Annotated in this window: 58 protein-coding genes (2 of these 58 cut by a window edge); 19 read left to right on the top strand and 39 right to left on the bottom strand. The window is 66.3% G+C overall.

The window, feature by feature from the left end:
• From AB0L58_RS22895 to AB0L58_RS22875, 5 genes are all read right to left on the bottom strand, one after another.
• On the bottom strand, positions 1-695 hold the 5' portion of the coding sequence (locus tag AB0L58_RS22895) for a bifunctional uroporphyrinogen-III C-methyltransferase/uroporphyrinogen-III synthase (RefSeq protein WP_364389526.1). Its footprint begins 868 nt before the window's first position; the window shows 695 of its 1,563 coding nt (coding positions 1-695); it begins with the start codon at positions 693-695; its stop codon lies off the left edge, out of view.
• A 73-nt stretch (positions 696-768) separates the two neighbouring features.
• Positions 769-1,803 carry a hydroxymethylbilane synthase gene (gene hemC, locus AB0L58_RS22890; protein WP_364389524.1) on the bottom strand — a complete coding sequence of 345 codons (1,035 nt, stop codon included), beginning with the start codon at positions 1,801-1,803 and terminating at the stop codon, positions 769-771.
• A complete protein-coding gene (locus AB0L58_RS22885) occupies positions 1,800-3,269 on the bottom strand; it encodes a glutamyl-tRNA reductase (RefSeq protein ID WP_364389522.1) in 1,470 nt (489 codons plus the stop codon). The genes hemC and AB0L58_RS22885 overlap by 4 nt, the downstream gene beginning before the upstream one ends.
• Positions 3,266-4,090: a redox-sensing transcriptional repressor Rex gene (locus AB0L58_RS22880; RefSeq protein ID WP_364389521.1), complete on the bottom strand. Its 825-nt coding sequence runs from the start codon at positions 4,088-4,090 to the stop codon at positions 3,266-3,268. The genes AB0L58_RS22885 and AB0L58_RS22880 overlap by 4 nt, the downstream gene beginning before the upstream one ends.
• A 248-nt stretch (positions 4,091-4,338) precedes the next feature.
• Positions 4,339-4,599, bottom strand: coding sequence for a glutaredoxin family protein (locus AB0L58_RS22875; protein ID WP_364389520.1), 261 nt, complete (start codon positions 4,597-4,599; stop codon positions 4,339-4,341).
• 129 nt (positions 4,600-4,728) lie between these two features.
• On the opposite strand from AB0L58_RS22875, the gene AB0L58_RS22870 reads away from it, so the two are divergent.
• The gene (locus tag AB0L58_RS22870) at positions 4,729-5,739 is read left to right on the top strand and encodes an HAD-IB family hydrolase (protein ID WP_364389618.1); all 1,011 of its coding nucleotides are present in this window, start codon (positions 4,729-4,731) and stop codon (positions 5,737-5,739) included.
• Here AB0L58_RS22870 and AB0L58_RS22865 read toward each other — a convergent pair.
• From AB0L58_RS22865 to AB0L58_RS22825, 9 genes are all read right to left on the bottom strand, one after another.
• The gene (locus AB0L58_RS22865) at positions 5,736-6,767 is read right to left on the bottom strand and encodes a lysophospholipid acyltransferase family protein (protein ID WP_364389519.1); all 1,032 of its coding nucleotides are present in this window, start codon (positions 6,765-6,767) and stop codon (positions 5,736-5,738) included. The genes AB0L58_RS22870 and AB0L58_RS22865 overlap by 4 nt on opposite strands.
• Positions 6,764-7,795 carry an NAD-dependent epimerase/dehydratase family protein gene (locus AB0L58_RS22860; RefSeq protein WP_364389617.1) on the bottom strand — a complete coding sequence of 344 codons (1,032 nt, stop codon included), beginning with the start codon at positions 7,793-7,795 and terminating at the stop codon, positions 6,764-6,766. Before AB0L58_RS22860 ends, AB0L58_RS22865 begins: the two co-directional genes overlap by 4 nt.
• Positions 7,796-8,148: 353 nt before the next feature.
• Complete coding sequence (locus tag AB0L58_RS22855; protein ID WP_003402602.1) at positions 8,149-8,250, bottom strand: AURKAIP1/COX24 domain-containing protein; 102 nt, start codon at positions 8,248-8,250, stop codon at positions 8,149-8,151.
• A 168-nt stretch (positions 8,251-8,418) separates the two neighbouring features.
• The gene (locus AB0L58_RS22850; RefSeq protein ID WP_040696222.1) at positions 8,419-8,607 is read right to left on the bottom strand and encodes a helix-turn-helix domain-containing protein; all 189 of its coding nucleotides are present in this window, start codon (positions 8,605-8,607) and stop codon (positions 8,419-8,421) included.
• A gap of 308 nt (positions 8,608-8,915) precedes the next feature.
• Positions 8,916-9,752, bottom strand: a complete 837-nt coding sequence (gene proC / locus AB0L58_RS22845) for a pyrroline-5-carboxylate reductase (protein ID WP_364389517.1) — start codon at positions 9,750-9,752, stop codon at positions 8,916-8,918.
• A 53-nt stretch (positions 9,753-9,805) separates the two neighbouring features.
• Positions 9,806-10,687, bottom strand: a complete 882-nt coding sequence (locus AB0L58_RS22840) for a thioesterase family protein (RefSeq protein ID WP_364389516.1) — start codon at positions 10,685-10,687, stop codon at positions 9,806-9,808.
• Between the two features lie 109 nt (positions 10,688-10,796).
• On the bottom strand, positions 10,797-11,660 hold the full coding sequence (locus AB0L58_RS22835; protein ID WP_364389616.1) for a sugar phosphate isomerase/epimerase: 864 nt from the start codon (positions 11,658-11,660) through the stop codon (positions 10,797-10,799).
• Positions 11,661-11,802: 142 nt separating this feature from the next.
• The gene (locus AB0L58_RS22830) at positions 11,803-13,515 is read right to left on the bottom strand and encodes a hypothetical protein (RefSeq protein WP_364389514.1); all 1,713 of its coding nucleotides are present in this window, start codon (positions 13,513-13,515) and stop codon (positions 11,803-11,805) included.
• Positions 13,512-14,555 carry a Ppx/GppA phosphatase family protein gene (locus tag AB0L58_RS22825; protein ID WP_364389512.1) on the bottom strand — a complete coding sequence of 348 codons (1,044 nt, stop codon included), beginning with the start codon at positions 14,553-14,555 and terminating at the stop codon, positions 13,512-13,514. Before AB0L58_RS22825 ends, AB0L58_RS22830 begins: the two co-directional genes overlap by 4 nt.
• Before the next feature lie 119 nt (positions 14,556-14,674).
• Between AB0L58_RS22825 and AB0L58_RS22820 the strand changes: the two genes are divergently transcribed.
• Both AB0L58_RS22820 and AB0L58_RS22815 read left to right on the top strand, forming a co-directional pair.
• The gene (locus tag AB0L58_RS22820; protein ID WP_364389615.1) at positions 14,675-15,502 is read left to right on the top strand and encodes a hypothetical protein; all 828 of its coding nucleotides are present in this window, start codon (positions 14,675-14,677) and stop codon (positions 15,500-15,502) included.
• Between the two features lie 70 nt (positions 15,503-15,572).
• Complete coding sequence (locus tag AB0L58_RS22815) at positions 15,573-15,905, top strand: hypothetical protein (protein ID WP_364389510.1); 333 nt, start codon at positions 15,573-15,575, stop codon at positions 15,903-15,905.
• Positions 15,906-16,046: 141 nt separating this feature from the next.
• On the opposite strand, the gene AB0L58_RS22810 is transcribed toward AB0L58_RS22815, so the two are convergent.
• From AB0L58_RS22810 to AB0L58_RS22800, 3 genes are all read right to left on the bottom strand, one after another.
• The gene (locus AB0L58_RS22810) at positions 16,047-16,736 is read right to left on the bottom strand and encodes a response regulator transcription factor (RefSeq protein WP_040696229.1); all 690 of its coding nucleotides are present in this window, start codon (positions 16,734-16,736) and stop codon (positions 16,047-16,049) included.
• A complete protein-coding gene (locus AB0L58_RS22805) occupies positions 16,733-17,968 on the bottom strand; it encodes an ATP-binding protein (protein WP_364389509.1) in 1,236 nt (411 codons plus the stop codon). The genes AB0L58_RS22810 and AB0L58_RS22805 overlap by 4 nt, the downstream gene beginning before the upstream one ends.
• A gap of 200 nt (positions 17,969-18,168) precedes the next feature.
• Positions 18,169-18,576 (bottom strand): helix-turn-helix domain-containing protein, encoded by a 408-nt coding sequence (locus AB0L58_RS22800; protein WP_364389508.1) that lies wholly within the window; start codon positions 18,574-18,576, stop codon positions 18,169-18,171.
• Positions 18,577-18,666: 90 nt separating this feature from the next.
• Between AB0L58_RS22800 and AB0L58_RS22795 the strand changes: the two genes are divergently transcribed.
• Complete coding sequence (locus AB0L58_RS22795) at positions 18,667-19,332, top strand: NAD(P)-binding domain-containing protein (protein WP_364389507.1); 666 nt, start codon at positions 18,667-18,669, stop codon at positions 19,330-19,332.
• A gap of 14 nt (positions 19,333-19,346) precedes the next feature.
• On the opposite strand, the gene AB0L58_RS22790 is transcribed toward AB0L58_RS22795, so the two are convergent.
• From AB0L58_RS22790 to AB0L58_RS22765, 6 genes are all read right to left on the bottom strand, one after another.
• Positions 19,347-21,398, bottom strand: a complete 2,052-nt coding sequence (locus tag AB0L58_RS22790) for a CocE/NonD family hydrolase (protein WP_364389506.1) — start codon at positions 21,396-21,398, stop codon at positions 19,347-19,349.
• 320 nt (positions 21,399-21,718) lie between these two features.
• The gene (locus tag AB0L58_RS22785) at positions 21,719-22,456 is read right to left on the bottom strand and encodes a phosphoglyceromutase (protein ID WP_364389504.1); all 738 of its coding nucleotides are present in this window, start codon (positions 22,454-22,456) and stop codon (positions 21,719-21,721) included.
• Positions 22,457-22,507: 51 nt separating this feature from the next.
• On the bottom strand, positions 22,508-23,413 hold the full coding sequence (locus AB0L58_RS22780) for an ROK family protein (protein WP_364389502.1): 906 nt from the start codon (positions 23,411-23,413) through the stop codon (positions 22,508-22,510).
• A gap of 330 nt (positions 23,414-23,743) precedes the next feature.
• A complete protein-coding gene (locus AB0L58_RS22775) occupies positions 23,744-24,247 on the bottom strand; it encodes a YbjN domain-containing protein (protein ID WP_364389501.1) in 504 nt (167 codons plus the stop codon).
• Complete coding sequence (gene mshA, locus AB0L58_RS22770) at positions 24,244-25,680, bottom strand: D-inositol-3-phosphate glycosyltransferase (protein ID WP_364389500.1); 1,437 nt, start codon at positions 25,678-25,680, stop codon at positions 24,244-24,246. The genes AB0L58_RS22775 and mshA overlap by 4 nt, the downstream gene beginning before the upstream one ends.
• A gap of 176 nt (positions 25,681-25,856) precedes the next feature.
• The gene (locus tag AB0L58_RS22765) at positions 25,857-26,678 is read right to left on the bottom strand and encodes an alpha/beta hydrolase (protein ID WP_364389499.1); all 822 of its coding nucleotides are present in this window, start codon (positions 26,676-26,678) and stop codon (positions 25,857-25,859) included.
• 226 nt (positions 26,679-26,904) lie between these two features.
• On the opposite strand from AB0L58_RS22765, the gene AB0L58_RS22760 reads away from it, so the two are divergent.
• Together AB0L58_RS22760 and mscL are read left to right on the top strand one after the other, a co-directional pair.
• Positions 26,905-27,639: an SDR family NAD(P)-dependent oxidoreductase gene (locus AB0L58_RS22760; RefSeq protein WP_364389497.1), complete on the top strand. Its 735-nt coding sequence runs from the start codon at positions 26,905-26,907 to the stop codon at positions 27,637-27,639.
• 178 nt (positions 27,640-27,817) lie between these two features.
• The gene (mscL, locus tag AB0L58_RS22755) at positions 27,818-28,267 is read left to right on the top strand and encodes a large conductance mechanosensitive channel protein MscL (protein WP_364389495.1); all 450 of its coding nucleotides are present in this window, start codon (positions 27,818-27,820) and stop codon (positions 28,265-28,267) included.
• Positions 28,268-28,326: 59 nt separating this feature from the next.
• Here the strand turns inward: mscL and AB0L58_RS22750 are convergent, their stop codons facing one another.
• The 5 genes from AB0L58_RS22750 to AB0L58_RS22730 all read right to left on the bottom strand — a co-directional run bounded on the left by AB0L58_RS22750 (position 28,327) and on the right by AB0L58_RS22730 (position 34,213).
• Positions 28,327-30,714 carry an excinuclease ABC subunit UvrA gene (locus AB0L58_RS22750; protein WP_364389494.1) on the bottom strand — a complete coding sequence of 796 codons (2,388 nt, stop codon included), beginning with the start codon at positions 30,712-30,714 and terminating at the stop codon, positions 28,327-28,329.
• Positions 30,715-30,905: 191 nt separating this feature from the next.
• Positions 30,906-31,316 (bottom strand): VOC family protein, encoded by a 411-nt coding sequence (locus AB0L58_RS22745; protein ID WP_364389493.1) that lies wholly within the window; start codon positions 31,314-31,316, stop codon positions 30,906-30,908.
• A gap of 20 nt (positions 31,317-31,336) precedes the next feature.
• Positions 31,337-31,771 carry a helix-turn-helix transcriptional regulator gene (locus tag AB0L58_RS22740; RefSeq protein ID WP_364389492.1) on the bottom strand — a complete coding sequence of 145 codons (435 nt, stop codon included), beginning with the start codon at positions 31,769-31,771 and terminating at the stop codon, positions 31,337-31,339.
• A 38-nt stretch (positions 31,772-31,809) separates the two neighbouring features.
• Entirely contained in the window at positions 31,810-33,054 is a 1,245-nt protein-coding gene (locus tag AB0L58_RS22735; protein ID WP_364389491.1) for an Ig-like domain-containing protein, read from the bottom strand.
• A 67-nt stretch (positions 33,055-33,121) separates the two neighbouring features.
• Complete coding sequence (locus tag AB0L58_RS22730; protein ID WP_364389613.1) at positions 33,122-34,213, bottom strand: UDP-N-acetylmuramate dehydrogenase; 1,092 nt, start codon at positions 34,211-34,213, stop codon at positions 33,122-33,124.
• A 40-nt stretch (positions 34,214-34,253) separates the two neighbouring features.
• Between AB0L58_RS22730 and AB0L58_RS22725 the strand changes: the two genes are divergently transcribed.
• Complete coding sequence (locus AB0L58_RS22725; RefSeq protein WP_364389490.1) at positions 34,254-34,739, top strand: DUF2505 domain-containing protein; 486 nt, start codon at positions 34,254-34,256, stop codon at positions 34,737-34,739.
• Between the two features lie 18 nt (positions 34,740-34,757).
• On the opposite strand, the gene AB0L58_RS22720 is transcribed toward AB0L58_RS22725, so the two are convergent.
• Positions 34,758-35,279 (bottom strand): VanZ family protein, encoded by a 522-nt coding sequence (locus AB0L58_RS22720; protein ID WP_364389489.1) that lies wholly within the window; start codon positions 35,277-35,279, stop codon positions 34,758-34,760.
• A gap of 121 nt (positions 35,280-35,400) precedes the next feature.
• On the opposite strand from AB0L58_RS22720, the gene AB0L58_RS22715 reads away from it, so the two are divergent.
• Complete coding sequence (locus tag AB0L58_RS22715) at positions 35,401-35,922, top strand: DUF2505 domain-containing protein (RefSeq protein ID WP_364389487.1); 522 nt, start codon at positions 35,401-35,403, stop codon at positions 35,920-35,922.
• Entirely contained in the window at positions 35,892-36,695 is an 804-nt protein-coding gene (locus tag AB0L58_RS22710) for a class I SAM-dependent methyltransferase (RefSeq protein WP_364389486.1), read from the top strand. Before AB0L58_RS22715 ends, AB0L58_RS22710 begins: the two co-directional genes overlap by 31 nt.
• A 119-nt stretch (positions 36,696-36,814) precedes the next feature.
• Here AB0L58_RS22710 and AB0L58_RS22705 read toward each other — a convergent pair whose 3' ends face one another.
• A complete protein-coding gene (locus AB0L58_RS22705) occupies positions 36,815-38,290 on the bottom strand; it encodes a hypothetical protein (RefSeq protein ID WP_364389485.1) in 1,476 nt (491 codons plus the stop codon).
• A 94-nt stretch (positions 38,291-38,384) separates the two neighbouring features.
• A complete protein-coding gene (locus AB0L58_RS22700; protein WP_364389484.1) occupies positions 38,385-38,993 on the bottom strand; it encodes a hypothetical protein in 609 nt (202 codons plus the stop codon).
• Between the two features lie 99 nt (positions 38,994-39,092).
• Between AB0L58_RS22700 and AB0L58_RS22695 the strand changes: the two genes are divergently transcribed.
• Positions 39,093-39,818 (top strand): DUF2993 domain-containing protein, encoded by a 726-nt coding sequence (locus AB0L58_RS22695; protein ID WP_364389482.1) that lies wholly within the window; start codon positions 39,093-39,095, stop codon positions 39,816-39,818.
• Between the two features lie 261 nt (positions 39,819-40,079).
• Here the strand turns inward: AB0L58_RS22695 and deoC are convergent, their stop codons facing one another.
• The gene (gene deoC / locus AB0L58_RS22690; protein WP_364389481.1) at positions 40,080-40,766 is read right to left on the bottom strand and encodes a deoxyribose-phosphate aldolase; all 687 of its coding nucleotides are present in this window, start codon (positions 40,764-40,766) and stop codon (positions 40,080-40,082) included.
• Positions 40,767-40,909: 143 nt separating this feature from the next.
• On the opposite strand from deoC, the gene AB0L58_RS22685 reads away from it, so the two are divergent.
• Positions 40,910-41,470, top strand: a complete 561-nt coding sequence (locus AB0L58_RS22685; protein ID WP_364389480.1) for an N-acetyltransferase — start codon at positions 40,910-40,912, stop codon at positions 41,468-41,470.
• A 9-nt stretch (positions 41,471-41,479) separates the two neighbouring features.
• On the opposite strand, the gene AB0L58_RS22680 is transcribed toward AB0L58_RS22685, so the two are convergent.
• On the bottom strand, positions 41,480-41,860 hold the full coding sequence (locus tag AB0L58_RS22680; protein ID WP_364389479.1) for a hypothetical protein: 381 nt from the start codon (positions 41,858-41,860) through the stop codon (positions 41,480-41,482).
• On the opposite strand from AB0L58_RS22680, the gene purU reads away from it, so the two are divergent.
• Positions 41,859-42,749, top strand: coding sequence for a formyltetrahydrofolate deformylase (gene purU, locus AB0L58_RS22675; protein ID WP_364389478.1), 891 nt, complete (start codon positions 41,859-41,861; stop codon positions 42,747-42,749). The two genes, AB0L58_RS22680 and purU, sit on opposite strands and share 2 nt — an antisense overlap.
• A gap of 22 nt (positions 42,750-42,771) precedes the next feature.
• Here purU and AB0L58_RS22670 read toward each other — a convergent pair whose 3' ends face one another.
• Both AB0L58_RS22670 and AB0L58_RS22665 read right to left on the bottom strand, forming a co-directional pair.
• Positions 42,772-43,806 (bottom strand): alpha/beta hydrolase, encoded by a 1,035-nt coding sequence (locus AB0L58_RS22670; protein ID WP_364389476.1) that lies wholly within the window; start codon positions 43,804-43,806, stop codon positions 42,772-42,774.
• Between the two features lie 369 nt (positions 43,807-44,175).
• A complete protein-coding gene (locus AB0L58_RS22665; protein WP_364389475.1) occupies positions 44,176-45,426 on the bottom strand; it encodes a cytochrome P450 in 1,251 nt (416 codons plus the stop codon).
• Positions 45,427-45,649: 223 nt separating this feature from the next.
• On the opposite strand from AB0L58_RS22665, the gene AB0L58_RS22660 reads away from it, so the two are divergent.
• Complete coding sequence (locus AB0L58_RS22660) at positions 45,650-47,281, top strand: GMC oxidoreductase (RefSeq protein WP_364389473.1); 1,632 nt, start codon at positions 45,650-45,652, stop codon at positions 47,279-47,281.
• Positions 47,282-47,295: 14 nt separating this feature from the next.
• Here the strand turns inward: AB0L58_RS22660 and AB0L58_RS22655 are convergent, their stop codons facing one another.
• From AB0L58_RS22655 to AB0L58_RS22640, 4 genes are all read right to left on the bottom strand, one after another.
• A complete protein-coding gene (locus tag AB0L58_RS22655) occupies positions 47,296-47,592 on the bottom strand; it encodes a DUF2516 family protein (protein ID WP_040696344.1) in 297 nt (98 codons plus the stop codon).
• 72 nt (positions 47,593-47,664) lie between these two features.
• Entirely contained in the window at positions 47,665-48,321 is a 657-nt protein-coding gene (locus AB0L58_RS22650) for a heparin-binding hemagglutinin (protein WP_364389472.1), read from the bottom strand.
• A gap of 57 nt (positions 48,322-48,378) precedes the next feature.
• Positions 48,379-48,819 (bottom strand): helix-turn-helix transcriptional regulator, encoded by a 441-nt coding sequence (locus tag AB0L58_RS22645; protein WP_364389471.1) that lies wholly within the window; start codon positions 48,817-48,819, stop codon positions 48,379-48,381.
• Between the two features lie 102 nt (positions 48,820-48,921).
• Positions 48,922-50,382: a DUF445 family protein gene (locus tag AB0L58_RS22640; RefSeq protein WP_364389470.1), complete on the bottom strand. Its 1,461-nt coding sequence runs from the start codon at positions 50,380-50,382 to the stop codon at positions 48,922-48,924.
• A gap of 234 nt (positions 50,383-50,616) precedes the next feature.
• Between AB0L58_RS22640 and AB0L58_RS22635 the strand changes: the two genes are divergently transcribed.
• The 6 genes from AB0L58_RS22635 to AB0L58_RS22610 form a co-directional block, all read left to right on the top strand.
• Positions 50,617-51,291 (top strand): TetR/AcrR family transcriptional regulator, encoded by a 675-nt coding sequence (locus tag AB0L58_RS22635; protein ID WP_364389611.1) that lies wholly within the window; start codon positions 50,617-50,619, stop codon positions 51,289-51,291.
• Positions 51,292-51,545: 254 nt separating this feature from the next.
• Positions 51,546-52,985, top strand: a complete 1,440-nt coding sequence (locus AB0L58_RS22630; RefSeq protein WP_364389469.1) for an AarF/ABC1/UbiB kinase family protein — start codon at positions 51,546-51,548, stop codon at positions 52,983-52,985.
• A gap of 30 nt (positions 52,986-53,015) precedes the next feature.
• Positions 53,016-54,266, top strand: a complete 1,251-nt coding sequence (locus tag AB0L58_RS22625) for a saccharopine dehydrogenase NADP-binding domain-containing protein (protein WP_364389468.1) — start codon at positions 53,016-53,018, stop codon at positions 54,264-54,266.
• Between the two features lie 120 nt (positions 54,267-54,386).
• Positions 54,387-54,806, top strand: coding sequence for a hypothetical protein (locus AB0L58_RS22620; protein WP_364389466.1), 420 nt, complete (start codon positions 54,387-54,389; stop codon positions 54,804-54,806).
• A 3-nt stretch (positions 54,807-54,809) separates the two neighbouring features.
• Positions 54,810-55,475, top strand: a complete 666-nt coding sequence (locus tag AB0L58_RS22615) for a hypothetical protein (RefSeq protein WP_364389464.1) — start codon at positions 54,810-54,812, stop codon at positions 55,473-55,475.
• A protein-coding gene (locus AB0L58_RS22610; RefSeq protein WP_364389463.1) for an ESX secretion-associated protein EspG crosses the window boundary here: on the top strand, positions 55,472-55,481 show its 5' end (the start). It continues 686 nt past the right edge of the window; 10 of the gene's 696 nt are visible here — the first part of the coding sequence; its start codon is at positions 55,472-55,474; its stop codon lies beyond the right edge, outside the window. The genes AB0L58_RS22615 and AB0L58_RS22610 overlap by 4 nt, the downstream gene beginning before the upstream one ends.

Here is a 55,481-nt window from a genome sequence, read left to right as displayed (position 1 = left end):
ACCTTGCCGATGGTCACCACCAGCGGGCCGACCAATTCGGAGGCCGCGCTGTTGAGCGTGGCCAGGGTGGCCTCGATGGTGCGCTGCTGCCGGGTGGTGCCGCGCACCGTCACCGCGACCGGGGTCTGCGGTGCCATACCGTGTTCGACCAGCGCACTCGCGGTTTCGGCGAGATGACCCGAGGTCGCCGAGAGCACCAGCGGGCCGGGTGCGGCGGCGAGTGCGGCCCAGTCGACCTCACCGCGCACATCGGCCTCCGTGTGTCCGGAGCCGAGCGCGATACCGGCGAAGCTCGGCACCGCGGAACCGTTGGGCAGTCCGGGCAGCACCTCGAAGACCATATGCGAGCGCGTCACCGCATTGACCTCGGCGATCACCGAATCGGTGGTCAGCGGATCACCAGCGACCACCCGGACCACGTCGTGCCCACCGCGCGCCTCGGCGATCAGCGTCTTGGCCACTTCGGCGGGGTCGCCGAGCGCGGGCCGCACGTCCACCGGGCGCTCACCGTCCTCGCCCGGCTCGACCGCGATACCGATCAGGGCGAGTACGCCCTTGTCGACGTCGGGATCCGTGAATGCCAATGTCGCCCGCCGCAGCACCTCACGCGCACGCACTGTCAGCAGTGCCGCGTCGCCGGGCCCCGACCCGACAAACAGGATCCGACCTGGATGCTTCTTGGTTGTGCGGCTCATGCCCGCACCTCGCTAGCGCTCGGCACAGACATGCCCGAAGGCGCTGTGCTGTTGATTCGCTCGCTGCGCTCGCTCATTGGCTGTTCTCCATTGGGCTGGAATTGGAAAAGTCAGTGCGCGGGTTCACCGCTGATTCCGGTGTGCTGAGCAGTTCGCGCGCGCCCAGATCGAGCAGTTCCCGGGCCAACTCACGGCCGAGTTCCGCTGCGCGCTCCGGCGCGCCGACCACGGAGGCTCGCAATACATCGGAGCCGTCGACGGCCGCCGCGCAACCACGCAGCGAGAGTTCGTCGACAATTCTGCCGTCATCGTCGAGCGATTCGACGACCTCGGCGATCGCGCCGATCGGCGCGGTGCAACCGGCCTCCAATTCGGCCAGCAACGACCGTTCGGCAATGACGGACGCGCGGGTCGCGGCGTCGTCGAGTTCGGTCAGCGCCTCGAGCAATTCGGTGTCGTCGCTGCGGCATTCGACCGCCAGCGCACCCTGTGCGGGCGCGGGCAACATCTGCACCGGCTCCAACGCCTCGGTGACCACCTCGAGCCGACCGATTCTGGCCAGTCCGGCCCTGGCCACCACGACCGCATCCAACTCCCCCGCGCTGACCTTGCGCAGCCGGGTGTCGAGGTTGCCGCGTAGCGGGACGATGTCCAGACCGAGCCCGAGCGCGCGCAATTGGGCCGCACGGCGCGGTGCCGAGGTGCCGACCTTGGCACCGGCGGGCAGCTCGCCGAGCACCAGACCGTCGCGCGCCACCAGTGCGTCGCGCGGATCCTCGCGAGGCGGGACGGCGGCGATGGTGAAACGTGGATCCTGTGCGGTCGGCAGGTCTTTGTACGAATGCACCGCGATATCGATGTTTCCGGCGGCCAGTTCGTCGCGCAGTGCCGAGGTGAACACGCCGACACCGATATGCTGCACCGGATCCGAGGACAGATCGCCCGCGGTCTTGACGACCACCAGCTCCGCATCGTGTCCGGCCGCGATCAGGGTGTCGCGGATGGTGCCCGCCTGGGTGAGAGCGAGCAAACTGCCTCTGGTGCCGATCCGCCACGGCACGCGAATGCTGCCTGCGGTCACGTTTTCCTCTTCCTGCACAACTGTCATGCCGTCTGCCCCTGTTCTTCGCCGCGATGTCCAGCGGTGAAGTCGTCGGCCAGCGCGATCTCGCCGTCGGCGAGCGCCTGCGGGCCGCCGGGAACAACATCGCCGAGGAAGCGAATCGCGGTGTGCTCGTCGCTGATCGGAGTGATCTCCATCGGTGCCGCAACCGCTTGGGCCGCACCGGGCTTGAGCTCGAACAGTTCCCGCAGCGCCTCGGCGTAGGTATCACCGCCTGGCGTGGAGGCCAGCTGTTTGACCCGCACCGTCGGCGCGTGCAGCAGCTTGTCGACCACCCGGCGGACCGTGCGCGCCACCTCGTCACGCTCCGGATCGGCCAGTCCGGGCAGCCGGGAATCCAGGCGCAGCAGTTCGGCCTCGACGACCTCCGCCGCGCGCTGCCGCAGCGCGGCAACCGTCGGGGTGACCTCCGCCATGCGCTGGCCCGTAAGGTATTTCGCGAGTTCCTCGGCGACGATCGCGCGGGCGGCGGCGGTATCGCCCGCGGCCGCACCGGCTGCCGGATCGTGCTGCAATGTCTCGATATCGATGACGGTGACACCGGGCAGTCCGGCGACGGCGTGTTCGACATCGCGCGGCAGACCGAGATCGCAGAACACCAACGGCCGTTCGACCTCGCTGTCGCGCTCACGTTCGGCGAGTGCGCGATGGGTATCGGCCAGTGTCACCACCGCGCCGACCGCGCCGGTACAGGTGATGACCACATCCGCGGCCGCCATCGCCTCGGTCAGCCGCGACAATTCCATCGGCTCGGCCTCGACACCGTGACTGCGCGCGGTCGCGGCGAGCCGCTTGGCGCGGGCCGGCGTGCGATTCACCACGATGATGCGGCCGATGCCCGCACGCGACAGATGCGCCACCGCGAGTCCGCCCATCGCGCCGGCCCCGAGCACCACCGCGGTAAGTCCGGCGAGCGGACCCAGCACCTGCTGCGACCGATCCAAAGCCACCGAAACCACCGACGCACCGGCCCGGTCGATACCGGTCTCCGAATGCACCCGCTTGCCGACACGTAGTGCGTGCTGCGCGAGTTCGTGCATGGTCCGCCCGACCGCCTGTTGGGCATCGGCGGAAGCATAGGCGCCGCGGATCTGGCTGAGCACCTGCTGCTCGCCGATCACCATCGAATCCAGGCCGCTGGCCACCGCGAACAGATGTTCGGCGGCGGCCTCGCTGTAGCGAACGTAGGCGTGCTTGGTCAGATCCGGCAGCGGCAGTCCGGAATGTTTGGTCAGCAGTTCGCCGACCTCGGCGAGACCGCCGTGGAAGGCGTCCACCACGGCGTAGACCTCGACGCGGTTGCAGGTGGAGACGATCATCGCCTCGGACACATGGCTGGAGGTGAGCATTCGATCGATCAGTTTCGGCCGGTCCGCGTCGGTGATCGCGACCTTCTCCAGAATCGAGACGGGCGCGCTGCGATGCGAAATCCCGACCAAAAGAATGCTCATGGTGTAACCACCGATCCCTTGCTGGATGGCTCCGTTGCCGAATGCGAGGTCGTCGAGTGCTTGAGTGCCGGATGTCCGGCAGCGGTGTGCGCGGGCGCGCGGTGGGCGATGCGGCCGGATGAAACGGCGTGCACGACCTCGGGCAGCGGTGGCGCATTGCGTGCGGTCTCGAACGACAGCATCTGCAGTTCGACCGCCAGATCGACCCGGCGCACCTCCACCGTCTCCGGTGCGGTCAGCTCACACGGGGCAAAGCTCAGAATCGACTGCATACCGGAGGCGACCAGCAGATCGCAGACGTCCTGTGCCGCGTCGTCGGGCACGGTCAGCACCGCGATGGTCGGTTTCAACGCCTCGACGGCCGGTGCGAGGTCGGCGACATCGCGCACCACCAGACCGGCGACCGATCTGCCGATCACGTCGGGATGATTGTCGAACATGCCGACCACGGTGAAGCCGCGCCGCCGGAACCCGCCGTAGCCCACCAGGGCCCGGCCCAGATTTCCGGCGCCGACCAGTACTACCCGATGTCCCTGCGACAGCCCGAGCACATCCTCGATCCTGGTGCGCAACTTGGCGACGTCATAGCCGACACCCCGAACACCGTTGGGGCCGAGGAAGGAAAGGTCCTTGCGCAGCTTGGCCGAATTGACACCCGCCGCGACAGCCAGTTCCTCACTCGATACGATGGCAACACCGTCGTCGGCCAGTATGGCGAGGACCCGGAGATAGGTGGCCAGCCGCGCCACGGTGGCCTGCGGGATGTCCTTCTGCAGAGCCCTGCCGGAGACGCCATTCGGCGCCTCATGCTGCTCTGTCACGTCGTCGGCTCCTCGTTCCGGCCTCCGGCGAGGTCCGGTTCGTCGTTCGATCTCGGGCCCGGGGCGGTCCGGTGCCATGGTCGAAGTATTCGGAATGCTGGGTTCATTACGCGGATCCGCAGCCACGGCATGCGGGTCGCGTGCCACCACCGTAACCGCTTGTGCAGCCCTTCACAAAGTCGGTGAATTTGGCCTCATTTTCCGCCGCGACCAGCATCGCGACCGAATCGGGCCGGATCAGCTATCTCTCAGCGAGTCAAGTCGGCCCGTAATCGGGGCTCGTCGACATCGAAATAGCTGTGCTCACGGCCGTCCAGCAGCACGACGGGAAGCCGATCGCCGTACTCCGCGCGCAGGCCAGGGTCGGTTCCGGCGGCTTCGTCGACATCGACGGTCGACGGCTCGATGTCGAAATCGGCACAGATCGCCCGCAGTTGCTTCAGCGCGGTGACACAGAGCCCGCAGCCCGATCTCGTCAGCAGCGTCACCGAATGTGTGGGATTGGTCATGGCCGATATTAAATCCCCTCGCCACGCCCCGATCGGAGCGCGCGGTACTGCCTTCACTGTCACCGCGGCCAGCTAATGTGGTTGTGGTTCGCGCGACGGGCGGAGGTACTGGTGCCGGAACGATCGAAGGTGGCAAGGGCAGGTTTCATCGCGGGACGATTCGGTGAGTTTCCGGTGCGGTGGAATCAGGGTCGGCTCGGCCAGGGTCTGCAGGACCAGCTCGCGCGCATCTCTCGCAGCCCCTTCGGCCCGAGCGAGGAAGAGCTGCGGGCCAATCTGGCCGGTGAGGCCAGTGCCGAGGCGGCGCTGTCCCTGCATGATGCCGAACTCGCCGAGGCCGAGGTCGAGGCCACCGGGCCCGAGGTGCCGCGGGATCTGACCGCGGCGGCGTTCTTCGATGTCGACAACACCATGGTGCAGGGTGCGTCCATCGTGCATTTCGCCCGCGGCCTCGCCGCGCGCAAATACTTCAAGACCTCCGATCTGGTGGACGTGGCCTGGAAGCAGGTGAAGTTCCGGGTCACCGGCAAGGAGAACAGCACCGATATGGCCGCGGGCCGGGAGAAGGCACTCGCGTTCATCGCCGGTCGCCCGACCGCCGAACTGGCCGCGCTCGGCGAGGAGATCTACGACGAGATCATCGCCGACAAGATCTGGCCTGGCACACGGGCTTTGGCGCAGATGCACCTGGACGCGGGGCAGCAGGTGTGGCTGGTGACCGCGACCCCGGTCGAGCTGGCACAGGTCATCGCGAAGCGGCTGGGGCTGACCGGCGCGCTCGGCACGGTCGCCGAGAGCGTCGACGGAAAGTTCACCGGGCGACTGGTCGGCGACATCCTGCACGGACTCGGTAAGGCGCATGCGGTGCGTACGCTGGCGATCCGGGAAGGCCTGAACCTCAAGCGTTGTACGGCCTACTCCGACAGCCACAACGATGTGCCGATGCTGTCACTGGTCGGCACCGCGGTGGCGATCAATCCGGATTCGGACCTACGCGAGGTTGCGAAGAATCGCGGCTGGGAGATCCGTGATTTCCGCACCGGGCGCAAGGCCGCCAAGATCGGCGTGCCGACGGCGCTGGCACTCGGCGCCGCCGGTGGCGCGGTCGCCGCGGCCGTCACCCGTCGCCGCGACCATTAGCCGGTGAACGGGTTGCGGCGCTTGGTGAGCAGCTTGTAGAGCGTCTGCTGAATGGTTTCGCGGACCTGGTCGGTGACCTCGAACATGGTCATCGGATCGTCCGCGTCCTCGGCCTCGTAGCCGGTGGTCGCGATGGGCTCGCCGAATTCGATGTACCACTTCGACGGCAGCGGCAGCGCACCGAGCGGACCAAGATGCGGAAACAGCGGCGTCACCGGGAAATACGGCACATTGAGCAGCCGGGCGAGCGGCTTGATATCGGCCAGTTTCGGATAGATCTCCTCCGAGCCGACGATCGAGCAGGGGATGATCGGCGTGCCGGTGCGCACCGCCGCCGCTACGAATCCGCCGCGACCGAAGCGCTGCAGTTTGTAGCGGTCGGTGAACTGCTTGCCGACGCCCTTGAAGCCCTCCGGGAATACTCCGGTCAATTCGCCTGCGCGCAAAAGCCTTTCGGCATCGGGACGGCAGGCCAGGGTGTGCCCGGCCTTGCGGGCGAGCACACCGAGCATCGGAGTTTCGAAGATGAGGTCGGCGGCCAGCAGGCGTAGCGCGCGCTCCTTCGGATGCCGATCGTGGATCGCCAGTTGCAGCATCAGCCCGTCGAGCGGAACGGTGCCCGCATGGTTGGCGACGATCAGCGCACCACCGGCCTCCGGAATGTTCTCGATTCCGTTGACCTGCACGCGGAACCAATAATCCGAGAGCGGCCGCAGCGCGGGCAGGATCAACGATTCGAGCAGATGTTCATCGAAGCCGAATTCGTCGACCTGATAGTCGCCGGTGAGTCGACGGCGCGCGAAATCCGCTGTGGTGCGGATCTGCTTGCCGATGGCGCCGCGCAGTATCTCCGATACCGAACGGGGCGCCTGGGGGTCGGCGGCCGCGAGGCGTTCGGTCAGCGACGTCACCACCTGGCTCGGCGCGACCTCGCCGGTCACCGACTCCGGCCAGCGCCGCTGTGTGGTCCGCTGGCGCGTTTCGATATTCAGATCGTGGAGTTGGATGACTTTCGCTACGTCATTCATGTATGTGCTCCCGTACCGGCCCCGAGAAGGCCGAGCAGTTTATGTTCTGCGGCATCGATCCACGCTGGATCGATGACGGGCCGCGACGCTGCGCCCCCGATGAAGTCGTCGAATGCCTGCACCGTCGTCCAGCGCGGGACGAACCCGAGTTCGGTGCGCATCCGGGTGGTGTCGAGACCACAGCCGAAATGGAAATAGTCGATCTGCTCACTGGTGAAATCACGCATGATCGGGCCCATGAGCGCGCGGCCCGCGGTGCGGAAGACCAGCCACGGGATCGGCAGCTCGACCCGGCCCGCACGCCGGATGGCCTGCGATAGCACCAATGCGCCGTCCCCGGCGATGTTGTAGGTGCCGCCGGGCGCCTGCCGGGCCGCGTGCGCCATCGCGGCGATGGCATCCTCCTCGTGCAGCAACTGCAATCGGGCGTCGCGGCCCAGGACCGTCGGCGCGACCGGTGAACGCAGATACTGCACACCGCGACCGGCCAAACGCGGGCCGACAATGGGTGCCAAACGCAAAATCGAAGCGGCGATATCGGGACGTCGCCGCGCAAGCCCGCGGACGAATCCTTCTATTTCGATCATGTCGCGAGCAAACCAACCACTCGGTGGGGTTCGCGCACTCATTTCTTCGGTGAATTTCGCGGGATCCTTCGCGCTACATCCGTAGACCGCGGACGTCGAGCGCACCACCACGCGCCGCACCGAAGACGATTTCTGACAGACCGCGAGCAGCTGCATGGCGCCGAGGACATTGAGGTCCTTCATCACCGCCCGACCGCCACCGGCCGGTGGATGTGTGAGCATCGCGGCGTGCACGACCGTATCGACCTCGTTGCCACCGATCACCTTGCGAATCAAGGGATTTCGAATATCGGCACGCACGAATTCGGCGCGGCCCATGCGCCGTTGCAGCTCGCGACCAGGGGTCATGGTGTCGACGGCCAGGATGCGTTCGATGTTCTGATCCTGGGCCAAACGCGCGACCACATTGCCGCCGAAGAATCGGCTGGCACCGGTCACCATCACCACCTTGGGTGTATGTCCATCCCGTATCTCAGAACCCACCGCACCGGATCCCAACTGTGACAGCCCCCAATTCCATTTGCTGCGGTACCAGAGTAGCCGGTCGACTGCGATACGCAGAGAGTATTAACCAGGTTCTAACGATGACTTCAGCCACCTGATACACGAGCAACTTTCAAAATTCGCTGTTTCAAAAAGAAAAGCCCGCCACCAATCGGTGACGGGCCGCCAAGCTAACGCGCTGGCCGTTTCGAGCGACCTGCAAGCAGTCGCTACCGACCGTTTCGAGCGACCTGCAAGCAGTCGCTACTGACCGTTTCGAGCGACCTGCAAGCAGTCGCTACGGCGGGGACTCACTTGCCGAGTTTGCGCCGCTGAACACGCGTGCGGCGAAGCAGCTTGCGGTGCTTCTTCTTCGACATGCGCTTGCGGCGCTTCTTGATCACAGAACCCATAGGGTTGTCCTCGCGTTCTCTCTACTCGGCGCGTACGCCGATCGCGTACGCCTATTTCAGCGTCCGCGCCGCCAGCTGGCACCGGACACCACAAAGCGGTGCCGCCGGCAGGCGGACACGAACCGAGGGTTCATCCTACCGGGACACCGATAACCTGATGAAATCGCCTCATCCAGCGTCGAAGTAGGACGTCTCCAAGTAGTCGTGCACCGCCTTGGCATGCACCCGGAACGAGCGACCGACCCGTACGGCGGGCAACTCACCCGAGTGCACCAGCCGATAGACCGTCATCTTGGATACCCGCATGAGATTCGCGACCTCGGCGACGGTGAGGAATTGAGTACCTCCGCCGAGCACCGATTGCGACGGAGCCGCCGCACCGCCTTGAGTCCGGGAACCAGCCCGGCCACCTGATGGTCCGGAACCTCCTGGCGACGTTCCTGAGCTATTCGCAGACATCTTGTTAGACATCATCGCACCACTGACCTCCGGCACGTCCGCGCCGCCGGCTTCCCCACCGGCGGAACAGACACGCACGTGCTCCTTGAAGCTTAGCGGGACCAGTGGGATTACTGCGACGGGTGTGAGAAATCAGGTTCACATGCAGGGAACCGACCGGTCACCCTGTAGACGCACGATGTTTGATCATCGCCCGCCCGAGACGGTCATGTCGCGCTGCCGCCCGCACTGTCGTGCGCACCCTGCTCGGCGGATCGATGCTTCGCCGCGTGCAACGCCTCGAGGAAGGCCGAGCGCACTGCGCCGCGCTCCAATTCCCGCACCGCGGCGGCGGTCGTGCCCGCCGGCGAGGTGACGGCGGCGCGCAACTCGGCCGCGGTCTGTCCGGAGCTCTCCAACAGGGCAGCCGAACCGACCATGGTCTGCACCACGAGTTCGGTGGCGATGTCGCGGGTCAGGCCGAGCCCGACGCCTGCATCGATCATGGCCTCGACCACCAGGAAGAAGTACGCGGGTCCGGAACCCGAGACCGCGGTCACCGCATCCATCTGCGCCTCGGTTACGGTCGCCACCTTGCCGACCGCGGCGAGCAGCTCGGTCACCTCGGCCAGCTGCTCGGCCCGTGCGTAGCGGCCCGGTGCGAGCACACTCATGCCCTGGCCGACCAGCATCGGGGTATTCGGCATCACCCGCACCACCGGGAAGCCGGCGGGCAGCTTGTTCTCCAGACGTGCCGTCGGCACACCCGCAGCCAGCGACACCAGGATCTGATCGCGGTCGCCGTCGAGTTCGGCCTTGCCGAGCTCGGTCAGCACCGTATCCACATCACCCGGCTTGACCGCGATGACCAGGACATCCGCGCCGACGATCGCGTCCGCGATCGAATCGGTGACCCGCACGCCGAAGCGGTCGCCGATGAGTTCGGCCCGATCGGCATGGGTCTCGACGACGACCAGATCCTTTACCGCCCGTCCGGATTCGAGCAATCCGGCGATCAACGCCTCCCCGATGCGACCGCCACCGATCACCGCAACTCTCGTCATGGGCTCAAGGCTAGCCCGCGTCACTGTCGCGTTTCGTTCCGGATCAGGCCGGTTCAGCGCTGTGGCACAAGGGCCAGTTGGCGGCTCTGCGCGACGACGGCACCGGTCGAGTCGAGAATGAGCTGGTCCTCGTCGAACATGCGCTCGCCGACCTCATGGCTGGTCGCGATGATCCGCAGCCAGCCGGGGGCCGGACGGCGGCGCAGGTAGGTGGTCATCTGCACCGTCGGGGCCCAACCGAAGTGGCCGAGGTTCACCGGAACCGGCGGACTCATATCGGCGGACATGATCGCGAAGTACATGGCGATATCCGGATCCTGCTGATCGCCCTCGAACGGCCGCATCCAAAGACGCAGGCGCGGTTCACCTTTCGCGCCGTCGAGGAATCGGGCCCACTCCCGGTCGATGAACAGTTCGGCACCCTGGGCCACATGGACGACCTTGCCCATCGACGAATCCCGGTAACCGACGGCGTCGGCGGGCGGTTCGACCGGCATATCACCGTGCCGCTGCGCGTAGATCGGATCGGCATCGTCGAGTCGACCGAAGGTGAACGCGGTGCGCACCAGCGTGCGCCCGCTCTGGATCAGGTTCACATCGACCAGGCAGATCTGGCGACCGACCTTGCGGATGTGCACCTCGTACTCCACCTCGCCCGGTTCGGGTGCGCCGAGGAAGTCCGTACTAGCCGCGATAGGTGCCATGGCGACCAGGGCCGGATCAGAGGCGCGTAGCCAGCGGGTGGCCGCGGCGGCGCTGGCCGCGACCATGGTGCCGCCATGCACCTTCGGACCGATGGTCCAGATCTTGTCGATGATGCCCAGGTAGCGGCCGGTATCCGGGGTGGCCGACAGCAGTTCGGTCAGCGTGCACACCCGGCTGAAGGGCGCGTCCGTCGTGATGGCCTGCTCGAGTTGCGCGGTCAGCTCCGGCATCGTCACTCCTGTCGTCGATCGGCCGCGTCGGCGGGACACAGCGTTCGTACAGCGTAGAACGAAGCGATTCGCGGTCGGAATTCCCCACCGCCGCCAGATCGGTGCGGCGTCACACCTGGTTGGCGTGCGTGGGTGCCGGGGCGGGTGCGTTGAGGTGTGTTCTGGCGAAGTCCAGCGTGCGGTCCAGCATGCCCGCGCGGTCCTGAGCGGTGCGCGCGTTCTGGGTATTGATCTCGGCGATCGCGTGCCCGGCGAAACCGGAACGCAGCAGTGCCGCACACAACTCGACACAGGGCTGAGTGCCCTCGCCGGGCACCAGATGCTCGTCGTGCGCCGCACCGCGCCCGTCGGCGAGATGTAGATGCGCGAGGCCGTGGCCCATCCGCGCGGCCAGGGCCAGCGGATCGGCACCGGCGGTCGCGGTATGTGACAGATCGAGGGTGTAGTGCCGGAATCCGGTATCGGTCGGATCGTAGGACGGGCTGAATGCGGTCAGGCCGGGACCGGGACCACCGCGGCGCTCCAGCCGCTTCACCGACCCGGTTTTGCGACCGAAGAGAGTGTCCGCGCGCATCGGGAACATATTCTCCACCGCCACGATGACGTGGCTGTGCTCCTCCAACTCGGCCACCTGATCGGCGAAGCCCTGCGCATACCTGCGCTGCCAGCGGAACGGTGGATGCACCACCACGGTGCCCGCGCCGAGTGCCTCGGCGGTACGCACACTGCGCTCGAGCTTGGCCACTGGATCCGAACCCCACACCCGCTGCGAAATCAGCAGGCACGGTGCGTGGATGGCCAGAACCGGCACACCGTATTTGCGGGAATAGGCCTGGATCGCGGCGATGCTCTGGCTGGCCGGTTCGGCCCAGACCATCAATTCGATACCGTCGTAACCGATTTCGGCCGCGTATCGAAAGGCCGCCTCGGTGTTCTGCGGATATACCGAGGCCGTCGAGAGCCCGACGAGGATCTGCTGACCGCCGGACCCGCCGACCGCTTCGTCAGGCGAATCGGGTTCGGTGCGCACGTCGGGATCGGGAGCGCGCCCCGTGGTCGCGCTCACCGATCTGGTGTCGTCCGCCTGCCCGATGTTCCCCACAGCCGCTCCCTGCTCAGTTTGTACTGAGTAGAAAGGCTAGCGGTCCCAAGGTGACAAAGATGCCGACGATAACGGCTATCACCGTGCTGAGGATGTCATCGGTCCGCCGCAGTATTCGCACCAATGCCACCAGGCCCAGGATCACGATCATCGCCAGGCACAGCGCCACCCAGGGCAGCATTTCCCACATGCGCTCGAAGCCCTTGAACAGCAACATGCCGGCCACAGCGGCGCCGGTGCTCTGACCGCCGAGAATCATCCACTGTCGGCGATTGGCGTCGTACTCCGACTTGCGCGCGACCCGCGAGCGCGCACGTCTCGGGGCGAAGCGGGAGACGGCCGAACGGGAAGCGGCCAAGCGGGAAGCGAACGAACGGTCCGAATCGAAATCGATATCGTCGTCATCGAAATCCTCGTCGTCGTCGAGGGCATCACCGGTCGGGAACGGTTCGTACACATCGGTTCGACCGTCGTACACCTCATCCTGCTCGGCGGGACCGGGGTCGCGCTTCGACCGGCCGCGTCGTCCCCGCCCGTTGCGTTCGGCGACACGCCCGCTGGCCCGCTCGGCCTCGGCGCGTTCGACTTCGTCGCGCAGCAGGTCACCCGCCACGGTCTGGCCGGACACGAGTTGTTGATCCTGACTGGCCAGCGACCACGCGGCGGTGGCGACACCCTCGGATTCGGGCGCGCCGTTCTGCGGCGGTACATGTCTTCGCGCCGACCAGGCGGGCAGACCGCCATCGGCCGGACCGTCCCGCCGTGCGGATCTTCGCTGATCCGGCTGCTCGGGATGGGCACCGAACTCGTGCACCGATCGCGACGGCCGCTCCGGCGGCGGCGCGGACTCCGGGGCGAAGCCATTGGTGGACGGCGACCATCCCACCGTCGCGGGTCCGGCTTCGGCCGCCTCGGCCGCCTCCGCCGCCCGTCGCCGGGCGGCCCGACCGCCAGGTCTCTGCGGCGGGTCGGGCGGGGCGTCCGCGCCGCGGCGACCGATGCCGTGGCCGAGTTCACGCAGCGGCTGTACGTCGGTGGTCTCTTCCTCCGGCTCGGCGTACCGACGTCGGCGGCCGGTGCGTCCGGAGTCGACCGCAGGGGCGACATCGGCACGCGGATCCCGCCCGTACGGATCCGGTGCCGGGGCGTACAGATCCGATATCGGCGCGGACAGCGGATCCGCGGGCGCGGCATGTCGCGACGAATCCGGGCCCGGCATTTCCCGCCCCGGCATGACCCGGCTCGACCAGCCAGGCAGCGGATCGGCGGGCGCCTCCGGCGCGGCGTAGGCAGAGAGCGGGTCGTATCGGGTGATCGGCCCCGACATCGGCGAATAGTTGGATAACTCGGGTGCGGCATACGGGGCCGGATCCGGCGCGGCGTACGAAGTGGGTTCCGGCGCAGGCGTTTCGAAACCGGATGCGTATCCGCCGGACTGGAAACCGGAGGGTTGGTAACCGGAGGCGTCGAACCCGTTGGCCTCGTACCCATTCGACTCGTGCGAGGCGGGTTCGTAGGCCGGTTCCTCGTCGTCGGGTGCGGCGTGCGCGGAATGGCCACCGCCACCGCCCGCCGGGATGGCGGGCAGATCACCGGTCAGCTCGGCCACCGAGATGCCGCGACCACTGCGCCGCCGCCGTCCGCCGCCACCGGACGATGCCCCGCCCTGCTGGCCGTTGCGTGCCAGCAGCTCGGCAACCGATAGCTGCTTGGAATCCTCACTCATGACGACACCGTTTCTATCGGGCCCGATAGACCGCCGCCGGGCACCGGCTTACCACTCGCGTCCACGAGGGCACCCGGCAATGCCGTCGCCCTCGGTCCGCCGTTCATAACGCCGTTCATATCGGTATCCAGTTTGCGCAGGATCAGCCCCTCGCGCAGTGCCCACGGACAAATCTCGAGGGTATCCAGCGATAGTGCCCGCATACTCGCCTCCGCGACCAGTGCGCCAGCCACCAATTGCTGTGACCGATCGGAACTTACGCCTTCCAATTCTGCACGGTCCGCTGCCGTCATTCTCGAGATGAAGGCAATCAGTTGGCGCAGACCTGAGCTGGTGAGTGTACGGCGCACCCGCAGCCCGGCCGAAGAGGGTGCCGATCCGGTCAACCGGGCAAGTGACCGAAACGTCTTCGAGGTACCGACCGCGAGATCCGGTTTTCCGACCTCCAGCAGCTGTTTCGCCGGCGCGACCAGTTCGGCGTCGAGCCAATCGCGCAGCACCGCGACGCGACGCTTGCCCGGCGGATCCTCGCGCAACCACTCCCTGGTCAATCGCCCGGCGCCGAGTTGCAGCGAGAGCGCGACATCGGGTTCCTCGTCACCGCCGTTGGTCATTTCCAATGAGCCACCACCGATATCGAGATTCAGGATCCGGCCCGCGCTCCAGCCGTACCACCGACGCACGGCGAGGAAGGTGAGCCGGGCCTCGTCGACGCCGGAGAGCACCTGGAGTTCGACACCCGTCTCGGCGCGGACCCTGCCGAGTACCTCATCGGAATTCGCCGCCTCACGCAGCGCGGAGGTCGCGAACGGCATCAGCTCGACGCACCTGGAAGTCTCGGCGATGCTGGCGAATTCGGCGACCGTCGCGATCAGCCGTTCGGCTCCCTGGACGGTGATACGACCGTCGGAATCCATATTCTCCGATAGCCGGAGAGTGGCCTTTGTGGAGCTCATCGGCATCGGGTGACCACCACGATGGGCATCCACCACAAGCAGATGGACGGTATTGCTTCCGACGTCGAGTACCCCAAGCCGCACATGAATACGGTACTGGGTGAACCAGCCCTTTAGCCCAGGCGACTGAGCTGTTAGCGTCCTGAAGTGTGACGGTAGGCGCAGCGAACAGCGGCTCCAAGAGGCCCCGACCAGCGAGGAAGATCGATCCGGCGCCGGAGGTCGATCTCGACTTTCCCCGTGAATGGATCGAGTTCGTGGATCCAGCAAACGACGAGCATGTGATCGTCGCTGATTTGACCTGGCTGCTGTCGCGCTGGACGTGTGTCTTCGGAACTCCGGCCTGTCAGGGAATTCTCAGCGACCGCCCCGATGACGGCTGCTGCTCGCACGGCGCGTTCCTCTCCGACAAGGATGATCGCAAGCGCCTGACCAATGCTGTGAAAATGCTCACACCGAACGACTGGCAGCTGATGGACGAGGCGGCCGACGCCGACGGCAAGATCACCAAGAAGGGCTACCTGGAACTCGACGAACTGGAGGACGAGCCCGCCCTGCGCACCCGCCGATTCGATGGCGCCTGCATCTTCCTGAACCGCCCCGGCTTCGCGGGCGGCGTCGGCTGCGCACTGCACACCATGGCGCTGCGCAAGGGCATCGAGCCGCTCGAGGTGAAGCCAGATGTGTGCTGGCAGCTGCCGATCCGGCGGACCCAGGACTGGGTGGAGCGCCCCGACGGCGTGCAGATCCTGAAGACCACCATCACCGAATACGACCGGCGCGGCTGGGGTCCCGGCGGCGAGGACCTCGATTGGTACTGCTCCGGCTCCCCCGACGCCCACGTCGGCACCCGCCCGGTGTGGCAGTCCTACGCTCCCGAACTCAAGGAATTGCTCGGCGAACCGGCCTACGAAGAGCTGGCCAGACACTGCAAGCGGCGGGAGGGACTCGGCCTGATCGCGATCCATCCGGCGACCGTGCATGCCGACCGGATGAAATCCGACCAACCCATTGCCGACCAGTCCGCATGAGGTTTTGCAGAGCGGGTGATTCACCTGCCCGCCATGCGGGCTTTACTCGGATGCGGTTGGATGTGCGGTCATGTTGAAGAAAGCCCTGACCCTCACCGCCATCGCGCTCGGCGCCACCGCCGCACTGACCGGTGCCGCGCATGCCGAACCCAATGGCGACCCGGCCAAATACGCCGATTTCACCGCCGACTTCCTGCCCGCCAACACCCCTGAGGCATTCAACGCCCAGGCGAATGGCAAGAACCTGATCATGAGCCCGTACGGCCTCAGCCGCACCATCGCCTGCCGCGGCACCAGCGCGGCGGATGTCTACGACTGCATGCAGGAAGACGATCTCGGCTGGATCACCCTGCACAAGCAGGACGTCCCCGGAATCGGCCCCACCTGGGTCTACCTGCCCTGATCACACCCCTGAGTTAGCGTGCAGCCGAGGTTGTCGGGGCCTCGGCGGCTGCGCTGGTCAAAATCTCACAGCAATTCGCCGCCGTACGCCGCCGATCCGTGGGCGGACGATCCGTACGGCCGGCGGCCGCGCTATCGCTGATCAAGCCTCGAGCTTGTAACCGAGACCGCGCACCGTCACCAGGTGCTCCGGCTTGGCCGGATCGCCCTCGATCTTCGAGCGCAACCGCTTCACATGCACGTCGAGGGTCTTGGTGTCGCCGACGTAATCGGCGCCCCAGACCCGGTCGATCAGCTGGCCGCGGGTCAGCACCCGGCCGGAATTGCGCAGCAGATATTCGAGCAGATCGAATTCCTTCAACGGCAGCGTGACCTGCCTGCCGTTGACGTGCACGGTGTGGCGGTCCACATCCATCCGGACCGGTCCGGCCTCGAGCACACCACTCTCATTGCCGCCGTCCAGTTCATCGCCCGCGCCGCGGCGCAGCACGGCCCGGATGCGGGCGATCAGTTCGCGCGCCGAGTACGGCTTGGTGACGTAGTCGTCGGCGCCGAGCTCCAGGCCGACCACCTTGTCGATCTCGCTGTCGCGCGCGGTGACCATGATCACCGGGACGCCGCTGCGGGTGCGCAGCTGTTTGCACACATCGGTGCCACTCATGCCGGGCAGCATGAGGTCGAGCAGCACGATATCGGCGCCGGAGCGGTCGAATTCGGCGAGCGCGGATGGTCCGTCACCGACGACAGTGACCTCGAAGCCCTCCTTGCGCAGCAGGAACGCGAGCGGATCGGCCAGCGACTCCTCATCTTCGACGATCAGAACACTCGTCATCTGCGTGCCTCCACACCATTCGGTCTGCCCGGCCCCGTGGGGCGCGGGTGTATTTCTCTCATGCTCACCTCGGCACCGTCGACCTCTTCTTCGCCGCCGGATTCATGGTGGGCAGGTATTCGCAGGGTGAACGTCGATCCGGTGCCGAGCTTGCTCCACAGGGTGATCTCACCGTTGTGATTGGCCGCCACGTGCTTGACGATAGCCAGGCCTAGCCCGGTACCACCGGTGGCGCGCGAGCGTGCCTTATCGGATCGGAAGAAACGTTCGAACACCCGTTCCTGATCTTCCTTGGCGATGCCGATACCGCGATCGGTCACGGCCATCGCGACATGATCGCCGCGCAGTGAGCGGCTCACCGAAACATGGGAGCCGGTGGGTGAGTACGCGATGGCGTTCTCCACCAGGTTGGACAGCGCGGTGACGAGCAGGGTTTCGTCGCCGAGCACCTCGAGCCCGCTCGGGCGATCGGTGCTGACGGTGATGCCGGCGGCCTCGGCGGCGGTGCGGGAGCGATCGACCGCCTGCATGACCACGGTGTCGACGTCGACCACCTCGAGCTCGGGCAGCTTTTCCGCGCCCTGTAGCCGCGAGAGCGCGATCAACTCGGTCACCATCTTGCCGAGCCGCCGGGATTCACCGAGTACACGCTGACCGAAGTGCCGGACCGCCTCGGGATCGTCAGCAGATTCCAGCATGGCCTCGGCAAGCAGGCTCATCGCGCCGACAGGAGTCTTGAGTTCGTGGCTGACATTGGCGACGAAGTCCCGGCGGGTGGCCTCCATACGGGCCTGCTCGGAATCGTCGTCGGCGAACAGCACAGTGAAGCTGGTCTCTTCACGCGATAGCTGCCTGGCCACTCCGCGCACCGCGATCCGGCTGCGGCCGGGCATCGGATTCTTCGCGGTGAGATCGAATTCGGTGGACTCGCCGGTGGCGAGCACTTTCTCCACCGCGGCCCAGGCGCGTTCGTCGAGTAGGCGGTTGCGGACCAGGCCGAGTTCTTCCGCGCGCGGGTTGACCAGCACCACATCGCGGTATTCGTCGACGACCGCGATTCCGCTCTCGGAGGCCAGCACGATCAGGTCGAGGACCTGGGACATGGTCAGGCCGGAATCCTCCTGACTGCGGGCGGCCTGCCTGGCGTTCATGAACGGGATCAGTAGCCCGCCGACTGCCAGGCCGACGACAGCCGCGAGGACTGCCAGCAGTACGGCCTGGGGAACACTCACACTTGAATCGTACGGTCGCCAACCGACAACCCAACTCGGGGTACACGAAGTTTCGCGCAGGTCATAGGTACTTCCAGGCGTGTTAGCCGCTTGTTTACGCGTTGTTCTCCCCCCGCCGCCCCGCGCCTTTTTGCCGGTCGAAAGCGCCGCTACGGTTGCGCTCTGGGCTGCCGGTCCGCTACTGCCTCGTTCCTACGAGATCAGTTGTCACGCTCGTCGTCGGAAGCGTCGTCGGCTGCGCACATCGCCGTACGAACCGAATCGCCGTGGCGATCGGCCCATTCGCCGAGGGCGTAGATCGGAACGAGCAGATCGCGTCCGGCCTCGGTCAGTTCGTATTCGACGCGGGGCGGGGCCTCGGCGTAGCGGTGGCGCTCGACGAGGGTCATGGACTCCATCCGACGCAACGTCTGGGTGAGCATCTTCTGGCTGATACCGCCGATAGCGGTGCGCAGTTCACCGGGACGCATCGGGCCCTCGCGCAGCATGTAGACGATGACCGCGAGCCAGCGATTGCCGAACAGGTCGACGCCGAGGCGAGCCGGGCAGTCGGCCTCGTAGTCGCCATAGTCCGCGAATGCCACCGGCTCGGCAGGTTCGACCGTCATGACACCAGCCTGCCATCGTCATTGCGCACCTTCGGGTGCCTATCGAAATCCCTAGCGTCGGTGCCGAATACATCCGAGCCAGGAGTTGATATGCGAATCGGAATCATCGGGGCAGGCGCGATGGCGAAGGCACTCGGCGGCGGCTGGGCCGCGGCCGGGCACGAGGTCGTCATCGGCGCTCGGTCCCGTGCGGCCGCGGCCACGCTGGCGGCGACCATCGGACACGGGGCGCGCGGCGCGGGCATAGGCGCGGCCGCTGAATTCGGGGCGGCCGTGCTGTTGGCACTGCCGGTAAGCGCCCTTGACGAAGTACTGGGCGACATCGGCGGAAAACTCGCCGGACGGACGGTGATCGACTGCACCAATGCCTTCCTGCCGGACGCGGCCGCGCCGGAAGGAGTTCCGGCATTCGTACTATCCGAGGACGCGGTCGCCGCTCGCATCGCGGCAACGGTTCCGGAGGCGAATGTGGTGAAGGCGTTCAACGTATGCGCCGCCGAGGTGTGGGAATCGCGGACCCGCGTCTTCGACAACCGCAGGCTGGCGGTGCCGATCTGCGGCGACGATGCGACGGCGGTACAGCATGTCGCCGCGCTGGCGGAAGATATCGAATTGCAGCCGATCTCAGCGGGCGGGCTGCATCGCGCCAAATATCTGGAGGCCACCTCGGTCTTCACCGTCGGGCTCTGGTTCGGCGGCGCGGACGCCCGTGCGATCTTCCCGCCGTTGGATGCGGCATTCGCCGTGGCCGACTAGTGACCGGATACGGCCTACCAGCCCGGATTCCCCCGCACCCGGATATTCACGAAACTCGGCCGATTCGGATCCAATTGCACATGTTGTGGTTTCAGGCCCGTATCGATCAGCATCGGCAGTACCGGCAGACCCTTGGGGAAGTTGCCCGCGAAGACATCCACCCGCAGGCGGTGCCCCGGCTGCAGCATTGCCTCGGTGGCGGGCAGGGCGATATCCAGGGTCGTCTCCTCCCCCGGCACAGTCGGCCGACGCAGGTCCAGCGAGGTATAGGGCCGCGGGTCGGTGTAATCGCCGCTGGCGGAACGGGTGCTGTTCGCCTCGTCGACCTGACGCAGCGATGCCATCAACTGGCCGGAGGAGAGCACGGTGGACTGTCCGTCCGGCGCGACATCGTTCACCGTGACCACCCAGTAGCCGTCGGCCGCGTCCTGGACGGTGTTGAGGTGTGCGGCGATTCGGCCGGAGATGGTGGTCGGCTCGGCGACCGGGTCGCTGGTGAAGGTCAGCCCGTTCAGCTCCGCGATCCGGGAGTCCTTGGCACAGCCATCGATGATCGACAGGACACCCGCACTACCCTGCGCTGCGTCATTGGAGCACAGGGTAGTCAGGCCTGGCGCGACCGTGAGCCGCGCCGAGTCCGGGCTCGCGGTGGCGAGCAACGATCCGTCGAAAACGCTGTCCGCGGTACCACTTCGATTGGCGGACAGATACATCCGGCGATAGTCGGCATCCTCGGAACCGGCCCGTGGATCGGCGAACGTGTCGGTGGTGATCCAGCCGCCGCCCTGTTGACGCAAGGTGATCGGGCCGTACGCATCGATGCCGTTGTCGATTCCCTTGAGCCACTTGTCGAACCACGCGCGCTGCAGCACATCCAGCCGCGGCGGCAGTCCGGGCTCGCCGTATTCATTGCCGGAGTTGAGGTGGTAGGTATTGCCCATCAGCAGCTGCTTCTGGCCCGCGGGCAGCGGAATCTCGTTGTAGATCTTGGATTCCGAGTAGGTGAACAGATCATGCCAGCCGCCGGTGACAAAGGTGGGCACCTGGATCTTGCTCGGATCGCCGAGCCAGGCCGCGCGCGACGCCGACGAACCGGTCAGCAATTCCGCGGCCCGCGGGTCCAGGTCCTCGATCCGGGTGCTGCTGTAGACATTGAGCAGCACATCCATGAAGGTGAACGGATCCTTCGCACGATCCGCGAGCCACCGCATATCGAACTGTCCATTGAGGATCGACGCGACATCCGGGACGAGCTTGAGCCCGTTGATAGCGGTCAGCCACAGCGGAATGAAGTTGAAGCCGAAGCCGCCGCCGGGTGCGAGAACATCGTCGACCAGGTCACTACCGGGTACCACCGGGAAGATCGCCTGCAGCGCGGGCGGATGCAGCGCGGCCACCTGGACCTGGTTGATGCCCGAATACGACAGGCCGTTCATGCCGATGCGGCCGTTGGACCAAGGCTGGCGCGCGGCCCAGTCGATCACCTCGTAGCTGTCCTGCTGTTCACGCTGGCGCAGCATGTCCCAGGTGCCCTGGGAGAAACCGGTGCCACGCACATCGACCACGACCTGGGTGTAGCCGCTCTTGATGAGCTGGCGGTCGACGGCGAAGTTGCGCAGCTCGCCGCCGCCGAAGGCTTTGGTCAGATCGGTGACGCCGGAGAGCGGGGTGCCGCTGAGGTCGATCCGGCGGAACAGTTCGATCAGTGCGTCGGACAGGCCGGGAACGGACATGGCGCTGTCGGCGATGTTCGAGACCAGTTTGGTGTACGGGGTCAGGTTGACCACCGTAGGCGTCGGGGTATCGATCGGGCGGCCCGCGGCGTCCGCCGGACGGTATACGTTGCCTTTGAGGACGGTGCCGTCGCTCATGGTGATCGGGACGTCCCACTGGATATTCACATTCGGGTACTGCTGGGGACCGTCCTCGGCCGCGACCCAGGCGGCACCGGCCGCGCCACCGTCGGGACCGGACGGCTCCGGTGCGGCGATCGCACTCTGGGTGACGAAGGGAATGAACACCGCCGCGGCGACTGCCGCCACCATGGCACGCAACATTGTCTGCATCAGGGGTGATCCGCCTCTCGGACTGGTCGAACGACCAGAGCTTACATACCGACGAGTAGGTTCCAACTTCGGGTTACATGAATTTTGGGTCGAATGCTGGTTCACATACAGCAATCGACACCGCATCAGTCCTGCGCAAGTCAAGGGAAATCAGCGCTCACCTGCAGAATTCACACTAACCCAGGCGGATGCAGCTAACCGATCGCGACCCGCACCCAGTTCACGTCCGATCCAGGCAAACGGCGTGTCATCGGACAGATGAACAGCAACGCGCCGCGACCGATGCCGGTCGCGGCGCGTTGTCGTATCGACTCAGGTGCTTATTTGCCGCCCTGGCTGGCGACGGCCGCGGCGCCTGCGGCGGCGGCCTCGGGGTCCAGATATTCGCGCGGGCGGGTCGGGCGCAGGTTCTCGTCCAGCTCGTAGCGCAGCGGAATACCGGTGGGGATGTTCAGGCCGGCGATCTCCTCATCGGAGATCCGATCCAGGTGCTTCACCAGCGCGCGCAGCGAATTACCGTGCGCCGCAACCAGAACGGTCTTACCCGAGAGCAGGTCCTTGGAGATGGTCGACTCCCAGTACGGGACCATCCGGTTCACCACGTCGAGCAGGCATTCGGTCTTGGGAACCTCGATGCCGTCGTAGCGCGGGTCGGCCTCCTGGCTGTACTCGTTGGCCGGATCGATGGGCGGCGGCGGAGTGTCATAGCTGCGCCGCCACAGCATGAACTGTTCGTCGCCGTACTGGTCGCGGACCTGCGCCTTGTTCTTGCCCTGCAGATCGCCATAGTGCCGCTCGTTGAGGCGCCAGTCGCGCACGACCGGGATCCAGTGCCGGTCGGCGGCGTCCAACGCGATATTCGCGGTGCTGATCGCCCGCCGCAGCACCGAGGTGTAGACGATATCGGGGAGGATACCGTGTTCGGCCAGCAGTTCCCCGGCGCGCTTACCCTCGGCGATGCCCTTATCGGTCAGGTGCACATCCACCCAGCCGGTGAACAGGTTCAGGGCATTCCATTCGCTCTCGCCGTGGCGCAGCAACACGAGGGTGTACGTCATGCAGGCCATTCTGGCATGTACGCGAACCGGCCTCGCATCCGTTCCCACTGCTCAGGAGATGGCATCGGCCGTATCGTGGCCCGCGGCGAGCACGCCCGCGCCAACGAGGGTGGCGCCATTGGTGATTCGCGACGGCACCACCTGCAGCGCGTGCAGGAAGTCCAAGCCCGAGTGCCGGGTCAGTGCCGCGCGCAATGGTTCCCAGAGCGGTTCGCCCGATTGGGCGAAGCCGCCGCCGATCACCACCCGGTCGATATCCAGCGTCGCGGCCGCGGAGGCGATGGCAGTGCCCAGTGCGGTTCCGGCCCGATGCAGCGCGGCCAGTGCGATCTCGTTGCCGGTATGCGCGGCCTTGGCCAATCCGGCGCCGGTCTCACCGCGCCAGCCCTGTTCGCGGGCCCAGCGCACCGACGACATGCCGCTGGCGATCGCCTCGACGCAACCGACACCGCCGCATTCACACGGCACATCCCAACCCGGCACCACGATGTGGCCGACGTGTCCGGCATTGCCGGTGCGCCCGAGTACCACCCGACCGTCGGCGATGATGCCGCCGCCGATGCCCGAGGAGACGGTCATGGCCAGGCCGTTCGGAATGCCACGCAGCGCGCCGACGTGATGTTCGGCCAGCACCAGGCAGGCTCCGTCGCTGGCGAATCGCACTGCGGCAGAAGGGAATAGCCGCTGCACCTCGGTCACGATCGGAAAGCCCGGCTTCCATTCCGGAATGTTCAACGGCCTGGTGACGCCGGTCCGCACATCGACCGGACCGGCCGTACCGATCCCGATCGCCGAAACCGTGCTGTCACCGGCCACTTCCAGCAGCAGGTCGCGGCATGCCGCCCACACCGATTCCCGAGGCACGTCGACCCGCCGCACATCGCGCACCTTCCGGCCCGCGGAGACCACCCCGGCGGCGAATTTGGTCGCGCCGATATCCAGAGCAAGAACCATCATTGCCGGGAGCCTCCTGTGCCCTGTTGAATTTGCAGCACCTTCGGCGCTGCGTGTTCGCGGCCCCCCAGTGTCTCGCGGCTGACCCTTTCGAGCGACCTGCAAGCAGTCGCCAGCGGCGCCGTCGAGACTCGCGCCCGCGGCGCATGCGCTTCGACGACTCGGACGCGAGACGGGCCGCAAACGGCCGCTCGTAAGACTCGCTCCGTGGTAGTCGCTGACGGCGGGTCCGTTCGGCGCCTCGCGCACACCGCCGGACTCGCTCCGTCAGGGCTGAGACCGGCTTGTCACGCACAATCCGCTACACCGTCGGCGAACCCGGCTCGAGCTGGTTCAGGGCTGGTCGGCGGCCTCGACGAGATGCTCGAAGGCGCGCAGGTTCTTCAGGGACTCACCGCGCGATACCCGCCACTTCCATTCCCGGCGAATGGATTCGGCGAAGCCGAGTTCCAGCAGGACATTGAAGTCGGCGTCGACGGCCTCGAGGATCTGGCCGAAGATCCGGTCCAGTTCGTCGGGAGTGACGGCGTGGGTGGCGATGCGGCCGACCAGATAGATATCGCCGACGCGGTCCAGGGTGTAGGCCACACCGTAGAGGCGGCGGTTGCGGCGCAGCAGGAATTTGTAGACGCCCTCGAAATTCTCGTCCGGCTTGCGGCAGACGAACGATTCGATCCGCAGTCCGTGCTTGCCGACGGTGAGCATCACGGTGGTCGCGAGTTTGCGCTCACCGGGCAGGATGACCACGAAGGTCGCCGGGCTGGGCTGGGTGTACTCGATCTCGCGCTCGCGCAGCGTTTCGTCGATCAACTGTGCGGTCGCGGCTGCCGTGCTCATCGGTGCGCTCCCGTCCGGCGCCGCCACAGCGCCCGCGATCTGGCCTGACTGCTCTCGCCGAGCAGAACAGCACTGCGTTCCCCCGGGAGGTTAGCGCGTTCCCCGGGCAACTCGGCCCGCGCGGCCTCGAAGACCGTGCGGCGGCCGGCACCGAGGCCGGCGCGCAACGCACGGAAATCGGCCAGCGCCGCCGAATAGCTGGCGAGCAGTCCGTCCGCGGTGTGCTCCCAGGAGAAGTGCCCGGCGTGCTCGACCGCGCGCAACCCCATCCGACGCAGTCGCTCGCCATCGTCGAGCAGGTGGCCGAGCGCATCGGCCCAGTCCGGCGTCCGGTGTCCGGGGACGAGCAGGCCGGTCGCACCGTGCCGCACGGCGGTGCCGAGTCCGCCGACATCGGCCGCGAGTACCGGGGTGCCGCTGGCCTGCGCCTCGATGGCGACCAGACCGAAGGATTCGTTGTAGCTGGGCACCGCGACCAGGTCGGCGGCCCGATACACCTGCACCAGGCGGTCCGGCGGTTGCGGCGGCAGGAAGGTGACGCGTTCGGCGATGCCGAGCGCGGCGGCGAGTTCGATGAGCGCATCGGGGCGCTCCAGTCCGGTGCCGGACGGTCCGCCGACGATGAGCACCCGCAGTTTGCGCGCCGGGTCCCGACACAGCAGTTCGGCGGCCGCGCGGACCAGCACGTCCGGGGCCTTGAGCGGCTGGATGCGGCCGATGAACGCGACGATCCGCTCGTCGGTGGACAGGCCCAATTCGGCTCGGGCGGCGGCCTTTTCACCGGGACAGTAGCGCGTCAGATCCGCGCCCGGCGGCACCACATCGATGCGCTCGGGATCGGCGCCGTACAACTCGACGAGCTGACGCGCCTCCTCCGCGGTATTGGCGACCATCCGATCGGCCTCGGCGATCACCTGCTTCTCGCCGATCTCGCGGGTTACGGGTTCGGGGCAATCGCCCTCGGCCAGCGCCGCGTTCTTCACCGCCGCCAGCGTGTGCGCGGTATGCACCAGCGGCACCCGCCAGCGATCGCGCGCCAGCCAGCCGACCTGACCGGAGAGCCAGTAGTGCGAATGGACGAGGTCGTAGTGACCAGGCAGGTGTCTGGCCTCCTGGCGCAGCACCTCGGCCGTGAACGGACACAGCTGGGTCGGCAGATCGTGCTTGTCCAGCCCCTCGAACGGGCCCGCCACCACATTGCGCACCAGGACTCCGGGGGCCGCCTCCTGGACCGGCGGCACGTTCGAGGAGGTGGCCCGGGTGAAGATCTCGACCTCGGTGCCGCGTCGGGCCAGCTGAACGGCGGTTTGCAGCACATAGACGTTCATGCCGCCCGCATCGCCGGTGCCCGGCTGAGCAAGTGGTGAGGTGTGCACCGATAACACGGCAATCCGATTCGGCCGTAGGTCCGGGCGTTGACTCACATCATCCATAGTGCACGTTGGATTGCCCAACTCAGACACCGTAACCGGGCCAAGTGACAGCCGTCACACCAGTTTCGTGAGGGTTCTCACGCACGGCGCACAGAATCCACCTGGTGCTGATCTCAGCACCAAGACACGGCCAGTCTGCTCGGGCCGCGCGCATGGCGCCAGTGAATTTCGGACGGCTAATTCAGACCGTCGATGAACGCGCTCACCTCGGCGACGAAGCGGGCCCGATCCTCGATGAACAGCCCGTGTTGCGCGTCCGCCCAGAACGAGGCGCTGCCGTCGGGCACCGCGTCGAGAATGTAGCGACCGTTCTCGATCGGCACGACCGGATCCTTGGTTCCGTGCAGGACCAGCACCGGAATATCCAGGGCGCGTAGCGTTTCGGTGTTGTCGACGGTCCGATAGAACAGCGCCTTGCGCACCCGAGGCGGCGTGCCGAGGCTCGCGCCGAAGATGCGCTGCGCGTCGACGCCCTTATCCGGACCGGGACCGGTATTCGCGTTGCCGAAGGCGCCGAATGCGCGCACTGCCCGCCCCGCACTCTCCTCGAAGACACCGGGAATGGCCTCCTGCATGGCCGGACCGGTCGCCGCACCGGGCGCGCGGCCGATATTGGCCATCGAACCCGAGAAGATGACGCCCGCGACCGTGCCGGTTCCGTACGCGGTCAGATAGTCGCTGATCACGATGCCGCCGTAGGACCAGCCGAGCAGCACCGCACCGGATTCGATGCGCTCGGCGGCAAGCACCGCGGCGATATCGGCGGCCCAGTTCTTCGGATCGTCGTAGCCGGTCTCCGGGGCGCCGGAGTAGCCGTGACCGCGCAGATCGACGGCGAGCACCCGGAAGCGCTCGGCCAGCTCATCCGCGGCCGCGCCCCAGCACTGCAGATTGGCCGACCAACCGTGTACCAGCACCAGCGGCCTGCCGTCGACCGGGCCGCCGACCCGATAGACGATGCCCGTTCCGTCCGCACTGACCGCTTCGCGAATAGCCATGCCACCGAGGCTAGGCTGCCCCGCCTCGCCGCGCTCCCCCGCCTCTCCGGGCCTTTTGCCGGTCGTGGGTGGGCCCTACATCTACCATTGCGGGCCGGCGGTTTTCCGGGATGGCTGAGTTCTGGGCGTCCCCGATGAGTTACCCATGTCCTCACGAAATCAGGCCTCACGCTGGTTTCTGCGGCCGCAGTGTTCGGCGAATATTCCGCATTTAGGATCACAGGCTATGAGCGTTCGCACTGCCGTTGTCACCGGAGCCAGCTCGGGAATCGGGGAAGCCACCGCCCGGGAACTCGCCAAACAGGGTTATCACGTGTACGTCGGGGCGCGCAGGCTCGATCGGCTGCGGGCCCTCGCCGACGAAATCGGCGGCACCGCACTGGAACTCGATGTGACCTCGGAAGATTCCGTGCGCGACTTTACCGATGCGATCGAGAACGCCGATGTGCTCGTCAACAATGCGGGTGGCGCGAAGGGGCTGGCTCCGGTCACCGAGGCGGATCTGGATGACTGGCGCTGGATGTGGGAAACCAATGTGCTCGGCACACTGCGGGTGACCAAGGCATTGCTGCCGAAGTTGATCGCCTCGGGCGACGGGCTCATCGTCACCATCACCTCGGTCGCCGCCTTCGAGGCCTACGACAACGGCTCCGGCTACACCTCGGCCAAGCACGCACAGGCCGTACTGCACCGCACCTTGCGCGGCGAATTGCTCGGCCAGCCCGTGCGGCTCACCGAAATCGCGCCCGGCGCGGTGGAAACCGAATTCTCGCTCGTCCGATTCGCCGGAGACCAGGAGCGTGCGGCCAAGGTGTACGAGGGCATTGATCCGCTGGTCGCACAGGATATCGCGGAGATCATCGGATTCGTGGCGTCGCGACCGTCCCATGTGAATCTGGACCAGATCATCGTCAAACCCCGTGACCAGGCCGGTCCGGGTCGCTTCGCTCGCCGCGGCTGACGGGATCGGCCATACTCCATCTGAATTCGAGCGTTTCTCGGGATTCGATGGCATGGCGTTTGCCGGCTATGTCGCGATCGGCCCCCGATCCGATTGCTGCGAGTTCGCTCCGACCCGGCGCGGGGGTTAGCATCGGGTGTTTGAAACACATATAGACCAGATTGGAGTAGTTCGGCTCATGCTCAAGGGCTTCAAAGATTTCCTGATGCGCGGGAACGTTATCGATCTTGCCGTCGCGGTGGTCATGGGTACCGCGTTCACCGCCGTGGTGACGGCGGTAACCAAGGGAATCATCAATCCGCTGCTCGCGGTGTTGGGTAAGACCAACGAGCTGGGACTCGGCGTTCAGCTGGTCGCCGATAAGCCCGCCACCTTCATCGCGATCGGGCCGATCATCACCGCGTTCATCGATTTCGTACTGGTCGCCGCGGTGCTGTACTTCGTGCTGATGGTGCCGATGAAGACCCTGAAGAACCGCTTCGGCACCGCGAAGGTGGCCGAGCCCACCGAGATCGAATTGCTCATCGAGATCCGCGACCTGCTCGCAAAACAGCAAAAGGACTCGGCCGTCGACACCGAATCGTTCGGTAAGGACGGATCACTCGTCGAGGAGAGCGCCGCGCGGTAATCACCGCGCCGAATATGTTTCGCCCCCGCCCGAATCGTCCGGGCGGGGGCGAATTTCATTCAGGCGCCGACATATACCGCGAGGTGTTCGCCGGTGAGGGTGGCGCGCTCGGCGACCAGATCCCCCGGCGTGCCCTCGAAGACGATCTTGCCGCCGTCGTGACCTGCGCCGGGACCGAGGTCGATGATCCAGTCGGCATGCGCCATCACGGCCTGGTGATGCTCGATGACGATGACCGACTTACCGGAGTCGACCAGCCGGTCGAGCAGGCCGAGCAGTTGTTCGACATCGGCGAGGTGCAGGCCCGTTGTCGGCTCGTCGAGGACGTACACGCCACCCTTCTCGGCCATATGGGTGGCCAGCTTGAGCCGTTGCCGCTCGCCGCCGGACAGCGTGGTGAGCGGCTGGCCGAGGGTGAGATAGCCGAGCCCGACGTCGGCGAGCCGGTCGAGAATCTTCTCGGCGGCCGGTGTGCGCGCCGCACCGGCGCTGAAGAACTCCCGCGCCTCGGTCACCGACATCGCGAGCACCTCGCTGATATCGCGGCCACCGAGGCGGTACTCGAGCACCGCGGCCTGGAACCGCTTGCCCTCGCACTCCTCACAGGTGGTGGCGACACCGGCCATGACCGCCAGGTCGGTGTAGATGACGCCCGCACCATTGCAATTGGGGCACGCACCCTCGGAGTTGGCGCTGAAAAGCGCCGGCTTGACGCCGTTTTCCTTCGCGAATGCCTTGCGGATCGGGTCGAGCAATCCGGTGTAGGTCGCCGGGTTGCTCCGCCGGGAGCCGCGGATCGCGCCCTGATCGACGGACACGACGTCCGCACCAGGTGGTATCGACCCGTGCACGAGCGAGCTCTTACCCGAGCCCGCGACGCCGGTGATGACGGCGAGCACCCCGAGCGGAATATCTACATCGACATCACGCAGGTTGTTCGTCGACGCACCGCGAATCTCCAATGCACCGTTGGGCTTTCGCACCGTTTCCTTCAGCGCGGCCCGGTCGTCGAAGTGGCGGCCGGTAATGGTGCCGCTGCCGCGCAGCCCATCGACGCTGCCCTCGAAGCAAACGGTGCCGCCACCGGTACCGGCACCGGGGCCCAGATCGACAATGTGGTCGGCGATGACGATCGTCTCCGGCTTGTGCTCGACCACGAGCACCGTATTGCCCTTGTCGCGCAACCGCAGCAGCAGTTCGTTCATCCGCTGGATGTCATGCGGGTGCAGGCCGGCGGTCGGCTCGTCGAAGACGTAGGTGACGTCGGTGAGCGAGGAGCCGAGGTGGCGGATCATCTTGACGCGCTGCGCCTCACCGCCCGACAGGGTGCCCGCGGGCCGTTCGAGCGAGAGGTAGCCGAGCCCGATCTCGACGAATGAGTCGAGGGTATGCCGCAGCGAGGTCAGCAGCGGCGCCACCGACGGTTCCCGCAGCCCGCTGACCCATTCGGCCAGATCGCTGATCTGCATGGCACAGGCGTCGGCGATGCTGATGCCCGTGATCTTCGACGATCGGGCCAATTCGCTGAGCCGAGTGCCGTCGCATTCCGGACAGGTCTGGAAGGTGACCGCGCGCTCGACGAAGGCACGGATATGCGGCTGCAGTGCGTCGACATCCTTGGACAGCATCGACTTGCGGATCCGCGGGATCAGGCCCTCATAGGTGAGATTGATGCCATCGACCTTGATCTTGGTCGGCTCCTTGTAGAGCAGATCATTGAGTTCGCGCTTGTTGAACTTTTTGATCGGCTTGTCCGGATCGAAGAAGCCGCAGCCGGTGAAGATGCGGCCGAACCAGCCGTCCATGCTGTAGCCCGGAATGGTGAGCGCGCCCTCGTTCAGCGATTTGGTGTCGTCGTACAGCTGGGCCAGATCGATATCGTTGACCGAGCCCCGGCCCTCACAGCGTGGGCACATGCCACCGGTGATGCTGAAACTGCGCCGCTCCTTCACCGTCTTCCCGGCGCGCTCGATCGCGACCGCACCCGCGCCGCTGATCGAGGCGACATTGAAGGAAAAGGCCTGGGGCGAGCCGATATGCGGCTTCCCGAGCCGACTGAACAGGATGCGCAGCATGGCGTTGGCGTCGGTGGCGGTGCCGACCGTGGAGCGCGGGTCGGCACCCATCCGCTGCTGATCGACGATGATCGCGGTGGTCAGCCCATCGAGCACGTCGACCTCGGGCCGCGCCAGGGTGGGCATGAAGCCCTGCACAAAGGCGCTGTAGGTCTCGTTGATCAGCCGCTGCGACTCCGCGGCGATGGTGTCGAATACCAGCGAACTCTTGCCCGAGCCGGAAACACCGGTGAACACCGTCAGTCGGCGCTTCGGGATTTCGATGCTGATGTCCTTCAGGTTGTTCACGCGCGCGCCGAGCACGCGGATCAGATCGTGGCTGTCGGCAGCGTGCGGGGCGGCGGGCGCTTGCGTGTCCGTCTTCTCGGCCATCTGATCGCTTCTCCATCTTGCTTGTCGGCGGGCCGCTGGCGCGGTCTCCGTCGGAGTCGACTGGCTCGATCCAATCAGCTTCGAGCAGTGCGTTCGGTAATTCTTCGGCAATTGTCGTGGCAATTGTTCGCCATCGGGTAAACACCGGTGACCGGCAGCGCCACCGGTGTCTGCTGCGATTGCCCGAAAGCTCAGCTCACTTGCTGGATACGGACCATATTGCCCGCGGGATCGCGAAAGGCGCAGTCGCGAACCCCGTACGGCTGATCGGTCGGCTCCTGGACGACCTCGGCATTGGTGGCCTGCACCTGCTCGAAGGTGGCGTCGACGTCTTTGGTACCCAGCAGGATGCTGGCATAGGTGCCCTTGGCCATCATCTCGGCGATGGTGCGGCGCTCGTCATCGGTGATGCCGGGGTCGGCGGCCGGTGGGTGCAGGACGATGGATGTGCCGGGCTGGTCGACCGGGCCGACGGTGAGCCAGCGCATCCCGTTGAATCCGACGTCTTTGCGCAGTTCGAACCCGAGGGCGTCGCGGTAGAAGGCCAGGGCGGCCTCCGGGTCGTCCTGTGGGAGGAAGCTCGCTTGAATGCTGATGTCCATGGCGTTCACGCTAGTTGCGCCTAGGTGACCTGCGCTTCTCGATTCCTGATCGGTCTTGTCACCCGTTTCACGACGAGCGTCGGCAGATCCACCGGGGCGAGCTCCGCCTGCTCCCGGTAGGTGCTCGGCGGTATTCCGACCAGTTCGGTGAACCGAGTGCTGAAGGTGCCCAGCGACTGGCAGCCGACCGCGAAACAGACCTCGGTGACACTGAGATCGCCACGCCGCAACAGCGACATCGCGCGCTCGATGCGCCGCGTCATCAGATAGGAGTACGGCGACTCGCCGTAGGCGGCCTTGAACTGGCGGCTGAGATGGCCCGCCGACATGTGCGCGTCCCGGGCCAACGCCTCGACATCCAGCGGCTGTGCGTACTCCCGGTCGATCCGGTCACGGACCCGGCGCAGGCGCGCGAGATCGCGTAGGTTGTCCTCCTTGGCGGTTCTACCGGTCACCTGTCCGATCGTCGCATGTCGCGCCGGGTTTGCCTAGCTCAGCGACCACCGGCCGGCAGTGGCGGCAGCGGGGTCGCGGACACCGGATTCTTGGGCTCGCCCTGCAACGCCGACAGCCCGGTCCAGGTATTCCAGTCGATGGTCCAGTCGTAGAGATCGCCGTCGGCGGCCGACAGCGCGATCGATGTGCCGGTCACCTCGACCGGATCGCCGTAGAGCGCGGTCGGGAAGAAGGCCTGCGCGTCGGTCGGCGACAGATTGATGCAGCCATTGGTGACATTCGAAGAGCCCTGTGCCGAAAGGGATTCCGGATTGGCATGGATGAATTCGCCGTTATTGGAAATGCGCACGGCCCAACGTTCGCGAACGTTGGTGTAGAACGGCGGATTCGACATCATGAAGTCTTCGTACTTCTCGGTGACGACGTGCACACCGGAGCGGGTGACATTGCGCGCTTCATTGCCCTGGCCATAGCTGACCGCGAAATCGAGGACTATCTGTCCGTCACGCACAACCTGCATACGATGGCTGGGTGCGTTGGCCTTGACGATCTGACTGCGGCCGATGCGGAAATCCGAAGTGAGATCGGAATATCCGTAATTTCCGCCGCCGAGATCCAGGCCGTAGAGCTTGGCCGCGACATGCACGGTGGTGCCGGGCGCCCAGTAGTCCTTCGGCCGCCAATGCGCGCGCGAGCCACCGTTCTCGTCCGGGAACCAGGCCCAGGCGCCCTCGGTCGGCGGATTGGTGGTGACGGTGAGCGCCTTTTCCACCGCGGACTTGTCCTGCACAGATCCCTTGAACTGCAAGATGATCGGCGCGGCGATGCCGACTTCCTGGTTGTCAGCGATATTGAGGGTCGCGGGGAAGGTGTTCTTCGGTGCCAGGGTGGTGAAGCTGCCGTCGATCGGGACCGGCTTGTGGTCGGTGCCGATCGCGGTGCCGGACCAGGTGTATTTGGCGTCGTAGCCGAGCGGTTCGGTGGTCTGGTAGCTGTGCCGGTCCGCGGCGAGTTCGCCGGTGACCTGCTTGCCGTTGGCATTGGTCAGTGCGATCTGATCGATGGTGCCGTCGGTGACGGTGACCGAGATCGGTGCGGTCGGGTTGACGTTCTTGGCGGCGGCGCCCGGTGTCAGCGTGACCTTCGCGACGGGGGTGTCGTCTTTGGCGGAGTCACTCTTACCGCCTTTGTCGGTCGTGCATCCGGCCACCAGCGCGACTACCACGAGCAACACGGCGGAGACGGCGGCGGCCGGTCTGTGGAGGGCTGGACGATGGCTCACTTCATCGAATTTACGCGGCGAAAACCGGCCGACTCGGCTGCGAAGACTGTGGTGTCCGTTTCACCGTTTAGAGAGCCACCCCGATGGGTACCGGCTCCGGTTCCAGCCGGATCCCGAATCGGTCGGCGACACCGTCGCGGACCGTGCGGGCCAGTGCGACCAGATCGGCGGCGGTCGCGCCACCGCGGTTGGTCAAGGCCAGCGTATGTTTCGTGGACAGCCGGGCCGGGGCGTCCGGACCCGGAAAACCCTTGGCGAAACCCGCCCGCTCGATGAGCCAGCCCGCGGAGAATTTGACGCCGTTGGGCGCCGGATAGGTGGGAATCGTGACGTCGCCCACATGGGCGATGATCGCAGCCTTCACTTCCGCGACGCGGTGGTCCGCGACGACCGGATTGGTGAAGAACGAGCCCGCGCTCCAGGTGTCGTTATCGGCGGGGTCGAGCACCATGCCCTTGCCCGCGCGCAGCTTCAGCACCGCCGCCCGGACCTGATCGGCGGGACGGGAATCACCGTTGTCCGCACCGAGTGCGGTCGCCAGTTCGCCGTAGCGCAGCGGTGCGCTCGAACCGTCCGGATTCAGTGCGAAGTCCACCGCGAGCACCACGGCGGTATCGCGATGCTTGAGTGCGCTGGTGCGATAGCCGAAGCCGAGTTTGGCCGGTTCGACCCAGCGGATCTCGCCGCTCGCGCGATCCAGCAGCCGCACCCGGCGCAGCAGGCTCTCGACTTCCACGCCGTACGCGCCGACATTCTGTACCGGCGTCGCACCGGCCGATCCCGGAATGCCGGACAGGCATTCCAGCCCGCCCAGACCGGCCTCGATCGTGGCCGCGACCACCGTGTCCCAGTTCGCACCGGCCTCGGCGACCACGCCGTCCGCGCCGATCTCGACCGCCTCGTTACGCACCCGGACCACGACACCGTCGAAGCCGTCGTCGCCGATGAGCAGGTTGGAGCCGCCCGCGAGCAGTAGTAGTGGAATGCCCGCCGTGTCCAGCGTCCGGACCGTCGCGACCAGCGCTTCGGTCGTCGCACATTCCGCGACCGTGGCCGGACCGCCGACCCGCAGCGTGGTCAACTCGGCCAGCCGCACCGATTCGCGCAGCCGCGCACCAGTATCGACCAGCAGCTCGCGCAGCTGGTCCGCCGACACCACCCGTGAAGTTCGCACGCCCCAGACGGTAGCCTGTTCGACCATGGCTACACCCCTGGCGTACACGGCTCGCTACTCGTATCCGGTTGCCGCCGTACGCGCGGCCTTCGCCGATGAGCAGTACTGGAAGGACCGCGTGGCCGAGGTGGGTGGCGATAAGGCCCGGCTGGATTCGGTCACCGTCGACGGCGACCGGGTCGAGGTGGAGATGGTGCAGGTCATCGCCGCCGAGCTGCTGCCGGCCGCGATCACCGCGGTGCGACCGGGCGATCTGATCATCCCGCGCACTGAGATCTGGACCGGCGATTCGGCCACCTTCACCGCGCGGGTCGAGGGTGCGCCCGCCGAGGTCCGCGGCACCATCGAACTCGCGGCGGACGGTTCCGGTTCGGTAGCGCGGACCAACGGCACCATCGAGGTGAAGATTCCACTGTTCGGCGGGAAGATCGAGGCCGCGATCGCGGAGCGGTTGACCGAACTGCTGGCGAACGAGGAAGAGTTCACCAACAACTGGCTCACCAGGCACTGAGGCTCCTGCGGGCGGTGATCACGCTGCACGCGCAACGCTCGCCGCAGTTCTGGATATCCACCAGCGATTCGACGCGAGTCCGGCCAGCCCAGCCCCTACGGCATTGACCAGGACATCGTCGACGGACGAGTGCCGGCCGATGCTCAGCACGAACTGCGACGCCTCCACCGCAGTCGACAGCGCCGCGCCGACCAGCAGCAGCCGCCACGGGTTGGCGAACCAGGCCCATCGCATCGGCAGCAGAAAACCGAGTGCGGCGAACACCAAGAGATTTCCACCGAGCTGCTCGACGACTCGATCGTCACGCAGCTGATCGAGCAGATCGCGCAGCGGCACCATATTCACCGAACGACCGGTGCCCGCCGGGGTGAGAATCATCCACAACCACGGCGCGGTGCCGACCACCATGCCGACCTCGCACAGGGCATTACGCCATACGCCCCGCCGGCGCGCCAGCCACCACACCACACCACCGGCGAGCGGAAGTGCCGCGATCGTCGCTGTGATCACCCCGCCCCACGACTCCCACATGCCGTTCATGCCGAGATTCTGTCCTGACGATGTGCGGATTCCGCGTGGCGAGGGTGTGGGGATTGTGGTGAATCCCCACACCTACCGCCGATCGATGCGGCAGCAACCGGTCCCGGTAACGTAATCCCTCATGGCTCGCCGACTGGACTATTCAGCCCGCTTCCCGCTGTACACCACCAAGGAACTGTACGCGGCGATGTCGACCCGGGAGTACTGGGAAGACCGGTGCGCGGCGATGTCGAAACTCTCGCCGGGCAATGAGGTCAGCAGCCTCGATGTCAGCGAGTCCGGTATCGACGTCGTGCTCAATCACATCCTGCCGCGCGAGATGCTGCCGGAGATCGCGCAGGCGGTCATGCGCAAGGATATGGTCATCACCCGCAAGGAGAGCTGGGGGCCGTTCGACGAGAACGAGTCCGTCGGCAAGTTCTCGGCCGCCATCCCAGCCGGGCCGGGCAGCCTCGGCGGCACCGTTCGGCTGTTCCCCACCGATACCGGCTGCACCATGCGGTTCTCCTCCGAGGCCAAGGTGTTCATTCCGATGGTCGGCCCGCGACTCGAACAGCTGATGCTGGTGAACCTGGTCGACCTGTTCCGTGGCGAGGCCGAGCAGACCGTGAAGTGGCTGGAAGAGCAAAACCCGACCCGCTGAGACCGGTCGGCACCATCACCAGGGGCACCACCGGTGTCAACCGATTGCGACGCAGCGACCGCTGGCTGATCCACGACGAGCTGGTGACCGGCCGACTGCGCGATGCGGCCGATCCGCTGGTCGTCGACCTCGGCTACGGGGCGAGTCCGTGGACCACATTGGAGTTGGCGGTCCGGCTGCGCACGGTCCGGACGGATGTGCGGGTTGTGGGGCTCGAGATCGATCCGGAACGGGTGGTGCCCGGCCGTGACGGTGTCACTTTCGCGCGCGGCGGCTTCGAATTGGCCGGGCTGCGGCCGGTGCTGGTGCGGGCGTTCAATGTGCTGCGGCAATATCCGGAATCGGCCGTCCCCGACGCGTGGGCCACCATTCTGTCCGGGATGGATTCGGAGGGTTTGCTCGTCGACGGTACGTGCGATGAGTTGGGCCGGCGCTGCGCCTGGGTGCTGCTGGATCGGTCCGGACCGCGCTCGCTGACGCTGGCCTGGGACCCGTTCACAGTCGAGCGCCCGTCCGATATCGCCGAGCGCCTGCCGAAGGTATTGATCCACCGCAATATTCCTGGTGAACCGATCCACGCGCTCTTGACCGCCGCCGATCGCGCCTGGGCCCGCGCCGCTCCCCTCGCCCCCTTCGGTCCCCGAGTCCGCTGGCGCACGGCAGCGGAGTACCTGCGCCACGAGGGTTTCCCGATCCACACCTATCGCCGCCGCATGCGCGACTGCGTGCTCTCCGTCCCCTGGACCACCATCGCACCCAACCAAACCACCTGAATCCCGTCGCCATCACCACAACCCTCGTGCGGATCAAGATCAGGTGGCACTGAGGGCGGTGGGTTCTCGCGCGATGCCGCCATGAATGCCACCTGATCTTGATCGCGGTTTGGGGGTGGCTAGTGGCGGCCGAGGAGGTGGAGGGTGTGGCCGGTTAGGGCTGCGAGCGGGAGGATCGAGGTGGGGTCGAAGGGTTGGCGCCAGAGGCCGCCGTGGGCGGCGCCGGAGACGAAGAGGTGGTCGGGGGTGGTGGTGGGGGCGGGTGGGGCGGAGAGGTCGGCGACGAGCTTGGCCGCCAGCAGGGTTCGGGCGGTGTCGGGGGCGAATACTTCGATGCCGAAGTGGCGGGCGCCGCGGAAGGAGGCGACCAGGGAGCGCTGGGAGCGGAGGGATTTCGTCCAGGCGGGCGGTGCGACGGCGGCCGAGACCGTGCGGCCCGCGGTGTGTGCGAGGACCGTGCGCCAGCGCAGGATACGTTGGGCCAGGGCGTGATTCGGCCCCTGGGCGGGGAGCAGTGCATCGGCGACGCTCCAGGTCGCGCCGAAGTGGTCGGGATTCGTGCTGCGGTAGTTGGGCCGGTACATGGCCGATGCGGTGAGCACGCGCAACAGGCGTGGGCCGATGCCGCACTCGTGCAGGCGGGCATGCGCATCCGCGATGACGTCCTCGGGCACGGCGTAGCAGTCGGTCGGCGATCCCAGGTACGCAACGGCGGCGTCTTCGCGGTGCTCGAGCAGATCCTCTACCAGGACATCCAGGGCGGCGGCCAACCGAACCCCGTGCGGTCCAGGAGCATTCGCGTACAGGCCGAATACCGGCCGCGCGTCGTGGTCGAACTGCGCGCGAATCCAGTGCGCCAAGGCCGGGAACTGCCTGGTGATATCCGCGCCCGACCCGGCCGTGACGGGATAGCGCAGCCGACCGGCTCCCGACTTCGCGATATCCGAAATCTCATGCCACCGCTGCGGCCCTGGCAGATCTATCGCGAGCACGTCAGCGCCCCACCGCAATAGCGGCCGTAGTGGGCCGAGTTCGGCCGCCGCCCCGGCAACGATCACCCGGAAGCCGGGCAGCGATAACCACTCCGGATGATCGATCACCCGCTCCACCGCCGCGGCGAAGGCGGGCTCGATAATGCCGCGGCGACGCCAGTCGGTCAGCTGCTGCCACAGCGCCTCCTCGGCCAATAGCGCGCCGCGGAACGGAATTTCCAGTCGGGGTGCGGGTTTCGCGGTTCCGTCGATCCGGTCGGTCCGGAGTCCGTCGGGTGTGGCGATCGCATCCACATCGACGCTGTGCAGCGGCGCGACCGTGTCCCCGCTCACGAAACGCAGCAGCTGGCGCGCCGCCCGCAACCCGTCGGTCGCGATCCCCACCGACACCTCGGGCGCACTCGCGGCCAGGGCGGTCAGGCCGCGGAATACGCCGCGATAGGCACGGTGCCAGTCCCGGCAGGTTTCGACCTGTTGCGCGAGGTCGGCGTCATATCTGCGGACCGCGTCGGCGACCACGGCGGTGGCGAACATAGCGCCGATGGGCTCGGGCGCTCCAGACGGAAAGACGAGATCCCACCTGCCCTGACCTACCGTCCCCATGATCAGTTACCCTGCCATGGTTGCGCATCGAGCAAAACCGGAGATCGGATGAATTGATAGCAGAATCGGATCATTCGCGTCCGCGCCGCGCCGATCACCCGGCGGTGAGGGCCCGGTACACCCGAGTCGCCGCACGCGGGGATAGTCGCCCACACGCGGAACGGATTTCATCGGTATCGCAGCGATGGATGGCGACCGCGTCACCGACCACCTCATCCAATGCGGATTGCCCGATATCACCCTCGGCCAGATCGAGCACGGTGCGCACGGGCGTGGTCACCAGGAAGGCGCCCGCGGATTCGAGATCGGCCGGAACAAGCGGACGGCGCAGCACCACCAGTCGCGGGGTGACCGGCGGGCGGCCCGCACCGACCGACATATGCAGGAATCGCGGCCGCAGCGAACCGAGGCCGTGCAACTCCGCGGCACTCTGATGCGATACCGCGGCGGCCCCGTCGAACCAGGCCGCCCACATCGCGTATTCGTCGAGCGGGCCGGTGGGCCAATCGGCCAACCGCAATAGCCCGACCCCGGCCCGCGTCACCGAACCGTCGCCGAGTCCGGCGCGAACGCGCGCCTCACATCCGGCCCGCAGCACCTGTCTGGTGGTGAAGAACCCGGCGTGGCGCCCGGCCAATCGCCGCAGCACACGCCACCCGTGCTCGGCGGAATCGAGTGCACGGCCCGCCGCATCGCCAGCCATGTCGACCAGGCTACGCTCGAACCCTGTGTCACATGTCACAATCGAACCCCTCACAGCGCCCACAGAGCGAGCTCAGAAATGTCGGGAAGAATCGACCGCATGAGTACGAAGAGCTCCTCTACCCTGACGATCAACCGGCGTGCCCTGGTGATCGCCCTCGTCGTGGTCGCGATTCTGCTCGCTACCGTCCTGGTCGGCGGGGAGGCGTATGCGCGGCATCAGGTTTCGCGGTGCATCAGCACGCAATTCGAAAAAGATATGGGTTCGAAGATCGACGTGAGCTTCGGAGCCAAGCCGATGCTGATCACCTGGATCGACGGGAAGGTCGATCAAGTGAAGGTGGACAGCGCAGATTCCAAGTTCGGACCGGCCGTCGGCATGGTGGTGCACGCCAGATTCAACGACGTCGAGGTCGACAACGGCAGCGGCGGCACCATCGGCAGCTCGTCGGCCGATGTCACCTGGGGTAACGACGGTATCCGGGAGACGCTCGGCGGCCTGGTCAGCGGCGTGAGTTCCTCCTCGTCGAACGGGATGCTGACCCTGGATGTGCTCGGCGGGCTCGCACAGCTGCAAGTGAAGCCGGAAGTGAAGGACGGCACCGTGCAGGTCGAGACGATGTCTGCGGCGCTGCTCGGCATGGGGATACCGAAGGATCTGGTTTCCGGCATCGTCGATGTGTTCACACAGAGTCTGCAGAGCTACCCGCTCGGAATGAAGGCCACCGAGGTCAAAGTCACCGATAACGGCGTCGCGGTGAAGCTGGCGGGCGGGCGGACCGAACTGCCCGCCGCCCAGAACAACAGCAGCAGCGTCAGCTGCTGATTCGACAGAGGGTGGCCGGCGAGCCGCGGAGCCTGTCGCATCCGCGGCCCGCCGACGTGATGACCGAATCGGCGACCACCTCGGACAGCACTTGGCGCACAACCACATTCGCCGAATGGGCACAGCACATCCGCCCGCCGAATGCCGTGATTGCGAGCAGTTTCATCAGGCGGCGGACTTCGGCCGTCACGCGCGTTGCGTATCCGCCCGTCTGAATACGGACTGCGAAGGGCGATTCGGTCGCCCGGCCTAGGGTCGAGGTCAGGCCGGGAATCCCGCCAGCACCGCACGGGATTTCGAGAGTCCGAGACGGGTCGCGCCCGCGGCGATGAGTTCGGCAGCGGCCTCGGATGTCCGGATGCCGCCGCTGGCCTTCACACCGAGGCGGCCGCCGACGGTCTCGGCCATCAGCTGGACCGCGTGCACGGTGGCACCACCGGACGGGTGAAACCCCGTGGAGGTCTTCACGAAATCGGCACCGGCGCGTTGGGCGGCGCGGCAGACCTCGACGATCGCGACATCGGACAGCGCCGCCGATTCGATGATCACCTTGAGCACCGCGCGATCCCCCACTGCCTCACGCACCGTCACGATATCGGACAGCACCGCGCTGTAATCGCCCGCGCGTGCGGCTCCGATATCGATCACCATGTCGACCTCGGCCGCGCCCTGCTCGACCGCGAGGCGCGCCTCGGCACCTTTGACCAGCGAATGGTGCTTCCCAGAAGGGAATCCAGCGACCGTCGCGACGACCACTGCGGACGCCCGAATCGGCAACATAGACGGCGATACGCAGATCGCGTAGACGCCGAGTTCGCGTGCCTCCGCGACCAAAGCGTCCACCTCCGCGGCCGTCGCCTCCGGCGCCAGCAGTGTGTGATCGATCATGGCGGCCACTTCGGCCCTGGTCAGCGACGCGGAATTTGCCACAGGGTGAGAGTCTGGCATACCGACGGCGAATTCCATTGCGCGCCTCCGGCGCATCGCGCACACTCGATACTGTCGGTGGAGCTACGGACAGCGCTTTGCGACTGCCCGGCCGACTGTTGCGCAGTTACGGATGGCCCATTCGTTCAGGAGGAGACGACACCGTGCTGATCCGTCGCGAACGCGCCGACGATGCCGCCGCGATCGCGGCCGTCCACCGCAGCGCCTTCGGACCGCAGTACGCGAACGCCGATAACGACCGGGAGATAACCGAACTCACCGGTGCGCCCACCGCCGACCCACCCGAGGTCGACCTCGTCGCCCGGCTGCGCAGCGACTCCGGCTGGATCCCGACCCTGTCGATGGTCGCGGTGGAACACGACACCGTCATCGGCCATGTCTGCCTCACCCGCGCGGGCGTCGGCCCATTCCCGGTACTCGCCCTCGGCCCGATCGGCGTCCTGGCCGAACATCAGGGCAATGGCGTCGGCGCGGCGCTGATGCACGCGGCGCTCGGTGCCGCCGATGCCCTCGACGAGCCGCTGATCGGACTGGCCGGCAGCCTCGACTACTACCCGCAGTTCGGTTTCCTGCCCGCCGCCCGGCTCGGCATCACGCCGGATGAACCGGGCTGGGTTCCGCATTTCCAGGTGCGCACGTTGTCGGCGTACGACTCGCAGATCACCGGCGAATTCCGTTACGCGGAGCCGTTCTACGATCGGTAAGGCGGCGGTTCAGGGGTGGTGGATCATGTCGTAGACGTAGGAGCGCTGGTGTTTGCGGGATACCCAGGCGCCTTCGGGGGGCAGGTCACCTCGGCCGGGGTCGTCGAAGGGGCGGCTCAGGACTTCACCGGAATCGGTGCAGATCGACCAACCGAACTCCGGTAGGCGCCGACACCAGAGGTCGTCATCGACCCGCTTGTACGACGGGTAGCCGTAGGCCCAGCCGTCGCGCACGAATTCATACGTCAGCCCGTCGAGCTGTCGCACGAACTTCACCCGCGTCACATCCCCATTGTCGGCTTTCCCGCAACGCTCGCTCAACACCTCACGGACGCGCAGCGCCGCAGGTGGTGCGAATTGCGCATAGTCGACCTGGGAGGATGAGGCCATGAGTTCCGCTCCACCTGCCTCGGACGATCGACGCTTCGTGCTCACCCTCGGGTGCCCGGACCGTCCAGGCATCATTGCCAGGATCACCTCCTTCATCGCCGAGTTCGGGGGGTCCATCGTGGAAGCGGGCTACCACTCCGACCCGGATATCGGCTGGTTCTTCACCCGCCAGGCGATCAAGGCGTCGACGGTGCCGTTCGGTATCGCGGAGCTGCGCGACCGGTTCGCCGGTGTCGCGGCCGACTTCGGAGCGGAGACCGAATGGCAACTGCTGGACTCCGGTGAGCGGCGCCGGGCCGTACTACTGGTCAGCAAGGACGGCCACTGCCTGCACGATCTGCTCGGCCGTGCCGCGAGCGGTGAACTGCCCGCCACCATCGAAGCGGTGATCGGCAATCACCCGGACCTCGCCGGTATGACCGAGGCACACGGCGTGAAGTTCCACCATGTGCCCTTCCCGAAGGATCCGGCCGAACGCGGTCCGGCCTTCGAGGAGGTACGGGCGCTGGTCGATGCCCACGACCCGCACGCCGTCGTCCTGGCTCGCTTCATGCAGGTACTGCCCGCCGAGTTGTGCGAACACTGGGCGGGCAAGGCGATCAATATCCACCACAGCTTCCTGCCCTCGTTCGTCGGCGCCCGCCCGTACCACCAGGCCTTCGCCCGCGGCGTCAAATTGATCGGCGCGACCTGCCACTACGTCACCGCCGAACTCGACGCGGGGCCTATCATCGAACAAGACGTCATCCGCATCGACCACGCCGACGAGGTCCGCGATATGGTCCGCCAAGGCCGCGATATCGAACGTGTCGTACTGGCCCGTGGCCTGCGCTGGCATCTCGAGGGCCGAGTCCTGGTGCACGGCCGCCGCACCGTCGTCTTCTCCTGACCCCTCGGCGCGGGGGGCAGGCTTATCCGGCTGCTTTGGCGGGCAGGCGCACCGAATCGAGGATCGAAGCCAGTTCCTCGTTGAACCGCTGGTACATCTCGGCATTTCCCAGATGCCCCTGCGGCAGTACCTCGTATTTGACCAGACTGCCTGTCGCCCTGAGCATTTCGGCGATCCGCTCGGCGTGCACCTGCGGCGTCATATCGTCGAATGCACCGGCGAGGATCGTGGTCGGCACAACGAGATTGCGGGCCGATTCGCCGAGATCCAACTCGGCGAGCAGGATTCCGAATTTCGCACGCACCCGAGCGGGGCACGAGCGGACCACGGCGAGGCTGTAGTCGACCACGTCGCCGGTGGAACGCGAGCTCATGATCTGCCGGGCGAAGGCCCACTTCACCGGGGCGATCGGCGGGAAGACGATCGGGGCGCCGAGGCCGAGGCGGCCGACGCGGTACGGCAGCGGAATTCGCCGGTTCAGCAGTGGCAGTGGCGCATTGAAAACCGGGAGGACGGTCGTCTCGGCGATCAGTCGACTCGGCGCGGTGTTGCTCAGCAGTACCGCGCATGCTTGCTTCGCCACTCGGTCCGGATAGCGTCCGGCCCAGGCCTGCACGGTCATGCCGCCGAGACTGTGGCCGACCACAACGGCCCGCTCGCCCGGACGCAATGTGGCGTCGAGCACAGTGGCCAGATCGTCGGCGAGTAGATCGGTGGTCAATCGACTGGAGCCGAGCTCGCTCTCGCCGTGACCGCGCACGTCGTAGACGACGACGCGGTACCGATCGGCGAACTCGTTGATCTGCGCATTCCAGTATTCGATGGCGCAGGTCCAGCCGTGTACCAGCACGATCGTCTGCGCAGCGGCGGGTCCATAGACATGCACACGCAAACGCGCACCATCACCGGTGATGACAGGAACGACCTCATACGGCGCGGTCGGCGGATTCAACGCCGCGGTCGCATAGGTACGCGACCGCAGGTTGGCGCGGTGTATGTGAAGCAGCCCCCGGACCCGACCAGGGACGTCCACCAGTGCGGGCGGCATTGCGCGCATCGGACACTCCTTTGTGTAACTCTCCGATACACTAACTGCAAACCGCCGCGCTTGCTAGTGCAAGCACCCCAAAAAGTTATCCGACCTTCTGCGTAGCCCCCGTTGTGACCGAACCCAACGGCAGCGCCGATCACCTGATCGCCGGAAGGTCCAAACCACCTGTCAGCAGCACGAACCAGCACTGTGAACGCTGACAAACCGCCGCCGAATCGACTCCGGCGATCCGCGATGAAATCCCACCAAGTCGACCGAAAATCACACTCCATGCGCTGGTCGAATCCGCGTCGACACCACAACAGGTACGCAGACCCGTCGCGTCAATGCCGACCAGCGCGAGCGCTCGATGAGCACCAAACCATCCCGACCGGCTCAGGCACATAGTTTGACGGGCATGGAGCGGTAGGCGTGCAGATTGCGCAGCGGATGCGGGATCGGCGGACCGTCCAGGCGCAGATCCGGATATCGCTCGAAGAGGGCTCGCAGCGCGATGGAGCCTTCCAATCGGGCCAGTGTGGCTCCCAGGCAGCCGTGTACCCCGCTGCTGAACGCGAGATGATCCGCGGCGTTGGCCCTGGTCACATCGAATCGTTCGGGATCGGGAAAGACGGCGGGGTCGTAGTTCGCACCCGCCAACGACAGCAGGACCAGGGAACCGGATGTGATGCGCTGATGGGCGATATCGACGTCGCATTTCGCGACTCGACCCGTCATCCGCACCGGACCGTCGTAGCGCAGGATTTCCTCGACCGCGCGCGGCCACAGCTCCGGCTGCGCCGCCAACAGTTCCAGCTGGTCCGGATGGCTGGTCAGCAGGGCGATTCCATTGCCGAGCATATTCACCGTCGTCAGGAATCCCGCGTCCAGCAGCAGCGCCGCATTGGACATCTGCTCGCGGCGGGTGAGCTCGCCACCGGTCACGAGCAAGCTGAGCACGTCATCGCCCGGTTCAGCGGTGAGCCCGTCGAGGTGTTGATCGAAGTACTGCCGAACCTCGGCCAGGTCTTCGATGGCGTGGCGGTAAGTGGACCAGCTCAGGCCGCGTTCGATCAGTGGCGCACCGCTATCTCCCCACTTCAGCAGGGTCGAATGCATGTGGGCGGGCAATCCGAGAATCTCGGCGATGATGGCGACGGGCAACTGCTGAGAGAAGTCGACGATCAGATCAGGCCGCGGCTTCGATTGCAGGCCTTCGACTAGGTCATCGGTCACTTCGACAACCCGCTCCCGCAGTTTGGCAATCGCCTTCGGGGTGAATGCCTGCCCGACCAGGCGTCGGTACCGGGTGTGGTCCGGCGGATCGGTCACCAGCATCGAGGGCGGTTCCGCGAGGTTGGGAAGCCCCGGATCCGTTTTGGTCATCACCCAGCGGATCGGCTTCGGCAGAGCCTGATGGTTGGGCGTGACCACACTGAAGCGGCGGTCTCGCAGGATGAGTCGGCACAGTTCGTAGTCCGCGGTCACGTGCAACCCCGACACTTTGGGTATCCGGCCACGCTGTCGGATCTCCTCGACGTACCGCGATGAGCCGAGCAACCGATCCGCACCGACCGCGATCTGCCCGAGCGGATTGCCACGCCGCGCCGCCCACAGGAGATAGAACCGTGGCAGGCCATGCATCATCAGCCACCGAATCCATACGCGGATCAATATGCTGTCACCTCCCGCTCCGGCCCCTTTCCAATGTATAGATAGCCGCTATGGCGCAGGCTGTTATCGACACGGTCTAGAGGCTGCGGCACTACGACGCGCCCACCTGTAACCGTGTTTCCGAACGCGCACCAAGAGGGATAGATTTTGGGCACCGGAGGTGATGGAGCGACGTTCAGATCAGGTGAGGGGCACCATGGACAGGCGCGGTTTCATCAAGGGCGCTGGCTTGGCCGCGGCAACGCCAGGGCTTGCGGGTGCGGGCACGCGCGCGGCGGCACGGGCCGACGACTATAGCCCGAGCCCGAGAACGTCGGTGTACCGCATGCTGGTGCCGGAGATCTTCGCGCCGCTGCCGGATCCGCCCGATCATGTGCCCGCGATCGTCATCGGATCCGGATTCGGCGGAGCGATCACCGCACTGCGCCTGTCGGAGTCCGGAGTCCAGGTCGCGGTGCTCGAACGCGGATCACACTGGCCGAATGCGCCGTGGCGCGACATCTTCTCCGCCGATACGATTCCGGATGGCCGCGGCTTCTGGCATCGCACCACCTTTACCGGTGCGAACAAGATCACGATACGGTTCGATGCGTTCGGCGGGGTCCTCGACGTTTCCAGTTACCCCGGCATCGACGTCTGGCGCGGCGCGTGCGTAGGCGGTGGCTCGGTGGTGTTCACCGGGGTGATGATCGAGCCGGAGCAGCGCTTCTTCGACCAGGTGTTCGGCGGTGTGGTCGACTACCGCGAAATGCATGAGGTCTATTACCCCAAGGTCCGAAAGATGTTGCGGCTGAGCCCGATCCCGAACGACATCTATGACTCCTTGGCGTTCGCGCACTCGCGGGCCTGGGATGAGCAGATCCGCGCGGCCGGATATACGCCGCAGCACATCGACACCAGCTGGAAGTGGGACGTCATCCGCGACGAGCTGACCGGACGATCGAGGCCCTCGGCGACAATCGGCTGTTCGGACCTCGGCAATTCCAATGGCGCGAAGTTCGATCTGAACCAGAACTATCTGCGCTACGCCGAGGACACCGGCTTCGCCCGGATCTACCCTGGCCATCGCGTGGACGCCATCGCCGAGGAAACGGGGGCGGCGGGTCGCTATGCCGTCACCGTCACCAAACTCGCACCTACCGGCGAGGTATTGCGCACCCGGACGCTGACCTGCGACATGCTGTTCCTCGCCGCGGGCTCCGTCGGCACCTCCGAACTGCTGGTACGTGCACGCGAAACCGGCGCGCTGCCGAACCTGAACGAGCACGTCGGCGAGGGCTGGGGCGGCAACGGCGACGTCGCGTTGGCGCGGCCGGCCAGCTCGCCCGTCGTGGGTACGCAGGGCGCTGCGCCCGCGAGCCGGATTCTGGACGAGGCGGGCGCACCAGTATCGCTGGAGAACTGGTTCGTCCCCGGCGTGACACCCCTTGATATCGGCATTCTCGGATCGCTCGGCATAGTGCTCGACGACACCCGCGGCCGGTTCGTCTACGACCCGGCCGACGGGCGCGTGAACCTGCGGTGGCCGGACAACGGTGCGGCCGCCTACCTCGCGCGAGCGCGGGAAGTCAACGACCGGGCGGCCTCCCCCGGCATGCCCAGCACCCGCCTGCCCTGGGACGCGGACGCCTCGTTCACCTCACATCCGTTGGGCGGCGCGGTGATCGGACGCGCAACGGACCCATACGGTCGGGTACGTGGTTATCGAGGTCTGTACGTGATGGATGGGGCGGCTGTGCCTGGCAGCACCGGAACAGTGAACCCGTCATTGACGATCAGCGCGCTGGCCGAGCGCAATATCGAAGAGATCATTCGTTCCGGACGGTAGTCGGCGGACCCTTACTACCAGCGCGGCCCGCGCTGGATCTCATCCACCTTCGGGCGCACATCGGCCAGGTACACGCCGGTCGCGATAATCGACACCAGCGCAAGCAGACTCGTGACGCTCAGTGAGAGCAATAGGAACAGCAGGGCCGCGCCGAGGATTGCGATCCAGATCGGTTTGGTCAGCTTGTCGACCGCGGTGAAGGCGTCGGGGCGCTGACGGATGGCGTGGATGAGCGCGAAAATCGTCGCGCCGAGCGCCAAGAGCCGCAGCCCGTACAAGATCCAGCTGGCCAATCCGTGCGCTGTGTCCACCAGCCCATCATAGAAGCAACGACCCCGCACACGTCGGTGCGCGGGGTCGTCAGCGTGGAGAAGTGAAGAGCGTCAGGCCTTCTTGGGGGCCGCCTTCTTGGCCGCGGCCTTCTTGGCGGGCGCCTTCTTGGCCGGCGCCTTCTTGGGGGCGGCGCCGTCGGTGGCGGGCTCGGTCTCGGTGGTCACCTCGACGACCTCGGCCTCGACGAGCGGCTCTGCCTCGGCCTCAGCTTCAGCCTCTTCTTCCTTCGCCGGGCGGCCGATCAGCTCGTTGACCTTGGCGAGCGCATCCTCGGCGCGGGTGGCCGCATCCTTGTACAGCGTCTCGACGCGCTCGATCCGATCCTCGACGAGGTGGTTGGCGCGCAGCCGCTCGACGGTCTCTTCACCGCGTACGGCCAGATCCGCGTACAGGTCCAGGACCTGGGTGTAATACTTCTCGGCGAGCGCCTTCAGCTCCTCCGCGGTGAACTTCTCGCGCAGTTCGGCGAGGTCCTCCGGCAGCTCCGACGGCAGTCCGGACAGCCGCTCGCGCAGCGACTCGAACTGGGCCCGGACATCGGCAGGCACATTGGCGAAGCGCTCGCGGGCCTCTTCGACGCGACCGCTGACATCGGTGGAGGCGGCGCGCTCACGCACCTGGGTGACGGCGTCGACAACCGCGGTGTACACGGCGTCACCGGCACCGACGGTCGCGAACAGTGGCTTGATGGTTACGTTTTCGGTCATTCTTCGCTCTCCTGGCGTGGCGGAGTTGGTGATGTGCTCGGAACGTCGCTGTCCCACTCATTCCCCCCCCGGTTCGCTTCCTCCGTTTTCCCGGCGAAACGATTCATAGATGTCCAGCAGCACCTGCTTTTGCCGTTCGCTGATCGACGTATCGGCAAGCAGGGCATCCCGGACCGGACTGTGCGGCCGCTGCTCGAGATAGCCAGCCCGTACGTACAACACCTCCGAAGACACCCGCAGTGCCTTGGCGATCTGCGCGAGTACTTCGGCGGAAGGATTACGCAATCCGCGCTCGATTTGGCTGAGATATGGATTGCTCACTCCCGCCAGCGTGGCGAGCTGGCGCAACGAGACTTGCGCGGCTTCTCGTTGTGCCCTGATGAAACCTCCGATGTCGTGCGCCGCGTTGGCCACACGAGCCGCCTTGTCGCCGACGCCGCCGGATCTCTCCGGCGAATCGTCGGTGTACTCGGCGGAACCTTCGGGCTGGTCTGCCATCACTCACCTTCTGGCGGTTGTACGTGTCAATTCTAAAGCAGGGTGCTAACTATTGCAAGCACGCTGTTAGCACCCTTCCGGCAAACATTCAGCGCGCTACGGTCAGCCGCCGAACATCACCTGCGAAATCGTGTAGATCACCAGCCCCGCAAGCGATCCTACGACCGTGCCGTTGATGCGAATGAATTGCAGATCACGCCCGACCTGCAATTCGATCTTCTTGCTGGCTTCCTCTGCATCCCACCTGGCAACCGTATCGGTGACCAGCGTGGTGATCTCGGCGGCATAGTTTTCCACCAGATACCGCGCCCCGCGGTCGATCCAACCGTCGACGTTGGCACGCATCTCGGCATCGTCGCGCAGCCGCTCGCCGAGCTGCTGCACATTCTCGGCGACCTTGCGGCGCAGGGTGGAATTCGGATCGTCGGCCGATTCCAGGATCAGCCGCTTGGCCGCGCGCCAGGTCGCCTCGGCCATACCGGTGATCTCCTCGCGACCCATGATCTGCGCCTTGATCCGCTCGGCCTTTTTGATCATGGCGTCGTCGTGCTGGAGGTCGTAGGCGAATTCCTCGAGGAACCGATTCGCCGCGAGCCGAACCTCGTGCTCCGGATTCGACCGCACCTTCCAGGTGAACTCGACCAGCTCCCGATAAATCCTTTCTGAAAGCAGAATGTTTACAAATTTCGGAGCCCACTGCGGCGCATCCCGCAAAACGATCCGGTCGATCGTCTCCTGCGAACCGAGCGCCCACTGGTGCGCCCGCTCGGCAAGCAGGTCGAGCAGCGGCAACTGCCGATTGTCGGCGAGCAGTTCGGCCAGCACCCGACCGATCGGCGGACCCCACAGCGGTTCGGCGATCCGCTTGACGATGGTGTTGTCGATGACCTGCTCGACATCCTCGTCCCGCAGCACCCCGACCACCGCGCGCAGAATGGTCGAACTTTCCTGCGCCACCCGCCCGGCGTGTCCGGGTTCGGCCATCCAGCGCCCCACCCGCCAGGAGACCTGCGCCGAACTCACCTTCGCCGAGACCACATCCGGGGCAAGGAAATTCGAGCCGACAAAGGAGCCGAGGCTGGCGCCGAGCTGATCCTTCTTCTTCCTGATGATCGCGGTATGCGGAATCGGCAGGCCGAGCGGATGGCGGAACAGCGCGGTCACGGCGAACCAGTCGGCGAGTGCGCCGACCATGCCCGCCTCGGACGCGGCCCGCAGGTAGCCGACCCAATCACCACCCGCCCCGCGCGATTCGAGCCAACGGCAGAACAGGTAGATCGCGGTCGCGAACGCCAACAATCCGGTGGCCACTGCCTTCATCTTGAACAGATCGCGACGCTTGCCCGCCTCGTCGACGAAGGCCGCGAAACTGGCCGGTGGTGCGGGCGTGGGCGCGTCCAGCACCACTGTCTCGGATCGGCGGCGTTCGCCGGGCCCTACGTCGGCCCGCCCGTCGCCCACCGCCGCCCGCAACGGGCGGCCTTCGGATGACTGTGCCTGGCCGGCCGCTTCCGCCTGCGGGCCGGTCGCTCGCGCCGCAATGTTGCCGGGAGCTTTCTCCATGACACCCATTCTGCTGTGTGTTATCGACCGCCCTCCCGGCCGATCACAAGCGACACGCAACCGACGCCGAATCGCCCGATTATGTGCAACCTGTCGCAACCAACACCCAAACGCGCATGTCGGTCGTTGCCTGGACCTAAGCTGGTGGTCCACGAACCGATACAAACGAGGGAGCTCACGCTGTCCACCGATGACCTTGTCGATGTCGGCGAGCTTGCCGAACGACCGGCGGCGGTGCGCACCGGCCGGACGGACGGTCGCAAGCGCCGATGGCGGCAGCACAAGATCGACCGTCGCGAAGAGCTGGTCGATGGCACCCTGGCGGCTATTCGCGCACGGGGCAGCAATGCGGGCATGGACGAGATCGCCGCGGAGATCGGCGTCTCCAAAACCGTGCTCTACCGCTACTTCTCGGATAAGAACGACCTGGTCCACGCGACCATGCAGCGGTTCATCGAAACCACCCTGATGCCACGGGTGTACGAGGCGATCAGCCTCGACGCGGACGAGTACCACCTGGTGCGTTCGGCGCTGGCCGCCTACGTCGGCACGGTCGACGAGGACCCCGAGGTCTACCGGTTCATCATGGGCAACGGTTCGACCGATCAGTCCTCGCTCGCCGAATTCGAGAAGCTGTTCGCCGACGTCGTCACCACGGTCATCATCGATCGCAGCGCCGAGCACGGCTTCGAGACCGAGGGTGCGCAGCTGTGGTCTTATGTGCTCGTCGGCGGCATCCAGCTGGCGACCCACTGGTGGACCACGGATAAGGCGATGTCGCGCGAGGAAGTCATCGACTACCTGACCATGATGGCCTGGAGCGCCATCGAGGGGATGGCGCGCGCGGGCGGCTCCAGGGCCATCTTCAACGCCCAGCCGCACATCTTGCCGGAGCCACCTGAGCGCTAGCTCGTGATCGCCAACCGACCAATCGCCCGACTTCGCGCGCTAACAGGCCGCTAGCTGGGGCGCTAGCTGAAATAGTGACGGCGGTCTCGACATTGCCGCGAGGTTGGCTACTCTGAACCCGAGCGGTACATGGGTGTCCCACGTCACCGGCCCGCGCTGCGCCTGATGGCGGTCTGCGCGGAGCGCTGGCGGGCACGCGACCTACCGCCTGCGCGCCCGACGCGCCGACCGCTGGCACCAATGGAGGTACCTCGATGGCGAAGCAAGTGCCGACGTCTCGGCTTGCTCGTGGCACCAAGCTGGGTGCGGTGGCAGCCAGTTCGGTCATCCGAACCCAGCGCACACGCTTATCGATGCGGGGCCGGTCGGCGGCCGTCCGCGCGAAGATGGCCGAGGAGTCCATGCTCCGCACCACCGAGCAGGTGGTCACGGTCCTCGGGACCATGAAGGGCGTGGCCATGAAGCTCGGCCAGATGATGTCGGTGCTCGATCTCGATCTGGTGCCCGACAGCCATCGTGAACGTTTCCAGAAACGACTCGCCGTGCTGCGCAATGCCGCGCCGACGGTGTCGTTCGAATCGATGCGGCAGGTGATCGAGGAGGACTTCGGACAGCCGCTGAACGCGGTGTTCGTCGAGTTCCAGCCGGAGCCCATTGCCGCGGCCTCGATCGGTCAGGTGTATCTGGGGCGGCTGCACGACGGTCGTCAGGTCGCGGTCAAGGTGCAGTACCCGGGCATCGATGCGGCGGTGCGCGCGGATCTCAAGAATCTGGCCATGTTCCGGCGCGTACTGCAATCGGCCATGCCGTGGGTGACGCCCGCCGTACTCGACGAACTGCGGCTGAATATGGAGAGCGAACTCGACTATCACGCCGAGGCCGCTACCCAACTCCAGATCGCCGAGCTCTACGCGGGACATCCGTTCATCGTGGTGCCGCGCTCGCTGCCCGAACTCAGTACGACGCGGGTGCTGGTCAGTGAATATGTGGCGGGCAAGGGATTCGAGGAGATCCGGCAGCTGCCCGCGGCCGAACGCAATCGGATCGGCGAGATCATCTATCGCTTCTATGTCGGTTCGCTATTCAACTTCAACGAATTCTGCGGCGATCCGCATCCGGGAAATGTGTTGCTCTCCGAAGACGGTCGAGTCGGCTTCCTCGATTTCGGCCTGTTCAATCGGATGGATTCCGAACATGTCCGATTCGAGACGATCTGTCTGCGCGCGGCGGCCGAGGATCGAGCAGAAGACCTGCGGCAGTTGATGATCGAGCGCGGCGTGATCGACTCACCGGACGAGATCGCTGCCGAGGAATGCCTGGAATATGTGCTCGCAGCCTCGGAATGGTGCCTGGTCGACGAGGAACTGACCATTACCCCGGAGCTGGCCAGCGGCGCGTTTCTGCTCGCGGTGGATCCGCGGGCCAGTGAATTCGCCGGGATGAAACAGCAGAATCTGCCGCCGGAGCACCTGTTCTCCCGGCGTGCCGACTTCCTCACCTTCGGCATGCTCGGCCAGCTCGAATGCACCGCCAACTGGCACAAGATCTCCCGCGAATGGCTCTACGACGAGGCGCCGGTCACCGATTTGGGTAAGGCGCACCGGGACTGGCTGATCGAGCGCAAACCGACGCCGACCAAGAAATCGCGGGTCCGGGCGAAGAAGCCGGCGGCGCGCGGTTCCGGGACCAAATAATCCACTACAGCGGCTATCGAACGGAAGATCATGGCAGAGAACCGAGAATTCGACCTGGTGCTCTTCGGCGCAACCGGTTTCGTCGGCAAGCTCACCGCGCAGTATCTGCTCGGTGCGGCACCCGCCGAGGCGCGCATCGCACTGGCGGGACGTTCGCTCGACAAATTGACAAAGGTCCGTGACGAACTCGGCCCGGCCGCCGCGGATTGGGGTCTGGTGGTCGCCGATTCGACCGACCAGACCGCACTCGACGAACTGGCGGCACGGACCACGGTCGTGGTGACCACCGTCGGCCCGTACCTGCGCTACGGCATGCCGCTGGTGGCCGCGTGCGCGAAGGCCGGGACCCACTACGCCGACCTCACCGGTGAGCCGCTGTTCATCCGGGAGGCGATCGACCGATACCACGAGCAGGCGGTGCAGACCGGCGCGAGGATCGTGAATTCCTGTGGTTACGACTCGATTCCGTCGGATCTGAGCGTGTACCAGCTGTACAAGCGCACAGTCGCGGACAATACCGGCGAGCTCGAGGACACCACCCTGATCGCATCGCTGAAGGGCGGGGTGAGCGGCGGCACCATCGACTCGGGCCGGGCCATGATGGAGGCCATCGCGGCCGATCCGGCCAAGGGTTCGGTTATGAGCCACCCGTACTCGCTCAGCCCGGACAAGTCGATGGAACCCGATGTGGGCCGGCAAACCGACCAGGCGCTGCAGCGCGCCAGCAGTATCGACCCGAGCCTGGACGGGTGGGTCGGCACCTTCGTCATGGCCGCGCACAACACCAAGATCGTGCGCCGCACCAATGGCCTGCTCGGCTGGGTCTACGGCAAGAACTTCCGCTACCGCGAGGTGATGAACGCGGGCAAGTCGGCCGCGGCGCCGCTGGTGGCCGCCGGTATGGCGGGCGGCATCGTGGCGACGATGGCGGCTGGTGCGGTGCTGTCGCGAGTCGCGGTGGGGCGCAAGCTGCTCGACCGGATCGTGCCCAAGCCCGGCACGGGACCGAGCGAGCAGGCGCGCACCAGTGGCTGGTTCACGATGAAGACCTACGCCCGCACCTCGTCGGGCGCGAAATACGTGGCGACCTTCGCCGGCACCGGCGATCCGGGCTACCAGGCCACCGCGGTAATGCTCGGACAGGCCGGACTCTGCCTGGCCTTCGACGGTGCCGAACAACCCCAACTGGCAGGCATTCTCACCCCCGCGTCCGCAATGGGCGACGCACTCACCGAGCGCTTGCGCGCCGCGGGCATGACCATCGAGGTCGCGCGCACGTAGCTGTCACGAGGCGGCGTCCATCGGGAGGGCGCATCGCACAAGCGGGTTACACCGGTCGGTGCCGAACGGTAAAGTGCCCGCAAGTGCGGTGGGTGGACCGAACGTGAGGGGGCGACCCAGATGGCGGTACCGGATACCGGTCAGCGGATGGCCAGGCAGTTGTATGCCGCCGCCACCGGAACCAGCGGCGGCGAACCCTTCGTATTGGCCGAGGATGTCGCCGAAAACCTCGCCGCCGCATGCGACAAGCTCGTCGAGGACCTCCAAAAGGCTACGGCTACCGGACATCTCGTCACCGAGGTGTCCGGTTTCCCCAACCTGCCGACCGGACAGGGCCTGGCAAAAGGCTTCGGCGACAAGGGCACTCAATTCCTCGACACGGTCACGGCTTTTCAGGAAACCGCCCTGCTGTACAAGGCCGCGTATCTGGCCGCGGGTAAGCGCTTCGAGGATGCCGAGGCCGCGAACCGAGCCGCGCTGCAACTGATCACCGACTACCTGGAGTCGCCGCGGGGCGAACCGGCCGACGGAAATCACTGACCCATGGCCGATTCCGTAACCAGGGCAGCCGCCGACGCCATTCGGGTCCAGCAGCGCGCCGTCGCCGCATCCGCCGGATCGGCAAGCGGTGGAACCGATTCCCCGTACGCACCCGAGCGCGAACTGTTCGGCGCCTATTCGCACCAGGAGATCTGGGATCTCGTCCACGAGGTCATCGATCCGGCCGCCCTCGGCCGGGTCGCCGATGCCTGGCGCGCCAATGCCGCCGCGATCGCCGACGCATTCCAAGCCTTCTCCGATGCCACCAATCGCGAATTCGCGCACTGGTCCGGCCGTTCCGCCGATGCCGCGCTGCGCACCACCCGCGAATTCGTCCGCGCCGGTACCGAGGCGCACGATGTCTGCCGCGCGGTACAACGCCTGATGGAGCTCAATTCTGATGCGGCACAGGCCATCCGAGCGGCGATTCCGCCGCCGCCGCAGTATCGTGCTCTAGAAGATCCGGCCGCCGAGGCGATCCACGGCGGACAACGCAGGATGGACCACGACATGGCCGCTGCTACGGCGCAGGCCGACGTCCAGGACACGATGACCTATGTCTACACCCCGATCATGCCCGCATCCGGCGACCATGTCCCCCGATTCACCCCACCGCCCGATGGACCACAGATGGCGCGGCCGAAGGCCGGCAGCGGGGGCGCACGGTGAAATGGG

Source organism: Nocardia sp. NPDC052112 (genome assembly GCF_040680135.1).
Taxonomy (GTDB): Bacteria; Actinomycetota; Actinomycetes; order Mycobacteriales; family Mycobacteriaceae; genus Nocardia.
This window is presented reverse-complemented; position numbering and strand designations above follow the sequence as displayed.

What these genes read in the sequence shown, in the direction of transcription:
- AB0L58_RS22625 (WP_364389468.1), top strand. Translation starts at nt 53,016, where the DNA reads ATGGCAGAGAACCGAGAATTCGACCTGGTGCTCTTCGGCGCAACCGGT.
- AB0L58_RS22860 (WP_364389617.1), bottom strand. Translation starts at nt 7,795, where the DNA reads ATGGTGACCGGTGCCAGCCGATTCTTCGGCGGCAATGTGGTCGCGCGT.
- AB0L58_RS22800 (WP_364389508.1), bottom strand. Translation starts at nt 18,576, where the DNA reads ATGACGGTCGAACCTGCCGAGCCGGTGGCATTCGCGGACTATGGCGAC.
- purU (WP_364389478.1), top strand. Translation starts at nt 41,859, where the DNA reads ATGAGTTCCGCTCCACCTGCCTCGGACGATCGACGCTTCGTGCTCACC.
- AB0L58_RS22865 (WP_364389519.1), bottom strand. Translation starts at nt 6,767, where the DNA reads ATGAATGACGTAGCGAAAGTCATCCAACTCCACGATCTGAATATCGAA.
- AB0L58_RS22725 (WP_364389490.1), top strand. Translation starts at nt 34,254, where the DNA reads ATGGCTACACCCCTGGCGTACACGGCTCGCTACTCGTATCCGGTTGCC.
- mshA (WP_364389500.1), bottom strand. Translation starts at nt 25,680, where the DNA reads ATGGATGATGTGAGTCAACGCCCGGACCTACGGCCGAATCGGATTGCC.
- AB0L58_RS22720 (WP_364389489.1), bottom strand. Translation starts at nt 35,279, where the DNA reads ATGAACGGCATGTGGGAGTCGTGGGGCGGGGTGATCACAGCGACGATC.
- mscL (WP_364389495.1), top strand. Translation starts at nt 27,818, where the DNA reads ATGCTCAAGGGCTTCAAAGATTTCCTGATGCGCGGGAACGTTATCGAT.
- AB0L58_RS22795 (WP_364389507.1), top strand. Translation starts at nt 18,667, where the DNA reads ATGCGAATCGGAATCATCGGGGCAGGCGCGATGGCGAAGGCACTCGGC.
- deoC (WP_364389481.1), bottom strand. Translation starts at nt 40,766, where the DNA reads ATGCCAGACTCTCACCCTGTGGCAAATTCCGCGTCGCTGACCAGGGCC.
- AB0L58_RS22785 (WP_364389504.1), bottom strand. Translation starts at nt 22,456, where the DNA reads ATGACGTACACCCTCGTGTTGCTGCGCCACGGCGAGAGCGAATGGAAT.
- AB0L58_RS22670 (WP_364389476.1), bottom strand. Translation starts at nt 43,806, where the DNA reads ATGCGCGCAATGCCGCCCGCACTGGTGGACGTCCCTGGTCGGGTCCGG.
- AB0L58_RS22630 (WP_364389469.1), top strand. Translation starts at nt 51,546, where the DNA reads ATGGCGAAGCAAGTGCCGACGTCTCGGCTTGCTCGTGGCACCAAGCTG.
- AB0L58_RS22855 (WP_003402602.1), bottom strand. Translation starts at nt 8,250, where the DNA reads ATGGGTTCTGTGATCAAGAAGCGCCGCAAGCGCATGTCGAAGAAGAAG.
- AB0L58_RS22875 (WP_364389520.1), bottom strand. Translation starts at nt 4,599, where the DNA reads ATGACCAATCCCACACATTCGGTGACGCTGCTGACGAGATCGGGCTGC.
- proC (WP_364389517.1), bottom strand. Translation starts at nt 9,752, where the DNA reads ATGACGAGAGTTGCGGTGATCGGTGGCGGTCGCATCGGGGAGGCGTTG.
- AB0L58_RS22760 (WP_364389497.1), top strand. Translation starts at nt 26,905, where the DNA reads ATGAGCGTTCGCACTGCCGTTGTCACCGGAGCCAGCTCGGGAATCGGG.
- AB0L58_RS22790 (WP_364389506.1), bottom strand. Translation starts at nt 21,398, where the DNA reads ATGCAGACAATGTTGCGTGCCATGGTGGCGGCAGTCGCCGCGGCGGTG.
- AB0L58_RS22700 (WP_364389484.1), bottom strand. Translation starts at nt 38,993, where the DNA reads ATGGCTGGCGATGCGGCGGGCCGTGCACTCGATTCCGCCGAGCACGGG.
- AB0L58_RS22840 (WP_364389516.1), bottom strand. Translation starts at nt 10,687, where the DNA reads ATGCCGGAGCTGACCGCGCAACTCGAGCAGGCCATCACGACGGACGCG.
- AB0L58_RS22620 (WP_364389466.1), top strand. Translation starts at nt 54,387, where the DNA reads ATGGCGGTACCGGATACCGGTCAGCGGATGGCCAGGCAGTTGTATGCC.
- AB0L58_RS22750 (WP_364389494.1), bottom strand. Translation starts at nt 30,714, where the DNA reads ATGGCCGAGAAGACGGACACGCAAGCGCCCGCCGCCCCGCACGCTGCC.
- hemC (WP_364389524.1), bottom strand. Translation starts at nt 1,803, where the DNA reads ATGACAGTTGTGCAGGAAGAGGAAAACGTGACCGCAGGCAGCATTCGC.
- AB0L58_RS22645 (WP_364389471.1), bottom strand. Translation starts at nt 48,819, where the DNA reads ATGGCAGACCAGCCCGAAGGTTCCGCCGAGTACACCGACGATTCGCCG.
- AB0L58_RS22615 (WP_364389464.1), top strand. Translation starts at nt 54,810, where the DNA reads ATGGCCGATTCCGTAACCAGGGCAGCCGCCGACGCCATTCGGGTCCAG.
- AB0L58_RS22885 (WP_364389522.1), bottom strand. Translation starts at nt 3,269, where the DNA reads ATGAGCATTCTTTTGGTCGGGATTTCGCATCGCAGCGCGCCCGTCTCG.
- AB0L58_RS22780 (WP_364389502.1), bottom strand. Translation starts at nt 23,413, where the DNA reads ATGATGGTTCTTGCTCTGGATATCGGCGCGACCAAATTCGCCGCCGGG.
- AB0L58_RS22695 (WP_364389482.1), top strand. Translation starts at nt 39,093, where the DNA reads ATGAGTACGAAGAGCTCCTCTACCCTGACGATCAACCGGCGTGCCCTG.
- AB0L58_RS22745 (WP_364389493.1), bottom strand. Translation starts at nt 31,316, where the DNA reads ATGGACATCAGCATTCAAGCGAGCTTCCTCCCACAGGACGACCCGGAG.
- AB0L58_RS22815 (WP_364389510.1), top strand. Translation starts at nt 15,573, where the DNA reads ATGTTGAAGAAAGCCCTGACCCTCACCGCCATCGCGCTCGGCGCCACC.
- AB0L58_RS22705 (WP_364389485.1), bottom strand. Translation starts at nt 38,290, where the DNA reads ATGGGGACGGTAGGTCAGGGCAGGTGGGATCTCGTCTTTCCGTCTGGA.
- AB0L58_RS22650 (WP_364389472.1), bottom strand. Translation starts at nt 48,321, where the DNA reads ATGACCGAAAACGTAACCATCAAGCCACTGTTCGCGACCGTCGGTGCC.
- AB0L58_RS22810 (WP_040696229.1), bottom strand. Translation starts at nt 16,736, where the DNA reads ATGACGAGTGTTCTGATCGTCGAAGATGAGGAGTCGCTGGCCGATCCG.
- AB0L58_RS22680 (WP_364389479.1), bottom strand. Translation starts at nt 41,860, where the DNA reads ATGGCCTCATCCTCCCAGGTCGACTATGCGCAATTCGCACCACCTGCG.
- AB0L58_RS22775 (WP_364389501.1), bottom strand. Translation starts at nt 24,247, where the DNA reads ATGAGCACGGCAGCCGCGACCGCACAGTTGATCGACGAAACGCTGCGC.
- AB0L58_RS22830 (WP_364389514.1), bottom strand. Translation starts at nt 13,515, where the DNA reads ATGAGTGAGGATTCCAAGCAGCTATCGGTTGCCGAGCTGCTGGCACGC.
- AB0L58_RS22640 (WP_364389470.1), bottom strand. Translation starts at nt 50,382, where the DNA reads ATGGAGAAAGCTCCCGGCAACATTGCGGCGCGAGCGACCGGCCCGCAG.
- AB0L58_RS22765 (WP_364389499.1), bottom strand. Translation starts at nt 26,678, where the DNA reads ATGGCTATTCGCGAAGCGGTCAGTGCGGACGGAACGGGCATCGTCTAT.
- AB0L58_RS22660 (WP_364389473.1), top strand. Translation starts at nt 45,650, where the DNA reads ATGGACAGGCGCGGTTTCATCAAGGGCGCTGGCTTGGCCGCGGCAACG.
- AB0L58_RS22665 (WP_364389475.1), bottom strand. Translation starts at nt 45,426, where the DNA reads ATGATGCATGGCCTGCCACGGTTCTATCTCCTGTGGGCGGCGCGGCGT.
- AB0L58_RS22715 (WP_364389487.1), top strand. Translation starts at nt 35,401, where the DNA reads ATGGCTCGCCGACTGGACTATTCAGCCCGCTTCCCGCTGTACACCACC.